At 62.7% G+C, this 54654-nt stretch carries 59 protein-coding genes and 1 tRNA gene (1 of these 60 cut by a window edge); 30 read left to right on the top strand and 30 right to left on the bottom strand.

Features of this window, described 5'->3' with window-relative positions; genetic code table 11:
- Nucleotides 1–23 precede the first annotated feature (23 nt).
- Nucleotides 24–1598 (bottom strand): 2-polyprenylphenol 6-hydroxylase, encoded by a 1575-nt coding sequence (gene ubiB / locus NKI16_RS06260; RefSeq protein ID WP_352588257.1) that lies wholly within the window; start codon nt 1596–1598, stop codon nt 24–26.
- A 70-nt stretch (nt 1599–1668) separates the two neighbouring features.
- Entirely contained in the window at nt 1669–2445 is a 777-nt protein-coding gene (ubiE, locus tag NKI16_RS06255; RefSeq protein ID WP_352588260.1) for a bifunctional demethylmenaquinone methyltransferase/2-methoxy-6-polyprenyl-1,4-benzoquinol methylase UbiE, read from the bottom strand.
- Between the two features lie 167 nt (nt 2446–2612).
- On the opposite strand from ubiE, the gene NKI16_RS06250 reads away from it, so the two are divergent.
- The 3 genes from NKI16_RS06250 (at nt 2613) to NKI16_RS06240 (ending at nt 5054) form a co-directional block, all read left to right on the top strand.
- A complete protein-coding gene (locus tag NKI16_RS06250) occupies nt 2613–3587 on the top strand; it encodes an adenosine deaminase (RefSeq protein ID WP_352620309.1) in 975 nt (324 codons plus the stop codon).
- Nucleotides 3588–3763: 176 nt separating this feature from the next.
- Nucleotides 3764–4393: a uracil phosphoribosyltransferase gene (gene upp / locus NKI16_RS06245; protein WP_023675320.1), complete on the top strand. Its 630-nt coding sequence runs from the start codon at nt 3764–3766 to the stop codon at nt 4391–4393.
- A gap of 100 nt (nt 4394–4493) precedes the next feature.
- The gene (locus NKI16_RS06240; RefSeq protein WP_352568187.1) at nt 4494–5054 is read left to right on the top strand and encodes a TIGR02281 family clan AA aspartic protease; all 561 of its coding nucleotides are present in this window, start codon (nt 4494–4496) and stop codon (nt 5052–5054) included.
- On the opposite strand, the gene deoA is transcribed toward NKI16_RS06240, so the two are convergent.
- The 6 genes from deoA to NKI16_RS06210 are packed head-to-tail and all read right to left on the bottom strand — an operon-like array spanning nt 5055 to nt 11229.
- Nucleotides 5055–6374, bottom strand: coding sequence for a thymidine phosphorylase (gene deoA, locus NKI16_RS06235; RefSeq protein WP_352620307.1), 1320 nt, complete (start codon nt 6372–6374; stop codon nt 5055–5057).
- A complete protein-coding gene (locus tag NKI16_RS06230; protein ID WP_352620305.1) occupies nt 6374–7192 on the bottom strand; it encodes a purine-nucleoside phosphorylase in 819 nt (272 codons plus the stop codon). The genes deoA and NKI16_RS06230 overlap by 1 nt, the downstream gene beginning before the upstream one ends.
- Entirely contained in the window at nt 7189–7581 is a 393-nt protein-coding gene (gene cdd, locus NKI16_RS06225) for a cytidine deaminase (protein ID WP_292657331.1), read from the bottom strand. The genes NKI16_RS06230 and cdd overlap by 4 nt, the downstream gene beginning before the upstream one ends.
- Before the next feature lie 6 nt (nt 7582–7587).
- The gene (locus tag NKI16_RS06220) at nt 7588–8559 is read right to left on the bottom strand and encodes an ABC transporter permease (RefSeq protein ID WP_352588275.1); all 972 of its coding nucleotides are present in this window, start codon (nt 8557–8559) and stop codon (nt 7588–7590) included.
- A gap of 1 nt (nt 8560) precedes the next feature.
- The gene (locus NKI16_RS06215) at nt 8561–9700 is read right to left on the bottom strand and encodes an ABC transporter permease (RefSeq protein ID WP_023675313.1); all 1140 of its coding nucleotides are present in this window, start codon (nt 9698–9700) and stop codon (nt 8561–8563) included.
- A complete protein-coding gene (locus tag NKI16_RS06210) occupies nt 9697–11229 on the bottom strand; it encodes an ABC transporter ATP-binding protein (RefSeq protein WP_352620303.1) in 1533 nt (510 codons plus the stop codon). The genes NKI16_RS06215 and NKI16_RS06210 overlap by 4 nt, the downstream gene beginning before the upstream one ends.
- 182 nt (nt 11230–11411) lie before the next feature.
- Between NKI16_RS06210 and NKI16_RS06205 the strand changes: the two genes are divergently transcribed.
- A complete protein-coding gene (locus NKI16_RS06205; RefSeq protein WP_031211352.1) occupies nt 11412–11621 on the top strand; it encodes a SlyX family protein in 210 nt (69 codons plus the stop codon).
- Nucleotides 11622–11704: 83 nt separating this feature from the next.
- Here the strand turns inward: NKI16_RS06205 and NKI16_RS06200 are convergent, their stop codons facing one another.
- The 3 genes from NKI16_RS06200 to NKI16_RS06190 form a co-directional block, all read right to left on the bottom strand.
- A complete protein-coding gene (locus tag NKI16_RS06200; protein ID WP_023675310.1) occupies nt 11705–12694 on the bottom strand; it encodes a BMP family lipoprotein in 990 nt (329 codons plus the stop codon).
- Nucleotides 12695–12909: 215 nt separating this feature from the next.
- Nucleotides 12910–13572: a peptide-methionine (S)-S-oxide reductase MsrA gene (gene msrA, locus NKI16_RS06195; protein WP_352568194.1), complete on the bottom strand. Its 663-nt coding sequence runs from the start codon at nt 13570–13572 to the stop codon at nt 12910–12912.
- 66 nt (nt 13573–13638) lie between these two features.
- On the bottom strand, nt 13639–13962 hold the full coding sequence (locus NKI16_RS06190) for a hypothetical protein (RefSeq protein ID WP_352620300.1): 324 nt from the start codon (nt 13960–13962) through the stop codon (nt 13639–13641).
- A 427-nt stretch (nt 13963–14389) separates the two neighbouring features.
- On the opposite strand from NKI16_RS06190, the gene NKI16_RS06185 reads away from it, so the two are divergent.
- Nucleotides 14390–14479: transfer RNA gene (locus NKI16_RS06185), tRNA-Ser, on the top strand.
- A gap of 215 nt (nt 14480–14694) precedes the next feature.
- On the opposite strand, the gene NKI16_RS06180 is transcribed toward NKI16_RS06185, so the two are convergent.
- From NKI16_RS06180 to NKI16_RS06165, 4 genes are all read right to left on the bottom strand, one after another.
- Nucleotides 14695–15102 carry a hypothetical protein gene (locus tag NKI16_RS06180; protein WP_023675307.1) on the bottom strand — a complete coding sequence of 136 codons (408 nt, stop codon included), beginning with the start codon at nt 15100–15102 and terminating at the stop codon, nt 14695–14697.
- 265 nt (nt 15103–15367) lie between these two features.
- Nucleotides 15368–15640 (bottom strand): hypothetical protein, encoded by a 273-nt coding sequence (locus tag NKI16_RS06175; protein ID WP_031211351.1) that lies wholly within the window; start codon nt 15638–15640, stop codon nt 15368–15370.
- 462 nt (nt 15641–16102) lie between these two features.
- Entirely contained in the window at nt 16103–16702 is a 600-nt protein-coding gene (locus NKI16_RS06170) for a YdeI/OmpD-associated family protein (protein ID WP_352620298.1), read from the bottom strand.
- A gap of 120 nt (nt 16703–16822) precedes the next feature.
- On the bottom strand, nt 16823–17248 hold the full coding sequence (locus tag NKI16_RS06165; RefSeq protein WP_023675305.1) for a cupin domain-containing protein: 426 nt from the start codon (nt 17246–17248) through the stop codon (nt 16823–16825).
- A gap of 321 nt (nt 17249–17569) precedes the next feature.
- Between NKI16_RS06165 and NKI16_RS06160 the strand changes: the two genes are divergently transcribed.
- The 13 genes from NKI16_RS06160 to NKI16_RS06100 all read left to right on the top strand — a co-directional run bounded on the left by NKI16_RS06160 (nt 17570) and on the right by NKI16_RS06100 (nt 30437).
- Nucleotides 17570–18004, top strand: a complete 435-nt coding sequence (locus tag NKI16_RS06160) for a DUF3597 domain-containing protein (protein WP_023675304.1) — start codon at nt 17570–17572, stop codon at nt 18002–18004.
- A gap of 407 nt (nt 18005–18411) precedes the next feature.
- Nucleotides 18412–18642, top strand: coding sequence for a hypothetical protein (locus tag NKI16_RS06155; protein WP_023675303.1), 231 nt, complete (start codon nt 18412–18414; stop codon nt 18640–18642).
- A 232-nt stretch (nt 18643–18874) separates the two neighbouring features.
- A complete protein-coding gene (locus tag NKI16_RS06150; RefSeq protein WP_023675302.1) occupies nt 18875–19063 on the top strand; it encodes a DUF3606 domain-containing protein in 189 nt (62 codons plus the stop codon).
- Nucleotides 19063–19245 (top strand): hypothetical protein, encoded by a 183-nt coding sequence (locus NKI16_RS06145; RefSeq protein WP_254816845.1) that lies wholly within the window; start codon nt 19063–19065, stop codon nt 19243–19245. Before NKI16_RS06150 ends, NKI16_RS06145 begins: the two co-directional genes overlap by 1 nt.
- 113 nt (nt 19246–19358) lie before the next feature.
- Complete coding sequence (locus NKI16_RS06140) at nt 19359–20840, top strand: hypothetical protein (RefSeq protein WP_352922338.1); 1482 nt, start codon at nt 19359–19361, stop codon at nt 20838–20840.
- Nucleotides 20841–21177: 337 nt separating this feature from the next.
- A complete protein-coding gene (locus NKI16_RS06135) occupies nt 21178–21267 on the top strand; it encodes a K(+)-transporting ATPase subunit F (RefSeq protein WP_023675300.1) in 90 nt (29 codons plus the stop codon).
- Nucleotides 21268–21292: 25 nt separating this feature from the next.
- A complete protein-coding gene (kdpA, locus tag NKI16_RS06130) occupies nt 21293–22996 on the top strand; it encodes a potassium-transporting ATPase subunit KdpA (protein ID WP_352588299.1) in 1704 nt (567 codons plus the stop codon).
- A gap of 214 nt (nt 22997–23210) precedes the next feature.
- Nucleotides 23211–25304 (top strand): potassium-transporting ATPase subunit KdpB, encoded by a 2094-nt coding sequence (kdpB, locus tag NKI16_RS06125; RefSeq protein WP_352588305.1) that lies wholly within the window; start codon nt 23211–23213, stop codon nt 25302–25304.
- Between the two features lie 12 nt (nt 25305–25316).
- Entirely contained in the window at nt 25317–25886 is a 570-nt protein-coding gene (kdpC, locus tag NKI16_RS06120; protein ID WP_023675296.1) for a potassium-transporting ATPase subunit KdpC, read from the top strand.
- Nucleotides 25887–25939: 53 nt separating this feature from the next.
- A complete protein-coding gene (locus NKI16_RS06115; RefSeq protein ID WP_352588308.1) occupies nt 25940–28681 on the top strand; it encodes a DUF4118 domain-containing protein in 2742 nt (913 codons plus the stop codon).
- Nucleotides 28678–29370: a response regulator transcription factor gene (locus tag NKI16_RS06110; RefSeq protein WP_023675295.1), complete on the top strand. Its 693-nt coding sequence runs from the start codon at nt 28678–28680 to the stop codon at nt 29368–29370. The genes NKI16_RS06115 and NKI16_RS06110 overlap by 4 nt, the downstream gene beginning before the upstream one ends.
- Before the next feature lie 121 nt (nt 29371–29491).
- Nucleotides 29492–29797 carry a hypothetical protein gene (locus NKI16_RS06105; RefSeq protein WP_023675294.1) on the top strand — a complete coding sequence of 102 codons (306 nt, stop codon included), beginning with the start codon at nt 29492–29494 and terminating at the stop codon, nt 29795–29797.
- A 130-nt stretch (nt 29798–29927) separates the two neighbouring features.
- A complete protein-coding gene (locus tag NKI16_RS06100) occupies nt 29928–30437 on the top strand; it encodes an NUDIX hydrolase (RefSeq protein WP_352465927.1) in 510 nt (169 codons plus the stop codon).
- Between the two features lie 78 nt (nt 30438–30515).
- On the opposite strand, the gene NKI16_RS06095 is transcribed toward NKI16_RS06100, so the two are convergent.
- From NKI16_RS06095 to NKI16_RS06070, 6 genes are all read right to left on the bottom strand, one after another.
- Nucleotides 30516–31367: a citryl-CoA lyase gene (locus tag NKI16_RS06095; protein WP_352465928.1), complete on the bottom strand. Its 852-nt coding sequence runs from the start codon at nt 31365–31367 to the stop codon at nt 30516–30518.
- A complete protein-coding gene (locus tag NKI16_RS06090) occupies nt 31364–32548 on the bottom strand; it encodes a CaiB/BaiF CoA transferase family protein (protein WP_352465929.1) in 1185 nt (394 codons plus the stop codon). The genes NKI16_RS06095 and NKI16_RS06090 overlap by 4 nt, the downstream gene beginning before the upstream one ends.
- Before the next feature lie 15 nt (nt 32549–32563).
- The gene (locus tag NKI16_RS06085; RefSeq protein WP_352568211.1) at nt 32564–34087 is read right to left on the bottom strand and encodes a tripartite tricarboxylate transporter permease; all 1524 of its coding nucleotides are present in this window, start codon (nt 34085–34087) and stop codon (nt 32564–32566) included.
- A 4-nt stretch (nt 34088–34091) separates the two neighbouring features.
- Nucleotides 34092–34625, bottom strand: coding sequence for a tripartite tricarboxylate transporter TctB family protein (locus NKI16_RS06080; protein ID WP_352453996.1), 534 nt, complete (start codon nt 34623–34625; stop codon nt 34092–34094).
- Between the two features lie 158 nt (nt 34626–34783).
- The gene (locus NKI16_RS06075; protein ID WP_352576226.1) at nt 34784–35761 is read right to left on the bottom strand and encodes a Bug family tripartite tricarboxylate transporter substrate binding protein; all 978 of its coding nucleotides are present in this window, start codon (nt 35759–35761) and stop codon (nt 34784–34786) included.
- 207 nt (nt 35762–35968) lie between these two features.
- On the bottom strand, nt 35969–36508 hold the full coding sequence (locus NKI16_RS06070; protein WP_352576228.1) for a GNAT family N-acetyltransferase: 540 nt from the start codon (nt 36506–36508) through the stop codon (nt 35969–35971).
- A gap of 225 nt (nt 36509–36733) precedes the next feature.
- On the opposite strand from NKI16_RS06070, the gene NKI16_RS06065 reads away from it, so the two are divergent.
- The 4 genes from NKI16_RS06065 (at nt 36734) to NKI16_RS06050 (ending at nt 40421) form a co-directional block, all read left to right on the top strand.
- Entirely contained in the window at nt 36734–37195 is a 462-nt protein-coding gene (locus NKI16_RS06065) for a DUF2214 family protein (protein WP_502897564.1), read from the top strand.
- Nucleotides 37196–37375: 180 nt separating this feature from the next.
- Nucleotides 37376–38353, top strand: a complete 978-nt coding sequence (locus tag NKI16_RS06060) for a tripartite tricarboxylate transporter substrate-binding protein (protein WP_352453992.1) — start codon at nt 37376–37378, stop codon at nt 38351–38353.
- 79 nt (nt 38354–38432) lie between these two features.
- Nucleotides 38433–38900, top strand: coding sequence for a tripartite tricarboxylate transporter TctB family protein (locus NKI16_RS06055; RefSeq protein ID WP_352568215.1), 468 nt, complete (start codon nt 38433–38435; stop codon nt 38898–38900).
- A gap of 9 nt (nt 38901–38909) precedes the next feature.
- Entirely contained in the window at nt 38910–40421 is a 1512-nt protein-coding gene (locus NKI16_RS06050) for a tripartite tricarboxylate transporter permease (RefSeq protein WP_352588322.1), read from the top strand.
- A 34-nt stretch (nt 40422–40455) separates the two neighbouring features.
- Here NKI16_RS06050 and nth read toward each other — a convergent pair whose 3' ends face one another.
- Nucleotides 40456–41277 carry an endonuclease III gene (gene nth / locus NKI16_RS06045; protein ID WP_023675282.1) on the bottom strand — a complete coding sequence of 274 codons (822 nt, stop codon included), beginning with the start codon at nt 41275–41277 and terminating at the stop codon, nt 40456–40458.
- Nucleotides 41278–41299: 22 nt separating this feature from the next.
- Between nth and NKI16_RS06040 the strand changes: the two genes are divergently transcribed.
- The gene (locus tag NKI16_RS06040; RefSeq protein ID WP_023675281.1) at nt 41300–41794 is read left to right on the top strand and encodes a DUF2244 domain-containing protein; all 495 of its coding nucleotides are present in this window, start codon (nt 41300–41302) and stop codon (nt 41792–41794) included.
- A 9-nt stretch (nt 41795–41803) separates the two neighbouring features.
- On the opposite strand, the gene NKI16_RS06035 is transcribed toward NKI16_RS06040, so the two are convergent.
- Entirely contained in the window at nt 41804–42571 is a 768-nt protein-coding gene (locus NKI16_RS06035) for a class I SAM-dependent methyltransferase (RefSeq protein WP_352783356.1), read from the bottom strand.
- Nucleotides 42572–42733: 162 nt separating this feature from the next.
- Here NKI16_RS06035 and NKI16_RS06030 point away from each other — a divergent pair, with 162 nt between their 5' ends.
- The 5 genes from NKI16_RS06030 to NKI16_RS06010 all read left to right on the top strand — a co-directional run bounded on the left by NKI16_RS06030 (nt 42734) and on the right by NKI16_RS06010 (nt 47050).
- A complete protein-coding gene (locus NKI16_RS06030) occupies nt 42734–43627 on the top strand; it encodes a methylated-DNA--[protein]-cysteine S-methyltransferase (RefSeq protein ID WP_352453988.1) in 894 nt (297 codons plus the stop codon).
- Nucleotides 43628–43743: 116 nt separating this feature from the next.
- Nucleotides 43744–44652 (top strand): ribokinase, encoded by a 909-nt coding sequence (locus tag NKI16_RS06025; protein ID WP_352588331.1) that lies wholly within the window; start codon nt 43744–43746, stop codon nt 44650–44652.
- Between the two features lie 6 nt (nt 44653–44658).
- Nucleotides 44659–46119 (top strand): amidase, encoded by a 1461-nt coding sequence (locus tag NKI16_RS06020; RefSeq protein WP_352783359.1) that lies wholly within the window; start codon nt 44659–44661, stop codon nt 46117–46119.
- A gap of 103 nt (nt 46120–46222) precedes the next feature.
- Complete coding sequence (locus NKI16_RS06015; RefSeq protein WP_352644100.1) at nt 46223–46837, top strand: LysE family translocator; 615 nt, start codon at nt 46223–46225, stop codon at nt 46835–46837.
- A gap of 78 nt (nt 46838–46915) precedes the next feature.
- Nucleotides 46916–47050 carry a hypothetical protein gene (locus NKI16_RS06010; RefSeq protein WP_352568224.1) on the top strand — a complete coding sequence of 45 codons (135 nt, stop codon included), beginning with the start codon at nt 46916–46918 and terminating at the stop codon, nt 47048–47050.
- A gap of 697 nt (nt 47051–47747) precedes the next feature.
- On the opposite strand, the gene NKI16_RS06005 is transcribed toward NKI16_RS06010, so the two are convergent.
- A complete protein-coding gene (locus NKI16_RS06005) occupies nt 47748–48689 on the bottom strand; it encodes a nucleoside hydrolase (protein WP_352453985.1) in 942 nt (313 codons plus the stop codon).
- A 144-nt stretch (nt 48690–48833) separates the two neighbouring features.
- Here NKI16_RS06005 and NKI16_RS06000 point away from each other — a divergent pair, with 144 nt between their 5' ends.
- Complete coding sequence (locus NKI16_RS06000; protein WP_023675270.1) at nt 48834–49259, top strand: Hsp20 family protein; 426 nt, start codon at nt 48834–48836, stop codon at nt 49257–49259.
- A gap of 63 nt (nt 49260–49322) precedes the next feature.
- Entirely contained in the window at nt 49323–49580 is a 258-nt protein-coding gene (locus NKI16_RS05995; protein ID WP_023675269.1) for a BQ00720 family protein, read from the top strand.
- A gap of 111 nt (nt 49581–49691) precedes the next feature.
- Here the strand turns inward: NKI16_RS05995 and ptsN are convergent, their stop codons facing one another.
- From ptsN to lptC, 6 genes are all read right to left on the bottom strand, one after another.
- Nucleotides 49692–50156 carry a PTS IIA-like nitrogen regulatory protein PtsN gene (gene ptsN, locus NKI16_RS05990; RefSeq protein ID WP_023675268.1) on the bottom strand — a complete coding sequence of 155 codons (465 nt, stop codon included), beginning with the start codon at nt 50154–50156 and terminating at the stop codon, nt 49692–49694.
- A 59-nt stretch (nt 50157–50215) separates the two neighbouring features.
- Complete coding sequence (hpf, locus tag NKI16_RS05985; protein ID WP_023675267.1) at nt 50216–50800, bottom strand: ribosome hibernation-promoting factor, HPF/YfiA family; 585 nt, start codon at nt 50798–50800, stop codon at nt 50216–50218.
- A gap of 291 nt (nt 50801–51091) precedes the next feature.
- Nucleotides 51092–52618, bottom strand: coding sequence for an RNA polymerase factor sigma-54 (gene rpoN, locus NKI16_RS05980; protein ID WP_352568225.1), 1527 nt, complete (start codon nt 52616–52618; stop codon nt 51092–51094).
- 197 nt (nt 52619–52815) lie between these two features.
- On the bottom strand, nt 52816–53634 hold the full coding sequence (gene lptB / locus NKI16_RS05975) for an LPS export ABC transporter ATP-binding protein (protein WP_023675265.1): 819 nt from the start codon (nt 53632–53634) through the stop codon (nt 52816–52818).
- Nucleotides 53634–54233 carry an LptA/OstA family protein gene (locus tag NKI16_RS05970; protein ID WP_023675264.1) on the bottom strand — a complete coding sequence of 200 codons (600 nt, stop codon included), beginning with the start codon at nt 54231–54233 and terminating at the stop codon, nt 53634–53636. Before NKI16_RS05970 ends, lptB begins: the two co-directional genes overlap by 1 nt.
- Nucleotides 54220–54654, bottom strand: the 3' portion of a protein-coding gene (lptC, locus tag NKI16_RS05965) for an LPS export ABC transporter periplasmic protein LptC (protein WP_352568226.1). Its footprint extends 279 nt past the window's final position; only the last 435 of its 714 coding nucleotides appear in the window; its start codon lies off the right edge, out of view; it ends in the stop codon at nt 54220–54222. Before lptC ends, NKI16_RS05970 begins: the two co-directional genes overlap by 14 nt.

The following is a 54654-nucleotide window of genomic DNA, read 5'->3' as shown; positions in this document are numbered from 1 at the left end:
ATGCAATCACTTTGCAACAAGCGCTAGAATATACGCCAGGCGATATAAACCAGCGTCAGCGCGATCACCCACAGCGCCAGCCGGCCGGAGCGGGTGTAGCGTGCCTCGGCCTTGCCGATGGCGCGCGCAGTCCTTTCGTCGAAGCGCAGGCCGTGTTCGGCCATCAGGTCGATCTCACGCGACAGCCGCTCGGTGCGGGCTGCGAGGTCCGGTGCCTGGCGGGCCAGCGCCAGCAGCGCGCTGGCACCGTCGCGCGCATCGGCCAGCAGCGCGCGCGGGCCGAGATTGCGGGCAATCCAGCCGCTCACCACCGGCTCCGACGTCTTCCACATGTTGAAGGCCGGGTCGAGGGTGCGGGCGACGCCTTCGACAACGACCATGGTCTTCTGCAGCAGCACCAGCTCGGACCGCGTCGCCATGTCGAAGAGGTCGGTCACCTCGAACAGCAGCGTCAACAGCTTGGCCATCGAGATGGTCTCGGCCGGCTGGCCGTGGATCGGTTCGCCGATTGCCCGGATCGCCTGGGCGAAAGCCGCGACATTGTGCTGGCGCGGCACGTAGCCGGCCTCGAAATGAACTTCGGCGACGCGCTGGTAATCGCGCGTGATGAAGCCGTAGAGGATTTCGGCGAGGAACCGGCGCTCCTTCCTGCCGAGCCGGCCGGCAATGCCGAGATCGACGGCGACGATGGTGCCGTCGGCTTCTATAAACAGGTTGCCCGGGTGCATGTCGGCGTGGAAGAAACCGTCACGCAGCGTATGGCGCAGAAACGACTGAACGAGGTTGGCGGCAATCGCCTTCAGGTCGTGGCCGGCGGCGGCTAGGCCGGCAATATCGTTCATCTTGATGCCGTCGACCCATTCCATGGTCAGCACGTCACGACCGGTGCGCTCCCAGTCGACCGACGGCACACGGAAGCCGGGATCGTCCTTGGTATTCTCGCCGAGCTCCGAAAAAGCCGCCGCCTCCAGCCTCAAATCCATTTCGATTTTGGTCGTCTGGGCCAGTGTCTCGGTCACCTCGACCGGCCGCAGCCGGCGCGACGACGGGATGTATTTTTCCTGCAGCCGGGCGGCGAGGAAATAGCTCTCGAGATCGCGAAAGAACCGGCGGCGCACGCCCGGCCGGATGACCTTTACTGCTACCCGGGTAATGACGCCGTCCTGCAGGGCTTCGGCGGTATGAACCTGGGCGATCGAGGCGGCGGCGACGGCCTCGCCAAAACTGACATAGAGCTCGTCGACCTTGCGTCCGAGCGAGGCCTCTATCGCGGCGACAGCCTCGGCCTTCGGAAACGTCTGCATCTTGTCCTGCAGCATGGCGAGATCAAACGCGATATCGTTTCCGACGACATCCGGCCGTGTCGCCAGGAACTGGCCGAGCTTGACGTAGGACGGGCCGAGCCGCACGACCGCCTTGGCCAGCCTGTCGCCGCGCTCATAGGCAAGCGCGCGACGGCGGGTGAACAGCCGGGCCATGCGCCAGCCGAATTTCGGCAAGCCGAAGAGCTCGTCACCGGGCAAAGCCGCGATGACACCCTCGCGGACCAGCACCCAGCCGGCCCGTACGAGCCTGAAACCAGCGCCGATGCTGCTCATGGCTGGCTTTGCCTCGCCGATTTCCTAGACCGGCGAAGAGCACATTGAGTACGAAAGATACGGGCCAGCCTCAAAGCTTCCAGCCCGAGTGGAGCGCGGCGATGCCGCCGGAATAATTGCGGAACGAGGCGCGCTCGAAGCCCGCGCGCGAAATCATCGCCGCGAAATTCTGCTGATTGGGAAACTTGCGGATCGATTCGACCAGATAGGAATAGGGCTCGCCATCACCGGTCACCACCTTGCCGATCCGCGGAATGGCGTTGAACGACCATGCCTCATAGACCTTGTCGAGCAGCGGCATCTCGACCTCGGAGAATTCAAGGCAGAGAAAGCGCCCGCCAGGCTTCAGCACGCGATAGGCTTCGGCAAGCGCCACATCGATGCGCGGCACGTTGCGGATGCCGAAAGCGATGGTGTAGGCGTCGAAAGTGGCGTCGGCAAAAGGCAGTTCCTCGGCATTGGCTTCGACGAAATCGGTATTTGCCGACAGGCCTTTTTTCTCGGCCCGGTCGCGGCCGACGGCGAGCATCGAGCCGTTGATATCGAGAACCGTTGCATGAGCGTGCCTGCCGCTCGCCTCGACGATGCGGAAGGCGACATCGCCGGTGCCGCCGGCAACGTCGAGAACGCTCCAGCCCGGCCGCTTCGGTGGATTGAGCCAGGCGACCATGGCGTCCTTCCACAACCGATGCAACCCGGCCGACATCAGGTCGTTCATCAGGTCGTAGCGGTTCGCCACCTTGTGGAAAACGTCATTGACCAGGGACTGCTTGTCGCCTGGCCCTACCCGCCTGAAACCATAGGAGGTTTCCATGCCGCCCGCAGCCGTGGTTCTTTCAACCGACATCGTTTTGATCCGCCATAAAATCGGCGGGACCATAGCCGATCGATGGTGCGGGCGCTATTGTTTAAGGCGCGGTGTTCGGCCGCGCTTCGAAGCAGGTTCCGGAAAAGTGTCACACGGTTTTCCGACAGGAACCTGCGTCATAAGAAAAAGCCTGACGGGATAATTGAATGCCTTTGAAAGCAGAACTGCACTGCCACATCGAAGGGGCAGCGGCGCCTGAACTCGTCCTCCGCCAGGCTGAGAAATACGGCAAGGATGCCTCGCCCTACATCCAGGACGGCTCCTTCGTCTGGCACGACTTCACCTCTTTCCTCGCCGCCTACGACTTCTCGTCGGACCTGTTCCGCACCGAAGAAGACTATGCGCGGCTGGCCGACCATTACCTGACCAGCCTCGCCCGCGACGGCGCCATCTATTCCGAGGTTTTCACCTCGCCCGACCATGCCAGCAAGGCCGGGCTGTCGCCGAAGGCCTATACCGACGCGCTCGGCGAAGGCATGGCCCGCGCCAAGGCGAAGACCGGCATCGAAGGCCGCATGATCGTCACCGGCGTGCGCAATTTCGGTGTCGAATCGATCGAGCGGGCGGCGCGTTTCGCCGCCCGCTGCGGGCATCCGCTGGTCACCGGTTTCGGCGTCGCCGGCGACGAGCGGATAGGCGACCTGGAAGATTATGTCAGGGCCTTCGAGATCGCCCGCGAGGCCGGCCTCGGCATCACCGTCCATGCCGGCGAATTGATGGGCTGGGAGAGCGTCGAGGCGGCACTCGACCACATCCGCCCGTCTCGCATCGGCCATGGCGTGCGCGCCATCGAGAACCCCGAGCTTGTGCGGCGCATCGCCGACGAAGGCGTCGTGCTCGAATGCTGCCCTGGCTCCAACATCGCCCTGAAAGTCTTCGACAGCTTCGCCGACCATCCCTTCCCCGCCTTGCGGGTTGCGGGCTGCAAGGTGACGCTCAACTCCGATGACCCGCCCTATTTCTGGACCTCGCTGAAACGCGAATACGACATCGCTGCCGAGCATTTTGCGATGGACGACAAGGCGCTCACCGCCGTCACCAGGACGGCCCTCGAGGCAGCCTTCGTCGACAGGAAGACCAGGGCGGTGCTGCTGGGCAGGCTCGGCGCCAAGGGCAGGTGAATGGTGAATGGTGAATGGTGAATGGTGAATGGTGAATGGTGAATGGTGAATGGTTCACCCGGCGCTTCGGTTCGTCAACCGCGAGTTTTCCGCGCAACCAAGGACTCGCAAACCAGTTCACTATTCACTATTCACCATTCACCATCCACTATTCACCTGCGCAGTTGGAGAACACCATGAAGGGCGTTACCGTCGTCGACCATCCGCTTGTCCAGCACAAGCTGACCATCATGCGCAAGAAGGAAACTTCGACGGCCGGCTTCCGGCGGCTGCTGCGCGAGATCTCGCTGCTGCTCGGCTACGAGGTCACCCGCAACCTGGAACTGACGACGACTACGATCGAGACGCCGATCGAGACGATGGAGGCGCCGACGCTGGAGGGCAAAAAACTGGTCTTCGCCTCGGTGCTGCGCGCCGGCAACGGCTTGCTCGAAGGCCTGCTCGATCTGGTGCCGGCGGCGCGTGTCGCCCATATCGGCCTCTATCGCGACCATGAGACGCTGGAAGCGGTCGAGTATTTCTTCAAGGCGCCGGGCGACCTCGCCGACCGGCTGGTGATCGTCGTCGATCCGATGCTGGCGACCGCCAATTCGGCGATCGCGGCGATCGACAAGCTGAAAGGCCGCGGTGCCACCAACATCCGCTTCCTCTGCCTGTTGGCGGCACCAGAGGGCCTCGAGCGGTTTACCCAGGCGCATCCCGATGTTCCGGTCTTCACCGCTTCCATCGACCGGCAGCTCAACGAAAAGGGCTACATCATGCCGGGTCTCGGCGATGCCGGCGACCGCATGTACGGCACCAAATAGATCCGTTTACCGATTGTTTACGCAAACGGCTGGTTTCCGCACTCGTTAAAGCGGCAATCACCATGTCGGACTAAGGATCGGCAACCACAAAGGCCGGTCCATGCTGCGCAAGCTCCTCATCCTTGGCGTGTTTGCCGGAACGTCGGCATCGCTGCCGATCGTCTATCAGTCCAATTCACAGGTAATCGAGCGGCTGTTGAAATCCGCCATCGGAGCCAGGCCGGCCGACACACAAACCGACCTGAATCTCGCCGCCGTCCCGGACAGGCCCACAACGCCGCAGCCGCTCGGCCGCAAGGTCGTCGTCACCGCGGACTCGCGCGGGCATTTCATGTCGGTCTTCAAGTTGAACGGCCGCCAGATCGACGGCATGATCGATACCGGTGCCACGCTCGTCGCCATCAACACCTCGACTGCGCGCAGGATCGGCATCTCGCTCAATTCGACGGACTTCAGCCATCAGGTCAACACCGCCAATGGTGCGATCAAGGCCGCCGTGGTGACGATTGATCGCCTGCAGATCGGCAAGATCACCGTCGAGGGCGTCGAGGCCGTCGTGCTCGACGACAGGGCGCTGCACACCAACCTGATCGGCATGAGCTTTCTGCAGCGGCTCGAAAAATACCAGGTCGAAGACGGCAAGCTGCTGCTGGTTCAGTGATTACCCGCGCGGCAGGATCCGCCGGATGACGGTTTTCTCCGTGGCCGGTTTGGAAGTGCCGATGGTATAGGCCGAAAGCACGGCGGCCGCGGCCGCCGCGGCATCCCCGGTATTGCGGGCATGGACCAGCGCCAGCGCTTCGCCGGCCCGCACTTCAGCGCCGACCGGCAACAGCCTGGTGATGCCGACGGCGTGATCGATCCTGTCGTCGGGCCGCGTCCGCCCGCCGCCAAGCCCGACCACGGCAAGCCCGATCTCGCGGGTCGCGATGCCGGTGACAAAGCCGTTCGCGCTCGCCTTGACCGCGAATTCCGTTGCCGCTTTCGGCAAATATTTTTCCGGATTGTCGACAAAGTCGACGGGACCACCCAGTGCCGCCACCATGCGCGCGAAGATGGAAGCGGCGCGGCCGCCGGCCAGCGTTTCGGCGGCGCGGCGCAGGCCGTCCTGGTTGGACGACACCAGGCCTGCCGATTGCAGCATCTCGGCGGCCAGCGCCAGCGTCACGTCCTCCAGCCGCCGGTCGCGAAAGCGGCCGGTGAGAAAATCGACGGCGTTGCGCACCTCGACCGCATTGCCGGCGGCGGACGCCAGCGGCTCGTTCATGCCGGTGACCAGCGCCGAGGCCTTAAGGCCGGCGCCATTGGCGACGTCGACCAGGCTGTTGGCCAGTGCGGTTGCGTCGCGCGATTTCTCCATGAAGGCGCCGTTGCCGACCTTGACGTCGAGCACCAGCGAATTGAGGCCGGCCGCCAGCTTCTTCGACAGGACCGAGGCGGTGATCAGCGGCACCGATTCCACCGTTCCCGTCACATCGCGGATGGCGTAGAGCCTGGCGTCGGCGGGTGCCAGATCGGCGGTCTGGCCGATGATGGCACAGCCGGTTTCGAGCACGGTCTTGCGGAAGCGCGCAACATCCGGCTGGCTGATATAGCCGGCGATCGCATCCATCTTGTCCAGTGTGCCCCCGGTATGGCCCAGACCCCTGCCGGAAATCATCGGCACATAGGCGCCGCAGGCAGCGACGATCGGCGCCAGCATCAAGGAGACATTGTCGCCGACGCCGCCCGTCGAATGCTTGTCGGTGACCGGGCCGGGCAGATCCGACCAGTCGAGCACATCGCCGGAATCGCGCATCGCCATAGTCAGCGCCACCGCCTCGTCGCGGCTCATGCCGTTGAAGAACACCGCCATGGCAAAGGCGCCGACCTGCGCGTCGGTGACTGTGCCGGCGGTCAGACCCTCGATGAAGAACGCTGTCTCCTCAGCCGAGAGCTTCTGGCCGTCGCGCTTGCGGCGGATGATTTCCTGGGGAAGCATCAGGCGTCGATCCTGTGCTCCGGAAACCCGTCCTGAAAAACACGCTGCAGAATGGTCGCCAGCCGCGCGCCGCCGACCGGCGCCATGTCCTTGGTCTCCTGGTGCGACAGCTCGGCTCCGGTCATGCCGGCGGCAAGGTTGGTCACGACCGAACACGCGGCGACGCGCAGCCCAAGGAAGCGGGCGAGAATGACCTCCGGCACCGTCGACATGCCGACCGCGTTGGCGCCCATGACGCGCGCCATGCGGATCTCGGCGGGCGTCTCGAAGCATGGGCCGGAGAACCACATATAGACGCCCTTGTGCAGCGTGGTACCGGTGGCCTTCGCCGCCTGCTCGATGGCGGAGCGGAGACCGGCGTCGTAGGCTTCGGTCAGGCCGACGAAACGGCGGTCGCTCGGTTCGCCGATCAGCGGGTTGGAGCCCGAGAAATTGATGTGGTCGGTGATCAGCATCACCGAGCCCGGGCCCATCCCGGGATCGACCGAACCGGCGGCGTTGGTGAGGATCAGCCTGGAGATGCCGAGGCCGGCGAGCACCTCGAGTGCCGGCCGCATCGCCGCCGCGTTGCCGTGCTCGTAATAATGCGCCCGGCCGGACAGCATCAGCACCGGCGTGCCGGCAAAGAGCCCCGCCACCACCTCGCCGGCATGGCCGCTGACGCCGCTTCGGGGAAACCCCGGCAAGTCGGCGTAGGAGATGCGCACCGCATCCTCGACCTGGTCGACAAGCCCGCCAAGCCCTGACCCCAGCACCAAGGCGGTGGTCGGCGCCAGCCCGTCCAGCCTTTCGACGAGGTGATCGAGCGCTTCCTTCATTTCAGCACATCGCCTTCAAACCCGTATGGCAGCAACTCGCCCATGGTCACGGTCTCAACCACGCCGCTATCATCGCAGAGATAGAACTTCGTCTCCGGCCGGCAGAATTCCGCCAGCCGCTGCCGGCAGCCGCCGCAGGGCGAGCATTTTGCCACGCGTTCGGCGATCACGGCGATTTCAGTGATCTTGCCGCCGCCGCCCATGATGTAGTTGGCAAGTGCGGTGGTTTCGGCGCACCAGCCCTCCGGATAGGACGCGATCTCGACATTGGCGCCGGCAAAGACACGGCCGTCCTCGGTGCGCAACGCCGCGCCGACCGGAAATTTCGAATAGGGCGCATAGGCCTTGGCCATGGCGGCTTTCGCCGCTTCGAACAGATCATGAGCCATGATAGATCAGCGTTCCTTGACATAAGGCACGCCGCCGGCGCGCGGCGGGATTGCCTTGCCGATGAACCCGGCAAGCAGGATGACGGTCAGCACATAGGGCAGCGCCTGCATGAATTGCACCGGCACCTTGCCGATCAGCGGCAGCGGCGTGCCTTGCAGGCGGATCGACGCCGCGTCGAGGAAGCCGAACAGCAGGCAGGCGAACATGGCGTTGACCGGTTTCCATTTGGCGAAGATCAGCGCGGCCAGCGCGATATAGCCCTTGCCGGCGGTCATGTCCTTCACGAAGCCGCCATTCTGCACCATCGACAGATAGGCACCGGCAATGCCGGTGAGCACGCCGGTGCAGATCAGCGCCCGGTAGCGCAGCCAGGCGACCGATATGCCGGCGGTGTCGACCGCGGCCGGGTTCTCGCCGACGGCGCGCAGGCGCAAGCCGAAGCGGGTGCGAAACAGCACCCACCAGGTGAACGGCACGGCCAGGAAGGCGAGATAGACCAGCACGGAATGGCCGGAGATGAGTTCCGAATAGATCGGCCCGAGGATCGGCACGCTCCTGAACGCCTCCGCGCCCGGCCAGATGATTGCCTCGAACCGCTCGCCGGCGGCCAGCGCCGGCGTGCGCCCGCCTTGCTGGAACCAGGCCTGGCCGAGCATGATCGTCGATCCGGCGGCAATGAAATTGATCGCGACGCCGGAAACGATCTGGTTGCCGCGATGGGTGATCGAGGCAAAGCCGTGGATTAGCGCGAAGGCGACCGAAATGAGGATGGCCATGCCGAGGCCGAGATAGGCCGAGTGGAAGACCGAGGCGGCGGCCGCACCGGCGAAGGCGCCGGCAAGCATCTTGCCCTCGAGCCCGATGTCGAAGACGCCGGCCCGCTCCGAGTAGAGGCCGGCGAGACAGGCGAGCAGCAAGGGCACCGACAGGCGGATGGTCGAGTCCAGGACCTGTACGATGGCGTTGAAGAAATCCATCTCAGGCGCCCTTCCCCTTGACCGCTTCCATGCCGACCGATTTCGGGCTGAGCGAGGCGAACAACGCCTGGACGTAGGGCCGGAACATATGCTCGAGCGCGCCGGCGAACAGGATGACGAGGCCCTGGATGATAACGATCATGTCGCGGCTGATCGCCGGCATCTCGAAGGCGAGTTCGGCGCCGCCCTGGTAGAGCATGCCGAACAATATTGCCGCCATGACGATGCCGACCGGATGCAGGCGGCCCATCAGCGCCACCGCGATGCCGACGAAACCGGCGCCCGAAACGAATTCGAGTGCGACATTGTGCTGGTCGCCCATCGTCGGGTTGAGCGCCATCATGCCGGCTAGCGCGCCCGAGATCATCATCGCGATAATGATGATGCGGATCTCCGAAATGCCGGCATAGCGCGCCGCTTTCGGGCTGTGGCCATAGGTGCGCATCTCGTAGCCGAGCTTGGTGCGCCAGATCAGCACCCACACCAGGAAGGCCATGGCTAGCGCCAGCAGGGAACTGACGTTGAATGGCGCCGAACGGATTTTGGCGCCGAACAACTCGATGACCCAGTTGAGCTTCGGCAGTTGCGCGCCTTCGAGGAAGGTGCGCGTCTGCGGTGCCATCGAGGCGGGGGGCTTCAAGTACCCGACCAGCGCACGGACCATGACGCTGGCGGCGATGAAATTGAACATGATGGTGGTGATGACGATGTGCGAGCCGCGCTTGGCCTGCAGATAGGCCGGGATCAGCGCCCACAGCGCGCCCATCGCCGCGGCGGCGATAATGGCGATCGGGAAGGTCAGCCACCAAGGCAGCACGCTGTCGAAGGCCAGGCAAACAATGCCAATGCCGAGACCGGCGATATAGCCCTGGCCCTCGCCACCGATGTTGAACAGGCCGCAATGCGCCGCAACCGCCACCGAAAGCCCGCTGAAGATGAAGGTGGTGGCATAGAAAAGCGTGAACGCGATGCCTTGGCCGCGGCCGAAGGCACCCTCGACCAGGACGACGGCTGCGCGCAGTGGGTTCTCGCCAACCAATATGACGACGAAGCCGGCAACGACGAAGGCGACGAACAGGTTGATCAGCGGGATCAGGACGTAGTCGGCCCAGGCCGGCAGCTTGGCATAGGGAGTGCTCATTCCGCCGCCTCGCGCTGCTCGACGCCGGCCATCAGCAGGCCGAGCTCGCCCTCGGTCGCGTCGGGGCCGCGTTCGCCGACGATGCGGCCGGCAAACATCACCAGGATGCGGTCGGACAGCGAGCGGATCTCGTCGAGCTCGACCGAAACCACCAGCACCGCCTTGCCCTGGTCGCGCATGGCGATGAGGCGCTTGTGGATGAATTCGATGGCTCCGACATCGACGCCGCGCGTCGGCTGGCCGACGATCAACACGCCGGGATCTTGTTCCATTTCCCGCGCAAGCACGATCTTCTGCTGGTTGCCGCCGGAGAAATTGGCGGTCTTGAGGCGGCAGTCCGTCGGGCGGATATCATATTTGACGATCTTGTCCCGGGCATCGTTACGGATGGCGTCAATGTCAAGGAACGGCCCCTTCAGATAGCGCTCGTCGTCCTGGTAGCCGAGGATCGAATTCTCGTTCTCCTCGAAGGCCAGCACCAGCCCGACATGATGGCGGTCCTCCGGCACATGGGCAAGGCCGCGCTCGCGCAGCTCGCCAGGGTCGGCGGCGCCGGTGAGGTCGATCGGCTTGCCGTCGAGCATGACCGAGCCCGAAACGGCATGCCTGATGCCGGAAATCGCCTCGAGCAATTCGGACTGCCCGTTGCCGGCGACGCCGGCAATGCCGACGATCTCGCCGGCATGGACATCGAAAGAGACGTCGTCGACCATGGTGACGCCGCGGGAATCCTTCACCGTCAGGTTCTTGACCGCGAGCTTGACGCCGCCGGCCTTCGCCTCGCCCTTTTCGACGCGCAGCAGCACGCGCCGGCCGACCATCAGTTCGGCCAGCTCCTCGACCGTGGTCTTCCTGGTTTCGCGTGTCGCCACCATCGTGCCCTGGCGCATCACCGAGACCGTGTCGGTGATCGCCATGATCTCGCGCAGCTTATGGGTGATCAGCACGATCGTCTTGCCCTGCTCCTTCAACTGCCTGAGGATGCGGAACAGGTGGTCGGCCTCGGCCGGCGTCAGCACGCCTGTCGGCTCGTCGAGGATCAGGATCTCGGCGCCGCGATAGAGCGCCTTGAGGATTTCGACGCGTTGCTGCAGGCCGACCGGCAACTCCTCGATGATGGCGTCCGGATCAACTTCGAGCCCGTATTCGCGCTCGAGCCGCTCCAGCTCGGAACGCGCCTTGGCGATGCTCTTCTTCAGCAGCGCATCGCTTTCGGCGCCGAGAATGACGTTTTCCAGCACCGAGAAATTGTCGACCAGCATGAAATGCTGATGCACCATGCCGATGCCGAGCGCGATCGCATCATTCGGTGTCTTGATCGATGCCGGCTGCCCACCGACACGGATTTCGCCGGAATCGGCCTGGTAGAAACCATAGAGGATCGACATCAGCGTCGACTTGCCGGCGCCGTTTTCGCCGACGATGCCATGGATAGTGCCGCGCATAATCTCCAGATTGATGTCGCGGTTGGCGCGCACGGCGCCAAAGCTCTTGTCGATGCCGATCAGCTCGATTGCGGCTTGCGCCATGCAGCCTGTTCCCACTGTTATTTTTTTACCGCTTGGTCAAACGCCTAGCATGACGCCCAGTCTGTGCCAATTGGGTCCGTGCCAATTGGCCGGAGCAGGGTTCACTCTCGACAAATCCCGCCATGCTTGTCAATTTCCAACGTGGCCGCAGCCTGCACAATCGCCTGATCGAGGATTTCAAAATGACCATGCCCGAGGACCGGCTGACGACGCTGGAAATCCGCGCCGCCGAGCAGGAGAAGACCATCGAAGAACTGTCCGGCCAGATCGCCGAGCAGTGGAAGGTGATCGAGCGCATGCAGCGCAAGCTCGACGCGCTGGCCGAGCGCTTCCTGGCGCTGGAAGAACAGGCCGCACCCGATGTGCCGGTGACAAAGCCGCCGCACTGGTGAGCGGGCCGACAAGACAAAACCGCCGGGCTTCACCCGGCGGCTCGTCAGTTCAGCAGTGCCAGTCGATCAATAACGGCAATCGATCAATACGGGCAGGCATTGTCCGACATGTAGTCATGCACCTTGATGGTGCCGGCGATGATGTCGGCCTTGGCTTTTTCGACCGCCGCCTTCATCGCATCGTCGACAAGCGCCTTGTTGTTGTCGTCCATGGCGTAGTCGACGCCGCCTTCCTTGAGGCCGAGATCGTTGACGCCGGCCGTGAATTTGCCGTCCTTGGCATCCATGAAGGTGTTGTAGACGGCAACGTCGACGCGCTTGACCATGGAGGTCAGCACCTTGCCGGGCTGCAGGCCGTTCTGGTTGGAATCGACGCCGATGCCGAGCTTGCCGGCGTCGGCCGCTGCCTGCAGCACGCCGACACCGGTGCCGCCTGCCGCCGCGTAGACCACGTCGGCGCCCTGGTCGATCTGTGTCTTGGCGATCTCGCCGCCCTTGGCCGGATCGTTCCAGGCTGCCGGCGTATCGCCGGTCATGTTCTGGATGACGTCGGTGGCGCCGGCCGCCTTTGCGCCGCCGACATAGCCGCAGCCGAACCTGCGGATCAGCGGAATGTCCATGCCGCCGACGAAGCCGACCTTCTTGGTCTTGGAAGCCATCGCCGCCATCACGCCGACGAGGTAGGAGCCTTCCTGCTCCTTATAGACCAGCGAGCGGACATTGGGCTTGTCGACGACCATGTCGATGATGGCGAATTTGGTGTCGGGGAACTCGGTGGCGATCTTGTCAAGCGCGTCAGCCCACGAGAAGCCCGCCATGACGATGGGGTTGCGACCGTCCTCGGCGAAACGGCGTAGCGCCTGCTCGCGCTGGGTGGCGTTGCTGACCTCGAATTCCACATAGGGGATGCCGGTCTCGGTCTTGAACTTTTCAGCGCCGTTGAACGACGCCTCGTTGAACGATTTGTCGAACTTGCCGCCGAGATCATAGAGGATCGCGGGTTGAATGTCCGCGGCGAAGGCCGGAAGAACCATTGCAGCTGCGGCCATAAGGCCGAGAACGATACGTTTCATGTGATCCACACCCCTGTCAGTTATTTGTCCATTATGCACCGCATTCCGGCCCGGTTCTCCGGCAGGCATACGGCGTCGGGCAGGAGTGTCTTCCTCCCGCTTCGGGTCAATCTGGCACGGCCCGAAACAAAATTCACGTGGAATTTTGACCCTTTGGAAAAGCATGGCGCCGCATCGCGGCGCCACAGCATATTCCTTGCGTCAGGGGCATAAAATCAGGCGGAGACGGCGGCCGGAATGGCGCAGGAGACGCCGGTTCCCTGCAGGCCGCAATAGCCGTAGGGGTTCTTCGCCAGATATTGCTGGTGGTCTTCCTCGGCGAAGTAGAATTCCGGCGCCGGCGCGATCTCCGTGGTGATCTTGCCGCGTCCGGCGCCGCGCAGCGAACCCTCGTAGGCATCGCGCGAGGCGAGCGCCGCCTGGTACTGCGCGTCGTTGAACGTATAGATCGCCGAGCGGTAGGTGGTGCCGACATCATTGCCCTGGCGCATGCCTTGCGTCGGGTCGTGGCTTTCCCAGAACAGCTTCAAGAGCTCGGCATAGGACACGATCTTGGGGTCGTAGACGACGAGCACGACTTCGGCATGGCCGGTGAGCCCCGTGCAGGTTTCCTGATAGGTCGGGTTGGGCGTGACGCCGCCGGCATAGCCGGCCGCCGTGACCCAGACGCCCTCGACTTGCCAGAACAGGCGCTCGGCGCCCCAGAAGCAGCCCAGCCCGAACATCGCCGTTTCCATCCCTTCGGGATAAGGACCCTTGAGCGGCCTGTTCGAGACAAAGTGCTTCGATGCCGTCGGGATCGGCCGGTCGCGGCCGGGCAACGCCTCGGAGGGTTTCGGCAGGTTGAGCTTCTTGTTCAGCATGTCGCTGAGAAACATGTGTGGCTTCCTTTTCTTTTTGGTTGAGCCTTCCTGGTACGGGAACACCGGGTCAGGCTGGAAATGTCAGGTTGCGGCGAACCGCCCGCTGGGGCGCTGCCGCCTGTAACCGATGGCATAAAGAATGAACGCCAGCACCGCGAACACGGCAAAGCCGGGCTGACTGAGCACCCAGGCGATGGCACCGTCCCACAGCAGCGGGTTGATCTTATCGCGGACGAAGCTTTCGAAGGCGCTGCGCGTATCCGGCGAAACAGCGAGCCAGCTGGTGTTGAGCGGGGTCATCACCAGCGCCGAAGCCGCCACCGAGCGGGTCGCATCGAGCACGGCCATGATGACCGAAACCGAAAGCGCGACCATTGCAGCGAAACGAAAGACGAAGCGGAACATCCGGACCCTTCCTCCCCAGGAGTTTATCAGAATGTCGTGTCGGACTGTTAAATAGGACCTGCGCGCTTTATCCGCAATCGCGACACGTGAAGTTGAACCCGCGACCGCCGGTTCGCCGGAACCGGTGGCGCGCCGGACGGCAAGCACACCTCCGCCGATCGTTTCGATAGGCTCCCAACGGGTGCTCCGATAACATGGGCTGAGCATCCCTATCCGGCAAAGCGAATAGACTGCCGTTATGTCTTGGCATTCGGCACCGGATCGACTAGATGAGCCCCGCGCCTGTTGCTTTGACGGCTCGGGTGCGGGGAAAGGGTATCCGCTGGTTGACGGCGCCCACGGCCGGAATTCCGGCCGGAATCCCAAAGGAGATGCATCTCCCCAACCCGCGCGGCGAAACCGGCCGCGTCGAAAATGCTAAAAGGACGGAGAGGTGGCCGAGTGGTTGAAGGCGCACGCCTGGAAAGTGTGTTTACGGGAAACCGTAACGCGGGTTCGAATCCCGCTCTCTCCGCCAGTTAAATCTCACCGGCTCGCCGAGTCTGAAGGGACACTGGACGGCGACTGCCGCTGCGATGCAGTATCTTGAGGCAGGCAGGCAGAGGGGCGCGCGAAGGCTACTGAGCGGCTTTCATCTTCGCCGCACCCTTACCTCAGATCAGCCTACAACCAATCGGCCCGCGCTTCACCAGAAGCACGGGCTTGGTCGACTCGGCACCGGCGCCGCCCCGTCTAGCGCGGGACCGCTTGTATTCCCGAGACCGAGCGCTCTGTTTCGGCGGAGAAAACCACGAAGGCAAAGATCAGCACGGCGACAGCGACGATCATTGAGCCGGTGGCCACGATCGGCTCGAGCGCCGGATTTCCCTGCAGCATCAGGTAAAGCGCCGGCAGCATCACGACCAGGCCGAGATTGTAGACGCCATAGTGGATCATCGCGCTCCTGCGGGCAGCCTTCGCCGGGTTCAGCGCATAATAGCCGCCGAATATTGCACTGGTGACCCAGCCCAGCAGGTTGATGTGCGCGTGAGCCGGAAACGCGCCGTGATCGCCTGAAATTGCCATCTGCAGGCCAGCTGCAATTCCCAGAATAAGAAAGATGATGGCTGTCTTGAAAAAGAGTTCCGAAACCTTCGGCATGTCATTCTCCCAAACCCGTTTTGCCGCATCATGCTGTGGTTCCGGCGATCTTGCCAAGGGACCGTCGAGCCTGCGGAGCCATTTGTCGCCGGCCAGACAGCCCGTTGGCGGCCGGCCGCCGGGCCTGGCCGGTTGCGAGTCCAGCCAGCAAAAAATATGCACTCACGCTAATTTAATTGCAACATTACCGGGCAGGCTTCATGTCGTTCTCGCCAGGAAAGTGTCCTGCACGATGGTGGTACCATACGCGCCAAAGGTCTGCCCGTCAGTGTTGCAGCAAGGCCTCGCCGAACTTCTCCCACAGCTGTGCGCAATCTGTTGCTCTGAGGCTGGGGGTTCCGAGTGGGCCATATCTGATGACGGCGGCGTGAACATCATAGCCAACGATAGGTGCATTGGCGACAAAGTGGATAGCCTCGCCCAATCGGCGGGGGCCAATTGGCGCATCGGTTTTGTTGGTGATGTCGAAGACACCACGAATATCCGCTTCCTGATTCCTGGCTGCCAACGCAGCCGCCATTACCCTTTCTTGCATCATCGAAATCTCTCCTATCGGTCTAAGTCTAAGAACCGCGGCTTGTGCCGGTCCGGCAGCTGACAACCGGCAAATCGAAGTGCCTTTTGCAGCATCTCGATTGGCTCTTGCTGCGAGCCACTCCGCCCGCTCCCGCGGCAAGCCGATAAGGCAACTGCCAGCGAAATCCGCAGGCACGTCCACGGTCGCATCAAACACGGCCCACGTGCCAGTCGGCTCCTGAACGGGCAAAAACCTCATAACAGCGCCTGCTAATATACTATGCCGACTGTGAGGACGAGACTTTTTCCTGCATCAACTAAACGAATGAGAGCTGGTGTCGAAGTGCCGGGCGACGCTCGTCGAAAACAAATCGTCGGCGACATCGCCTGGATCGAAGGTGGGCCTGAGCAGCGATCCGGCCGCATTCGGGGCTCGCCGACAGGGACAAGCACAAGACGCAGCGCCGGCACGCCTCGTCAGATGTTACTTTCTGCCCTGCGGATAGATCGTCTCGCCGCGCTTCAGCATCTCCACGAACGCCGCGATCTTCTTCTTGCGTCCGGCTTCGGTTTTCATGTTGTGGATGCGGAAGGCGAGTGCGAAGCGGTTTTGGCCGCTGAGCTTTGCCAGCATCTCTTTCGCCGTGGGCTCGGCGTCTATTGCCGCCTGGAGGTCGTCGGGGATCTTCATCTCCTTGCCGCTCTTGTAGGCGCGCGCCCAGCGGCCGTCGGCCTTGGCCGCATCGACCTGCCTCAGCCCGTGCTCGGTCATCCGGCCCTCCTCGATCAGCCGGGCGACATTGTCGACATTGATCTGGCTCCAGGTGCTCTTCTTGCCGCGCGGGGTGTAGCGCTGCAGGTAGCTTTTGCCGTCCAAGGCCTTGCGCACCGCATCGATCCAGCCCCAGCACAACGCCACGTCGATGGCTTGCTTCGGAGTGATCGACGGCAGTCCCGAATCGAGCTTATGGATCTTGATCCAGACTTCGTCCTCGCTGTCGTGATGCTCGCCAAGCCAGGCATGGAAGCTTTCGGCATCCCTGAACTCGCGCACCTTGGCGGGGTCGACCTTGACGGGCGCCATCAGCCGGTCCGCCCGTGACGCAGGCGCGTAACGACGCCGAACCGGTTGCCGGCCGCGCGCGCGCTCATCTCAGCTCCGAGTCCGCAATCCGCAGGCCTGGTGATTCTCGCCGGCACGCATTCAGCCCGCACGATTGGGCGTGCCGAGGACATGGGATTTCGGCGGCAGCATGACGTCGTCGAATGTCTGCGTGAACATCGCCGCCGCAAAGAAAGCGACGGCGCGCAGGGTTTCGGTGCCGGTGTTGACGAGGTCGTGCCTGACCGGCGTCGGAAGTACCAGGACGCTGCCGGGCCCGACCGGGTGGGTGCTGCCGCCCTCGATGTGCAGCTCGCCGGTGCCGGCGATGATGTATTGCGTCTCTTCGGTGGCGTCGCTGTGCCAGCCGAGCCGCTTGCCGGGCTCGATCTCGTAGACAATGACCGAGGACTGGGTGGTGCCGTGCCCGCCGTAAACCGCGAAAGCGCCGGCCCATTTGACCGACGGATCGTCCTCTGCCCAAACCAGCGAACGTTCGAGCCTGTCGGATGCGACGACTGCTGTCATGGCTTCGTTCCTCTCAGCGAATTGCGAACACGAATCTAGATGATTTTTCTGGTCTGCGTCAGCAAAACTGGCTGCTGACCGTTCCCTCGCCCATAGCGCGTGACGATTTGTCGGGCCGCGATCCGACCTATTCTACTCTCGGGCCGGATCACTGAGCCGATTCCCCAATGCAACCAAGCCTTTACCTTTTAGCCAGTTTTAAGTTGCCCCTGCGTTGCGTTCGTGGTCCGGTACAACCAGGGCGCTCAATGCGGCATTCGGCAACGGTCGCCCCACCGACCGTCAAGGCAACACACCGTCGAGCCAACACAGGAGATAGCAATGGGCATTTTCGACAGTATCAAAGGTGCGATTTTCGGAAACGCGGTTGCGGCCGAAGCGCCGCCGGCGCAACCGTCTCCCGCGCCTGCTTCGAGCACGGCCACCCAGCCGACGGCGCCTACCCGATCCGCCCCGGCTGCAACCCCGGCTCCGGCCGCGCCGGCCGCGCCGTCCTCTGCCCCGGACATCGCTGCCATTCTCGACAAGGCGGTGGCCGCGAAGGGGCAGAAACTCAACTGGAAGAATTCGATCGTCGACCTGATGAAGGCTCTGAATATCGACAGCAGCCTCGGCGCCCGCAAGGAGCTTGCCCACGAGCTGAACTACACCGGCGATATGAACGACACTGTAACGATGAATCTGTGGCTGCACGACGCACTGATGAAAAAGCTGGCCGAGAATGGCGGCAAGCTTCCGAGCGACCTGGCCGCCTAGAGTCACAAGACAAGCAATTCCAGGAAAACGTGTGAACGGTTTTCCGTCCGGAATTGCGTCAAACAAAAAGACAGACCGGTTCGGCGTTTCCGTGAAACGACGAACCGTCCCGGTCCTGCCCGCACCGTGGTTCTTGCTGCGCTGGCTTCGGCCGCAACCGAGCAGACCACACTGCCAAGCATCAGACTGCCAGTAAATAAAATTGAGACCGATCCCGGCCGCCGGGATTGGGGCTATGGCGAAGTCGCATGGCACAAAAGCGCTGCCGCCTCGCGCCCGGATTGCCTCCCGCAAAACCGACGATTTCGGTCGCTGCCCACGCGCTGGTAGGACCACCATTTCGCTGGCGAAACGCGACGTTCGGCGTATCATTCTCCCGGGAGAGGGTTCATGGTGGGAGGAAGCCAATGAACGTGGTGCAGCGGGTGACCGTCGCCGACTTGACGGCCCAAGAGCTTGTTTCATCTGCGCTTTCACGGTTCGGTGCCGGCGACACCATATCGACGAGGGCGATGCTGGACATCGTTCGCAGGACGGCCCCGGCCTGCGGCAACAGTGACGACGATCTGGTCGAGCTTATCGTCATGACGGCCGTTGGTAGGACCATGGGCGTCGTGTTCGACCATCGCTCCCATTAGCAATCCGGAACGAATACCAGGCTGCGCCCAGGAGCAGTGGCGGGCGGTTGGCAGCGCCGCCAAAGAGGCCAGCCTGTTTGTGCGCGAAGGCCGGCCTGACGCCAAGCCCCTGCTTTGAGCAAACCGCCGCGCATGCCCGGTCATGCCCGAGGGCAGGCAACTGGGCGACACGCTCGAAGGAACTCGCTGAAATCTTGCCCGTTATGCTCTCGTCGAGATGAGGAGAGCTGCCATGGCCGACGACAAAACCAAGACCGACAGTCGCGACCGCTCACGAATGGCGGGCGGCGAAGACTACGAGGTACGTCACTTCGCCGAGGAAGCGGGCATCACCCCGGATCAGGCACGCACGCTGATCAAGCGCCACGGCACCGACCGCAAGGTGCTGAACGAAATCGCCGAAAGCATAAGAGCGTCGTAATGGCTGACAAGAAAACCGCAATGGCCGACCGCAAGACGCGCGATCCGGACGAAAAGGAGGCTCTGCGCCTGGCCGAAACCACCGACGTTTCGCCGAAGCAGGCGAAGGATCTGATGCGCAAGCACGGCAAGGACAGCCCGAAGGTCGAGAAGGAAGCCAAGAACTTCAAGGCCGAGGGCTGAGCCGCCGAGCCGGTTGGACGCGCGGCACAGGGTTGTGGCCGCAATCCTGCAGCTTATCGGTTTTCTAACAAATTCGGCCTATCCCTTCCGCTATCGCGGCTCAGGGATGCCATATGCGCGGGATATCTGGTGAGGCGAGGCCGTCGATAGACGACATACGGCATGTGAGGCTGATGTTTTGCCTGCTGGCGGCGGTCGTGATGGCGGCGGCGCTCCTCGCCTTTGCCACCTCCCTCCTGCAGGATCCTGATAGCTGGTGGCACATCAAGATCGGCATGGATATGCTGGCAAGCCGCACATTCCCCACCGTCGACATCTATTCCTATACTTTTGCCGGCCAGCCATGGATCGCCAAGGAATGGCTTAGCCAGGTTCTCCTTGCAATTGCCTTTGAAGCCGGCGGCTGGAACGGCGTGGTGCTGCTGGCGACTGCAATAATCGCGCTGACGGTCTTTTTGACGTCGTGGTATCTCAGCGCGTGGTTGAAGCCGACGCTGGCGATAGGACTGACGCTGGTTCTCGCGCTCTTGATCGGGCCAGTCTATGTCGCCCGGCCGCACATCTTTACCTTGCCCATCATCGTCGTCTGGACCGCCGGTCTTTTCCAGGCCGCACGCAACGAGAAAGCACCGCCCTTATGGCTGCTGGCGCTGCTTTGCCTGTGGGCCAATCTCCATGCCACCTTCACCTTCGGTTTCGTCATCGCCGCCTTCGCCGGCCTCGATCTCGTCACGCGCACACGCTTGTCGAACCCCTGGCTGCTGGCCAAGTGGATCGTTTTCGGGCTGCTTTGCCCGCTGGTCAGCCTGCTCAATCCCTATGGCGTCAAGGCCATACTCGCCACATTCACCGTGGCCTATGGCAATGAGGCGGTGCCTTACATTGCGGAGTGGCAACCCTTCGACGCCTCGCGGCACACCCTCCAGGAGGTGGCCCTGCTGGTGGCGTTTTTCGGGCTGCTCGTGTCGAGATTGCGCATTGGCTGGGCCAAGGCGCTGTTCCTTGTCTTCACGTTGCACGTCTATCTCACCCACATACGGTTCATGTACCTGTTCTTTCTTCTCGTGCCGGTGGTCCTTGCCGTCGAGGTCGCGCAACAATATCCAGCGCTTTCAGCCGCGAAATGGGCGGCTGAAAAGCGCGACGGACTTGAACAATTTTTCGCACGGCAATTTTCCAGGATTTGTGCTGGACTTGCCGTTTTGCTGGTTTTGGCGGCTGCCGCCTTCACGACCTATCCGGTCGCGCCGAGCCAGAAGACCTCGGCGAGGGACGCACTGGCCTTCGCCCAAACCCATAATCTGTCGGGCAATCTGCTGAACTCCTACGATTTCGGCGGCACGCTGATTTTCCACGGCGTCAAGACGTTTATCGACGGCCGGGCGGATCAGCTCTTCCTGAATGGCTTTACGGAAACGGATGAGCAGACGGGGCACAGCCGGGGCAAGCCGATCCTGAAAGCCCAACTCGACAAATATACGATAGGCTGGGCATTGTTGACCGCCGACGACAGCCGCGTTCCGTTCTTCGACGAACTGGGCTGGAAGCGGGCCTACGCGGACGACTACGCGGTGATCTACACCCGCGCGGACTGAGCCCCGGCAGCTTCGCGCGCCGGTGCGCACCTCCCTCCTGAAGCTGTGGCCAGCGCCGAGGCGGCGAAATCCTTATGGGATTTTGATTTCTTTGCTCCGCGTCCCGTCTCGAACCTTTATGGCACTTTGATCCATATTCACAGGAGCGATGTATCCGGCCGCCGATATGATGCGGTGAGCGGATTTTGGCAGTTTTGTCCAAGTTGAAAAGAACGAACACAACATAAGGAAAATGCGCGGTGGACATAGTTGTTGTCGCGATTGGAATCGCGTTCTTTGCTCTATGCTTCGGCTACATCAAAGCCTGCGACAAGCTGTAAGTTTAGGGGATCGTAACATGCTATTCGACTATATCCTCGGCGGCGCCGTGACCTTGTTTCTTCTCGCCTACCTGACATACGCCCTCGTTCGCCCGGAACGCTTCTGATCTCCACTGGCAAGGAGCCAACCCCATGACAATCAACGGATGGCTGCAGATCCTCGTCTATTGCGGGATCGTCGTTTTGCTGGCCAAGCCGCTCGGCGGCTACATGCATCGCGTTTTCAGCGGCGAGCGCACATTCCTGTCGTCAATTCTGGCCCCGCTCGAGCGCGGGCTCTACCGCATATCAGGGACCAGCGAGCGCGAGGAGCAGCACTGGACTTCCTATGCGGCGGCCCTGCTGTTCTTTAACCTGGCCGGCTTCCTGGTGCTCTATTCGCTGCAACGGCTGCAAGGCGGCCTGCCTTACAATCCGGCCGGCATGACCGCCGTCGAACCTGGGCTGGCCTTCAACACCGCCGCCAGCTTCATGACCAACACCAACTGGCAGAACTACGGCGGCGAAAGCACGATGTCCTATCTCGTGCAGATGGCCGGCTTGACCGTGCAGAATTTTCTGTCGGCGGCGACCGGGATCGCCATTGCGGTCGCACTGATCCGCGGCTTTGCCAGGGCCTCAGGCAAATCGATCGGCAATTTCTGGGTCGATATGACCCGCGGCACGCTCTACCTGCTTTTGCCCTTTTGCATCGTGTTGACTCTGGTCTATGTCTATCTCGGCATGCCGCAGACGCTCGCTGCCTACGTCAACGCGACGACGCTCGAAGGCGCGCAACAGACTATCGCGGTCGGGCCGGTCGCTTCCCAGGTTGCCGTCAAGATGCTCGGCACCAATGGCGGCGGTTTCTTCAACGCCAATGCAGCGCATCCCTTCGAAAATCCCGATGCAATCTCCAACCTGATCCAGATGGTGACGATCTTCGCCCTCGGCGCGGCGTTGACCAATGTCTTCGGCCGCATGGTAGGCAACCAGCGCCAGGGCTGGGCAATTCTGTCGGCTATGGGCGTGCTGTTCATCGCCGGCGTTGCCGTCTGCTACTGGGCGGAAGCCGCCGGCAATCCGCTCGTCCATGCGCTGGGCGTCGACGGCGGCAACATGGAGGGCAAGGAGAGCCGCTTCGGCATCGCCCTGTCGGCACTGTTTGCCGTCATCACCACGGCCGCATCCTGCGGCGCGGTCAACGCCATGCATGACAGCTTCACCGCACTCGGCGGCATGATCCCCATCATCAACATGCAGCTCGGCGAGGTCATTGTCGGCGGCGTCGGCGCCGGCTTCTACGGTATCCTGATGTTCATCGTCATTGCCGTTTTCGTCGCCGGGCTGATGGTCGGACGCACGCCCGAATATCTCGGCAAGAAGATCGAGGCCAAGGAGGTCAAGATGGCTATGCTGGCCGTGCTCTGCCTGCCGCTTGCAATGCTGATCTTCACCGCTATCGCGGTGGTGCTGCCGACCGGCGTTGCTTCCATCGCCAATGCCGGCCCGCACGGCTTCTCCGAGGTTCTCTATGCCTACACCTCGGCCGCGGCGAACAATGGCTCCGCCTTTGGCGGCCTCAGCGGCAACACGCCCTGGTACAACGTAACGCTCGGCATCGGCATGCTGATGGGCCGGTTCCTGGTCATTATTCCGGCGTTGGCGATTGCTGGCTCGCTGGTTGCGAAGAAGACCGTCCCTGCCTCCGCCGGCACCTTCCCGACCGACGGTCCGCTGTTCGTCGGGCTGCTGGCCGGTGTCATCCTGATCGTCGGCGGCCTGACCTTCTTCCCGGCCCTGGCGGTCGGACCGATCGTCGAGCACCTGGCGATGATTCACGGTCAGACATTCTGAAACGACGATGCCCTGGTTCGAGATCATGCCTCGAAAAGGTCCGGCATCGCCCCGAGCCGGAGGGGGAGAAAACGCCTCCTCCTTTCCCGACGCTGTCCACATTCCTCGCTATTGCGGCAGCCTTGATCATGATCTGGCTGCTGGCTTACGGGCCGCCGCACCTTCGTTCGGCACACGATCGACCGGTCAACAACATCGACACTGGAGCTACCAAATGAGCCCGTCGAAATCCGTGAGCATCATGGATACCCGCATTCTGTGGCCCGCTATCGGCGATTCCTTCAGAAAACTGAACCCGCGCACCTTGATGCGAAACCCGGTAATGTTTGTCGTCGCCGTCGTCTCGGCGCTCACCACCGTGCTGTTCGTCAAGGATCTCGTTACCAGCGGCGGCGATCTTGGCTTCACGCTGCAGATCATCATCTGGCTGTGGTTCACCGTGCTCTTCGCCAATTTCGCCGAAGCGGTGGCCGAAGGCCGCGGCAAGGCGCAAGCTGACTCGCTGCGTCGGGCGCGAACCGAGACGCAGGCCAAGCTGTTGAACGGTGGCGACCGCAGCAAGTTCAAACTGGTGCCCGGCACCAGCCTGAAGGTCGGCGACATCGTGCTTGTCGAAGCCGGCGACATCATCCCCTCGGACGGCGAGGTGGTCGAAGGCGTGGCGTCGGTCAACGAGGCGGCCATCACCGGCGAATCCGCACCGGTCATCCGCGAATCCGGAGGCGATCGTTCGGCGGTGACCGGCGGCACGCAGGTCTTGTCCGACTGGATCCGCGTGCGCATCACCGCGGCTGCCGGTCATACGTTCCTCGACCGCATGATCTCGCTGGTCGAGGGCGCCGAGCGCCAGAAGACACCCAACGAGATCGCGCTCAACATCCTGCTCGTCGGCATGACGCTGATCTTCGTGCTGGCGACGGCGACGATCCCGAGCTTCGCCTCGTATTCGGGCGGCTATATCTCGGTGACCGTGCTGGTCGCCCTGTTCGTTACCCTGATTCCGACCACAATTGGCGCCCTGCTGTCGGCTATCGGCATTGCCGGCATGGACCGCCTGGTGCGCTTCAACGTGCTCGCCATGTCGGGCCGCGCCGTCGAGGCGGCCGGCGATGTCGACACGCTGCTGCTCGACAAGACCGGAACCATCACGCTGGGCAACCGTCAGGCGACGGCATTTCGTCCGGTCAAGGGCGTCACCGAACAGGAACTGGCCGACGCGGCTCAGCTTGCCTCGCTTGCCGACGAAACGCCGGAAGGCCGCTCGATCGTCGTCCTGGCGAAGGAAAAATACGCCATCCGCGCCCGCGACATGGCAAGTCTGCATGCGACTTTCGTGCCCTTCACCGCGCAAACCCGCATGAGCGGTGTCGATCTGGAAGGCTCCTCGGTCCGCAAGGGCGCAGTCGATGCGGTACTTGCCCACGTCAACCTCTCGACCGTTGCCACAGGCAGTACGCGCCCCGGCAGCGACACCGTCCGCGACCTTCAGGCGATCGCCGACGAGATCGCCAAATCGGGTGGCACTCCACTCGCGGTAGAGCGCGACGGGCGCCTGCTCGGCGTCGTCCATCTGAAGGACATCGTCAAGGGCGGCATCGCAGAACGCTTTGCCGAATTGCGCCGCATAGGCATCCGCACGGTGATGATCACCGGCGATAATCCGATGACCGCGGCGGCGATCGCGGCGGAAGCCGGCGTCGACGACTTCCTTGCCCAGGCGACGCCCGAGGACAAGTTGAAGCTGATCCGCGACGAGCAGGCCAAAGGCAAACTGGTCGCGATGTGCGGCGATGGCACCAACGATGCGCCGGCCCTTGCGCAGGCCGATGTCGGCGTTGCCATGAACACCGGCACGGTCGCGGCGCGCGAGGCCGGCAACATGGTCGATCTCGACAGCGATCCGACCAAGCTGATCGAGATCGTCGAAATCGGCAAGGCGCTCCTGATGACGCGTGGCTCGCTGACCACCTTCTCCATCGCCAACGACGTGGCCAAGTATTTTGCCATCATCCCGGCAATATTCGCCGTCTTCTACATCGCCCCGGGCCAGACCGCCGGGCCGCTGCAAGCGCTCAATGTCATGCATCTGGCGACGCCGCAGAGCGCTATCCTCTCGGCCATCATCTTCAACGCGCTGATCATCATTGCGCTGATCCCGCTGTCGCTGAGGGGCGTCAAATACCGCGCGGTCGGCGCCGGTGCGCTGCTCAGCCGCAATCTCATTGTCTATGGCCTTGGCGGCGTCGTAGTGCCCTTCGTCGGCATCAAGATGATCGACATGGCCATCACCGCTCTCGGTCTCGCCTAAGGAACCACGTCGATGCTCAATCAAATCAGGCCCGCGATCGTCATGATCGTCTTCTTCACCATTCTGACGGGTTTGGTCTATCCGATCGGCATGACCGGCATTGCCCAGGCGCTGTTTTCGCGCCAGGCCAATGGCAGCCTGATCGAGAAGGACGGCAAGCTCGTCGGTTCCGAGCTGATCGGCCAGGCTTTCGAAAGCGACCGCTACTTCCATGGCCGCCCGTCGGCTGCCGGCGACGGCTACAATGCCGCCGCCTCGGGCGGCTCGAATCTCGGCCCGACCAACCCGAAGCTCATCGACAGGATCAAGAGCGACGCCGAAAAGCTGAGAGCCGAAAACCCGAGCCAGCCGGTACCGATGAATCTGGTCACCACGTCCGGCAGCGGCCTCGATCCGCATATCAGCCCCGATGCGGCCTATTTTCAGGTTGCCAGGGTGGCCAAGGCCAGGGGCGTCGATGAATCCAGGATCAAATCGCTTGTCGACAGCCATGTCGAAGATCGCGAATTGGGATTCATCGGCGAGGCGGTGGTCAATGTGCTGGCCCTCAACCTTGCGCTGGACGATGCGATGAAACAGTGAAGGACCGGCGCCGGGATCGACACCGAAGCCGGCGCCGTTCATGATTGACCCTTATGCCAGACGACAGCCGCACCGCCGAAACCAGGCCCTCTCCCGACGCGCTGCTCGAGCATGCCGAGCGGGAGGAGCGCGGTCGCCTGAGGATATTTCTCGGCGCCGCCCCCGGTGTCGGCAAGACCTACGAGATGCTGATGTCGGGCCGCGCCAGGCTGGCCGACGGGGTCGACGTGGTGATCGGCATCGTCGAGACGCACGGCCGCAAGGAAACCCAGACGCTGGTCGAAGGCTACGAGGTCATTCCTCGCCTTGAGATCGATTACAAGGGGCGGATCCTTGAGGAGATGAATCTCGACGCCATCCTCGCCCGGCACCCGGCCCTAGTTCTGGTCGACGAACTCGCCCACACCAACGTCGCCGGCAGCCGTCACCCCAAGCGCTATCTCGACGTCCAGGAAATCCTGACGCACGGCATCGATGTCTACACGACGCTGAATATCCAGCACGTCGAGAGCCTGAACGATGTCGTGGCGCAGATCACCCGCGTCAGGGTGCGGGAAACTGTCCCCGACTCCATAATCGACCAGGCCGACGACATCGAGATCATCGACCTCACCCCCGACGATCTGATCAAGCGGCTTGAGGAAGGCAAGGTCTACATCCCCAGCACCGCCCAGCGCGCCATCGAGAACTATTTCTCGCCGGGCAATCTGACGGCGCTCCGGGAATTGGCGCTCCGCCGCACTGCCCAGCGGGTCGACGAGCAGTTGCTGACCCACATGCAGGCCCACGCGATACCCGGGCCTTGGGCGGCGGGGGAAAGGGTTCTCGTCTGCGTCGATGCGCGTCCGGGCGGGGCGGCCCGTGTACGCTATGCGCGGAGGTTGGCCGACCGGCTCCGCGCCCCTTGGACGGCGCTTCATGTCGATACCCCTCATTCAGCGGCCATGCCCGAGGAGGACAAGGATCGGCTGGCGACGCAGCTGCGCCTTGCCGAGCAGCTCGGTGCCGAGGTGACGACCATTCCGGGTCAGAACGTCGCGCAAGACATCGTTCGGCATGCGACGGCGAACAACTTCACCCATATCGTGATCGGCAGGCCGACCCGATCGCGCTGGCGGGAATTGATCGAAGGCTCGCTCACTTACGATCTCATCCGCAATGCCGGCGACATCAGCGTCCATGTCATTTCGGGAAACGAACGCAACGCCGAGGCGACGTCGAGGACCGTCAAGGCGGCGGACGAGCAGTGGCAGTTCGAGATCTGGCCCTATCTCAGGGCCACGGCCTATGTTGTTGGCTCGCTCGCCTTCGCCGTTCTTCTCGACCAGTTTCTCGACGTCCGCAATCTGGCGATCATCTTTCTCATTGGGGTCCTGACGTCGGCGGTGACCGGCGGTCTCTGGCCGGCTTTGTATGCCTGCCTCATCAGCGCCATTGCCTTCAACTATTTCTTCCTGGAACCACGCTACACGCTGACGATCGAGGATCCGGAGAGCATCGTTGCGCTGGCTGTCTTCCTGGTTGTTGCGGTCATTGCCAGCAATCTAACAGCGCGCGTGCAGCGTCAGGCGGTCGCTGCGCGCTCGCGGGCACGCGCCACAGAAGATATTTATCTCTTCTCAAAGAAGCTCGCCGGCGCTGGGACGCTTGATGACGTTCTCTGGGCGACTGCCTTCCAGATCGCCTCGATGCTGAAGCTGCGCGTGGTGCTGCTTCTGCCGGAGAACGGCACAATTGCGGTCAAAGCCGGCTACCCACCCGACGACACGCTGGCCGAGGCCGACATCGCAGCAGCCCGCTGGGCCTGGGAGCATAACCGCGCCGCCGGGCGCGGCGCCGACACGCTGCCCGGAGCAAAGCGCCTCTATCTGCCCTTGCGGACCGGACGCACGGCGGTGGGCGTTGTCGGCCTCGACAACGACAAGCAAGGTCCGCTGCTGACACCCGAGCAGCAGCGTCTGCTCGATGCGCTCGCCGACCAGGCGGCGGTCGCCATCGAGCGCATCCAGCTCGTCGCCGATGTTGACCGGGCCAAGCTCGCGGCCGAGGCAGACCGTCTGCGCTCGGCCTTGCTCACCTCCATTTCCCACGATTTGAAGACGCCACTTGCCGCCATCATGGGCGCGGCCGGAACACTCAGGGACTTCGAGGCCGCACTTCCCGAGCAGGACCGGACGGAACTGCTGTCGACCGTGCTCGATGAAGCGGAGAGGCTTAACCGCTTCATTGCCAATCTGCTCGATATGACCAAGATCGAATCCGGCACGATGGAGCCGAACTATGCGTTTCACTATCTCGGCGACATTGTCGGTTCAGCTCTGTATCGGGCCCGCAAAATCGTCGGCGAGCATAAGACCGAGATCGACATTCCATCGGATCTGCCGATGTTGCGGGTCGACCCCGTTCTGTTCGAACAGGTGCTGTTCAACCTCCTCGACAATGCTGCAAAATACGCGCCGCCAGGTTCGACGATCCGCCTGCAAGCCTGGGCCGACAACGGCTTCGTCATCCTGCAGATCATGGATGAGGGACCAGGCATTCCGCCAGCGGATCTAGAGCGCGTTTTCGACACTTTCTACCGTGTGCGCAAGGGTGACCAGGTGCGTGCCGGCACGGGGCTCGGCCTGTCGATTTGCCGCGGCTTCATCGAAGCGATGGGCGGGACGCTCTCGGCGGCAAACAGGTCCGACCGCTCGGGGGCGGTTTTCACCATCAGGATGCAACTGGTGCCGGCGGAACTGCCCAACCTCGGCGAACCCGATGCGGGCCATCAAAATATGGACGATCTGGCATGACGAGCCTGGACGTCAGGATATTGGTGGTCGACGATGAACCGCCGATCCGGAAACTGCTTCGCGTCGGGCTTGGCAGCCAAGGCTACGCGATCAGCGAGGCGCCGAACGCCAGGGCGGCGATTGAACTCATCGAGACGGAAAAGCCGGACCTTGTCCTGCTCGATCTCGGCCTCCCCGGCATGAGCGGCCATGATTTGCTGCGCAAATGGCGGGATGATGGCCTGGACATTCCCGTGGTTATTCTTTCCAGCCGCACTGATGAGGCCGGCATCGTGTCCGCCCTCGAACTCGGCGCCGACGACTATGTCACCAAGCCGTTCGGTATGAACGAGCTTGTCGCACGCATCCGCGTAGCGCTTCGCCACAAGTTTCAGCAGCAGGGTGAGAGACCGGTGTTCCAAACCGGCGACCTCTCCGTCGATCTGGTGAAGCGCGTCGTCAAGGTCGAGGACAAGGAGATAAAGCTCTCGCCGAAGGAATACGACATTCTTCGCACCTTGGTGCAGCACGCCGGCAAGGTTCTCACCCACCAGTTCCTGCTGAAGCAGGTCTGGGGCGATTCCACCGACGTTCAATATCTCAGAGTCTATGTCCGGCAACTCAGGCTAAAGATTGAGAAGACGCCCGACCAGCCCCGCTATATTACGACCGAGACCGGCGTCGGATACCGGCTGCGCGAAGTCGATTGACGCGAGGAGCATCCGAAGCCGAAATGCCTCTTCCAATCCGCTTCAAATCAGCGGCGGCCATGGTGTCGTCGGACAAAAGCCCTATATTAAGGAAAGATCGGTTTTGTGCGGGAATGAATGGATGTCACGGCTTCGTCTATTGACGTTTTTAGGGTCGGCAATGCTGACCGCGGCGATGCTGTCGGGCGTAAATCCTGCTGCATCGGCACAGGTCGTCAGTCCCGCCGACCGCAACGTGTTGATCCAGCAAGACCAGTTGCAGATGTTGGAGAACAGGCTGCGGCGGCAGCAATACCAGCAGCAGCAACAGCAGTACCGTGCCCAGGATCGCCAAATCCCAACACCGCAACGGCAGGAGGTGCCGCAGATGAGGCCAACTTGCCAGTTGCTGCCGTCGGGGAGCGGCTTTGTCAGCACCTGCCGCTGACGACCGGCCCTTTCCATTTATTTAGCCGACTTATATATTGTGGAAACCGCTCCGCTTGCGCCCCATTGAAAGCGGCCGACTTTGCAACGCTGCCCTTGCCGTTTGGGCACCGCCTCGACTGGATTATCGAATGGCAGCCAGCAAGAAGAAGGTCGTACGCAAGGCAAGGGAGGGCGACCGGATTCGCCAGGTCGCGGCGATTCCGTTTCGGCTGAACGAGCATGGCGAAGTCGAGGTGATGCTGGTCACATCGCGAACGACAAGGCGCTTTATTGTGCCGAAGGGCTGGCCGATGAAGGGCAAGAGCGGCCGCAAGGCGGCCACCATCGAAGCACAGGAAGAAGCCGGCGTTCTCGGCAAGACACTGAAACAGCCGGCCGGCACCTATTGCTACTGGAAGCGGCTGGCGAACCGCTTCGTCCGTGTCGACGTCGTCGTCTATTTGCTGGAGGTAACCGAGGAACTTGCCGACTGGCAGGAATCCAAGAGGCGTCAGCGTGCGTGGCTGGCACCAGCCGACGCGGCGTTGCTCATCGACGAGCCGGATCTTTCGACGCTGGTGAGGAACATCAGGATTGCCGAGCTGGAGCATAATCCCAAAAAGCAGGGTCCGGCGTTCGGAAAAGATCCCGCTCAATAGAAGATGGAGGCCTGCCCCGACTGTGTCGGGATGGAATTGGTTCCAGCGCCCGCCGCCGCCGTCTCTTGAACCGATGCCTCACTGACTGCCATCGTCTTCCTCGGGCAGAGGCCGCGCCGGCGTGCCGGTATAGGCCCACAGCCATTCGCGCGGCAGCGGCCCCTTGTTGCGGTCGCTTTCCTGCGACTGTTCCCACGCATGTGCGAGGATGCCGACCGAGCGCGACAGCACGAAAAGGCCGCGCGTCAGCGGCGGCGGAAAGCCGAGCTCGCCGTAGATGACGGCCGTGGCGCCGTCGATATTGAGCGGGATTTTTTTGCCCTTGCGCCGCGCCACCTCGGCCTCGATCGCCTCGGCGATATCGGCGAAGCGCCCGCTGACGATGCCGCGCGCGGCAAAGTCGCGGGTTAGCTCGATGAGGCGGGGCGCCCGCGGGTCGACCGGATGGAAACGATGGCCGAGCCCGGGCACATAACCGTTTTCCCCAGCAAGGAAACGATCGAGCCGCGCCGACACGGCGTCCGCAAGCGGCATGCCGGCGTCCAGTTCGGCAGCGATGTCTCCGTAGAAGGAAAGCGCCTGTTCGCCGGCGCCGCCATGCACATCGCCAAGCACGTTGACGGCTGATGCCATGGCGCTGTTGATGCCGACGCCGCAGGTGATCGCCATACGGGCGATGGCGATCGACGGCGCCTGCGGCCCATGGTCGACGGCAGCACCCAGCGCGATGCCAAGCAGCGCCGCCTGCTCCTCGCTTGGCGTTTCGCCGCGCAGCATGAGCCAGATCATTGCCGGAAAGCTGACGCGACCGATCAGATCCTGGATTTCATAGCCGCGCAGCCGGATGACGCCGGGGCGCATCTCGATGATGCCGGTCTGCCACCATTCCTCGCCGCGCGCGCGACCAGTCTTGTTTTGCGTTCCGCTCATGCCTTCGCTCTTTTCTTGGCGCGTGGCGGCAGGTCGGCAAAAACCTCGTCCATATGCTCGCCCAGCCCGGGCGGCGGCCTGCTCGGCAAAGGTGCCTTGCCATCGACCATGAAGCCGCCGCGCACCACGGTCAGCGGCTTGTCCATTCCGGACACAGCCTGGAAGCGCGCCGTCATGCCGCGCTCGATCACCTGTTGCTCCTGCAGTATCTGCGGGATTGTCAGCACCCGGCCTGCCGGCACGCCGGCGCGATTGAACGTCTCCTCCCAGGCGGCGGCCGAGCCGCTCGCCAAGGCATCCTCGATCAGCGCTTTCAATGCAATGCGGTTCTGCTTGCGCGTTTCTCGCTCGGCAAAGCGGACATCCGAGGCCAGCTCCGGCCGGCCGATCAATCGGCACAGCGCGATGAACTGCTCCTGCTTGTTGGCTGCGATGTTGAGCAAGCCGTCGCCGGTGCGAAACGCGCCAGACGGTGCGGCCGTCATGTTTTCATTGCCCATCGGCTGCGGCTCGACGTCCGCCGTCAGATAGTTCGACACCGGCCAGCCGAGCGCAGAAAGCGTGCATTCGAGCATCGACACGTCGAGGAACGCGCCCTCGCCTGTCGTCTTCTGCTTGACCAATGCGGCGGTAATGGCGAACGCCCCGACCAGCCCGCCAAGCGTATCGGCAACCGGATAGCCAACACGCAGCGGCGCCGTTTCCGGTGTACCGGTGATGCTCATAATCCCGGAAAGACCCTGGATGATCTGGTCGTAGGCTGGATTGTCGCGCATCGGCCCGGTCTGGCCGAAGCCCGATATCGCACAATAGACAAGGCTTGGCCGGACCTCCTTCAGCCTGGCATGGCCAAGCCCCAGCCGGTCCATTACGCCGGGGCGGAAATTCTCGACCAGCGCGTCGGCCGAAGCGACCAGATCGAGGAAGCGTTCGCGGCCGGCCTCCTGCTTGAGATCGAGCGCCACCGAGCGTTTGCCGGCATTCTGCGCCAGGAACGAAGCGCCCATGCCCGCCCGGTTGAGCTCCGGCGAGGCGCCGAGCTGGCGCGCCAGATCACCGCCTTGCGGCGTCTCGACCTTGATGACATCGGCCCCGAGCAACGCCAGCTGGTAGGCGCAATAGGGGCCGGCCAGCACATTGGTCAGGTCAAGGATGCGGATGCCGGAAAGCAGGTCTGTCATGACGTCACGAACAGCTCAGGCATCGCCCGGCACGTGCTCCGGTCCACGCATGCGTCTGTGCTCGATGTAGGCCCAGATATGCGGTCCAACCAGCCCGATGAAGGCCAGCGTCAGCAGCGTCAGCGACAGCGGATGCTTGTAGAACACCGTCCAATCGCCGTTGGAGATGGTCATCGCGCGGCGGAACTGCGTTTCGGCAAGCGGCCCGAGAATCATGCCGATGATGACGGGCGCGGTCGGGAAATCGAAACGCCGCATCAGAAAGCCGGCGGCACCGAGCAGATAGAGGATGACGAGGTCGATCGGCGATTGCGAGATGCCGTAAGTGCCAACCGTGGCGAACACCAGGATGCCGGCATAGAGTTGCGGGGCCGGGATCTTCAGCAATCGCACCCAGAGCCCGATCAGCGGCAGGTTGAGGACGACGAGGATGAAATTGGCGATGAACAGGCTGGCGATCAGCCCCCACACCAGGTCGGCCTGTGTCGTCAGCAGCAGCGGCCCCGGATTGATACCGTAGCTCTGGAACGCCGACAGCATGATCGCGGCCGTCGCCGAGGTCGGCAGGCCGAGCGTCAGCATCGGCACCAGCACGCCGGCCGCGGATGCATTGTTGGCGGCCTCCGGCCCGGCAACGCCCTCGATGGCGCCGACGGTGCCGAACTCCTCCTTGTGTCTGGAGAGTTTCTTCTCGATCGCATAGGACAGGAAGGTCGGGATTTCGGCGCCGCCGGCCGGCATGGCGCCTATCGGGAAGCCGATCAGGGCGCCGCGCAGCCATGGCCTCCACGAGCGCGACCATTCGGCCGCGGTCATATAGAGCGACCCTTTCAACGGCACGATATCGTCCTTACCGGCATAACGGCGCGAGGCCATGTAAAGCGTCTCGCCAACGGCGAACAGGCCAACGGCGACGACGATGACGTCGACGCCGTCGAGCAATTCGCTCGTGCCGAAGGTGAAGCGCGGCTGCCCCGTCTGCAGGTCGACGCCTATCATGCCGACGACGAAGCCGACGAACAGGCTGGTCAGGCCGCGCACCGACGACGAGCCGAGCACTGCCGAAACCGTGATGAAGGCCAGCACCATCAGCGAGAAATATTCGGCCGGGCCGAAGGCCAGCGCGAATTTGACGACGATCGGCGCCAGGAAGGCAACGCCGATGGTGCCCAGCGTGCCGGCGACGAAGGAGCCGATCGCCGAGGTCGCCAGGGCCGCACCGCCGCGGCCGGAGCGGGCCATCCGGTTGCCTTCCAGCGCGGTGACGATGGTGGCGCTTTCGCCAGGCGTGTTGAGCAGGATCGATGTCGTCGAGCCGCCATACATGGCGCCGTAGTAGATGCCGGCAAACAGGATGAAGGACGCCTCCGGCGCCACCTGATAGGTGATCGGCAACAGCAGCGCGATGGTCAGTGCCGGCCCGAGGCCGGGCAGCACGCCGATCGCAGTCCCCAGCGTGGTGCCGACCAGGCACCATATGAGATTGATCGGCGAGAAGGCGACCGAAAATCCGTGCGCGAGATGGCCGAGCGTTTCCATGGCGTCAGCCCCTCAGCATGGCAACGACCGAATCGACGATCGCGTTCAGCTGGTTTTCGATGAAGCCGGCGCCGATATTGACGCCAAGCGCCCTGGCAAAGCCGAAATAGGCGGCCAGCGCCAGGATCAGCCCGAGCAGCACGTCACGCAGCGGACGCCGGCTGCCGAAACCGTGGCAGATGAGAACGAACATGATGACAGATGCAGCGGTAAAGCCGAGCGGCTGGATCAGCACCAGATTGGCGATCAGTCCGAGGGCGACGATGCCCATCGCCTTCCAGTCGGTCGGCGTCTCCTTTTCGTCCTCCGGCTGCCATCCGCCCCGCAAGGCGGCAATGATGAGCAGCAGCGACAGGATCATCATCCCGGTCATGGTGATGTAGGGAAAGACGGTCGGACCGACCTTGGAATAGAGCGGCGACACCGGGATTGCCAGCGTCTGCCAGGCAACCGCACCGGCACAGGCGAGGAGCCCGACGCCGATCAGCAGTTCGGGCACTGCAAGGCGCGGCGGCGCCGGCTGGTCGCTGGTGCTCATCATCGTCCTCCCAATGTCGGTCCCTTCGGGCCGGTTCTCCTTGGACCGGTCTCACTCGGCCGATCTCGGCGTAGTTTCACCTCCGGCGCCGCGTATGTCCATGCGGCTGGCGAAAGTCGGCAAGGGTTGGCGCAGGCTGCCGCCCCTTGCCGAGAGCATCACGCTAGGCCGAGGTCCTTGAGGATCGTCCCGATGCGGGCCGTGTCTTCTGCGACGAATTTCGCATAATCGTCACCGGTGAGCAGGATCTGCGTCCAGTTGCGGTTCTTGCATTCGGTGGCCCAGGCGTCGCTCTTGGCCATGGTCTCGATCAGCTTGATCATTGCTGCCTTGTCGGCGTCCGAGACGCCGGGCGGTGCGAAGACGCCACGCCAGTTGAACAGCTCGACATCTATGCCGGCTTCCTTCATCGTCGGCGCATCGATCCCCTCCTGGCGTTTGTCCGCGGAGATGGCCAGCAGCCGCAGCGCACCCGCCTTGACCTGTTCGGCGAACTCGCCATAGCCGGAGATGCCGGCCGCGACCTGGTTGCCGAGCAGCGCCGAAAGCGCCTCGCCGCCGCCGGCGAACGGCACATAGGAAAGATTGGTGGCCGGAACACCAACGGTCTTGGCGATGAGGCCGAACAATATATGGTCCGAGCCGCCGGCCGAACCGCCAGCAACCGGAACCTGCGTCGGGTCAGCCTTGAGAGCAGCGACAAAGTCCGCGGCCGTCTTGAACGGCGAGGCGGCCGGCACCACAAGCGCCTCGAACTCGCCAGTAAGGCGGGCGATTGGCGTGACCTCGGTAAGGTTGTTAGCCGCCTTGTTGGCGATGATCGCGCCGACCATGACCATGCCAGCCACCATCAGCGCATTGCCCTTGCCCTTCCACTGATTGACGAATTGCGGCAGGCCGACAGTACCGCCGGCGCCGCCGACATTGGTGATCTGCGAGCCGGAGATCAGTTTTTCACTGCGCAGCACCTGGTCCATGGCGCGCGCCGTCTGGTCCCAGCCGCCGCCTGGCGCCGCCGGCACGAAAATCTGCAGCTGCGGCGCGTCCTGCGCGAAGGCGGGGATAAAATGCGATTGCGCGAGTCCGGCAGCACCTGCTGCCGCGGTGCTCATCAAGAATCGGCGTCTGTTCAGCATGGGATTCCTCCAAATCGCGACACCTCCTCCGGTGCCTGCCAGAAACGTGGCCTGACTTCAGACCCGCTCGATAAAATTCATGCAGAGTTTGCGTCCTCCTGTCAAAGACAGAACACGCCGCATGCGGCACAATCGGCCTGCGCGATTTTCAGGCTGGCGGACCGGACGCCCGAAGACGACGTGGCAGGCAGTGCCAAACAGCATCCGTCAGGGTTGCCGCTCCAGCAGGATGGTCGGCTTGCCTTGGTAGACGGTTCGCAGCACTTCGCCATAACCGCATTTTGCCGCGACGTTCAGCGAGCCGGTGTTTTCCGGATCGATGATGCAGACGGTCTTCGCGGCTGCAAATGCCTCATCGCCCCAGGCAAGCACCCGTGCGACGACTTCGCTGGCCAACCCCTGGCCATGCACGCCCGAAACCAGAGCCCAGCCGGCCTCCGGAATGCCCTCGATCGACGGCGTCATGTCGCGTTTCAGATCGTGAAAGCCGGCCTCGCCGATGAAGCGGCCGGTCGCCTTTTCCTCGATCGCCCAGAAGCCGTAGCCCAGAAGCGACCACAGGCCGGCATGGCGCAGGAAACGCATCCAGCTTTCCTCCCGCGTGCGCGGCTTGCCGCCGATAAAACGGGTGACGACGGGATCGGCCCACATTGCGACATAGGCGTCGAAATCGTCCAGCCGGTGCGGCCGCAGGACCGTGCGAGAGGTCTCAATCACTGGGGCGACAATTGTATGCGGACTGGCCATGGTCATGTCTCGGTTGTGTTGCCGGTGCCTAATGCAGGTCATCCAACGGTTAGGACAGCGACATGCATGAGACTGGGAATCAAAATCCGTTGCGTAAAACAAGAGCCAAGGCTGTGTAGATTATCTTCCAGGCTGATGTGAATTCTGCCAAGCAGTGTTATTTTTCGCCAGTATTGGTTCACGTGCGTTCGGTTTCGGCGCTGCCGTCCGACAGAGGGGAACAGCATGGACACCACCGACCTTGTGCTTGCCATCTTCCATCATCTGCTGGTGTTTTCGCTGGCAGGCATCATCGGCGCCGAGTTCGTCCTGATCCGCAGCGACTTGTCCGCCGCGACGCTGAAGCGGCTTGTCGGCATCGATCGCCACTACGGCATCATCGCCATGCTGATCATCGTCGCCGGCATCGGCCGCGTCATCTATGGTCTCAAGGGCTGGGAATTCTACGTCTACAACTGGATGTTCTGGGCAAAGATGGCCGCTTTCGCAATTGTCGGCCTGTTGTCGATTATCCCGACCGTCCGATTCCTGTCCTGGAACAGGCAGGCGAGCGCCAGTTCCGGCTTCCAGGTGCCTGCGGCGGAGCTAGCGTCCGTTCGCACCTATGTCCGCACCGCGGCCCTTCATCTTCCTCTTGATCCCGGTGTTCGCGGCGGCGATGGCGCGCGGCTATGGCTACTAGCATAGGTTGGAGGAAGGGCATCGCACGGCCCAGCCTTCCCACTCATTTGCGCGGATAGACGTGCAGTTTGCCGTTTGAGCCCGATTGTCATTTGTCGGGTTGCGCTAGTTATTGCTCCATCTACAGTCAGTTTTGAGAGGAACTCCACGCAGCGGTTGGTAATTCGTATCATGGGAGGAATCACGATGAGAAAATTCGTCGCCGCGCTGGCTGTCGCTGCGGCCGCCATGCTTTACCCACCGGCCGCTGGCGCGCAGACCTACCCCGAACGCACCATCACCATTGTCGTGCCGTTTTCGGCCGGCGGCCCTACTGACACCGTCACGCGTCTTGTCGCGGAAGCCATGTCGAAGGACCTCGGCCAGCAGGTCATCGTCGAGAATGTCGGCGGCGCCGGCGGCACACTGGGCGCCGGCCGCGTCGCAAATGCCGAGCCTGACGGCTACACGCTGCTCCTCCATCACATCGGCATGGCGACAAGTGCTACGCTCTACAGAAAGCTCGCCTACGACACGCTGAACGCATTCGAATATGTCGGCCTCGTCACCGAGGTGCCGATGACCATCGTCGGCCGCAAGGACCTCGAGCCGACCGATCTGAAGGGGCTGGTCGACTACGCCAAGGCCAACAAGGACAGCATCACCGTTGCCAATGCCGGGATCGGTGCCGCCTCGCATCTGTGCGGCATGCTGTTTATGAGCGCCATCGGCACGCCGCTGGTCACCGTACCCTACAAGGGCACCGGCCCGGCCATGACCGATCTTCTCGGCGGCCAGGTCGACATCATGTGCGACCAGACGACCAATACCACCAAGCAGATCCAGGGCGGCACGATCAAGGCTTATGCCGTAACCTCGCCGCAACGGCTAGACGTGCTGCCGGACGTGCCGACGACGATAGAGGCCGGTCTTCCCCAGGTGCAGGTCGGCATCTGGCACGGCATCTATGCACCCAAGGGCACGCCGGCCGAGATCACCGAACGCCTGTCGAAATCTCTGCAGGTGGCGCTGAAGGACCAGAACGTCGTCGCCCGATTTGCCGAACTCGGCACCAAGCCGTCGCCCGAGGCCGATGCCACGCCGGCCGCGCTCAAGGCCAAGCTGGAAAGTGAGATTGCGCGCTGGAAGCCGATCATCGAAGCGGCCGGCCAGTACGCCGACTAAAGGTTTTCAACGGGGCGCCGCCAGCGCCCCGTTTTTACACCGGCATCGGCACGCCCGTGAGGCGGGCCGGGAGGACGCCATGAAACCTTTCGCAATCGACAGAACCAACGGCATATGCGCCGCGCTGTTGATCTTTATTGGCGCCTTTTTCGCGCTGCAGTCGCTGGGCCTCGAAATCGGCACCGCCTTTCGCATGGGGCCGGGCTATTTCCCCCTGGTTCTGGCGATCGTGCTCATTCTGCTCGGCGCCGTCATCCTAGTCGAGGCAGTGCGCTTCGAGAGTGAGCCGATCGGTTACATTGCGTGGCGCGGCATGCTGTTCATCCTGCCTGCTCCGATCTTCTTCGGCCTGACGGTGCGCGGCCTCGGCTTCATCCCGTCGATCTTCCTGACGGCGCTGATCGCATCTTTCGGTAGCGGCCGTATGAAGCCGCTGACTGCACTCGTGCTGTCAGCCGGCCTGACGCTGTTCGCATTCGTCGTCTTCAGCTACGCACTCGGCCTGCCGTTTCGGCGTTTCGGCCCGTGGTTGCCACTGTCGTTGTGAGGAGATGAAATGGAACTCCTCAACAACCTCGCACTCGGCTTTTCGACAGCCACATCTTTGGCAAACCTCGGTTTCTGCCTGATCGGCGTCCTTCTCGGCACGCTGATTGGCGTTCTGCCCGGCATCGGTGCCACCGCAACCATCGCCATGCTGTTGCCGATCACCTTCCAGATCGGCGACCCGGTTTCCTCTCTCATCATGCTCGCCGGTATCTATTACGGCGCGCAGTATGGCGGCTCGACCACCGCCATTCTCATCAACATGCCCGGCGAATCCTCGTCGGCCGTCACCGCAATCGACGGCTATCAGATGGCCAGGAACGGCCGCGCCGGAGCAGCCCTGGCGACCGCGGCGATAGGCTCGTTCTTTGCCGGCACGGTGTCGACCTTCCTCGTCGCCATCTTTGCCCCACCGCTGACGGCGATAGCGCTGAGATTCGGCGCGGCCGAGTATTTTTCGCTGATGATCGTCGGCCTGGTCTCGTCCGTCGCGCTCGCCCACGGCTCGATCGTCAAGGCGCTGGCTATGGTCGTGCTCGGCCTGCTGCTGGGACTTGTCGGCACCGATATCTACACCGGTACGCCCCGCTTCACACTCGGTATCCGCGAATATGCCGACGGGCTGAATTTCGTCGCAGTGGCGGTCGGTGTCTTCGGCGTCGCCGAGATACTGCGCAACCTCGAAAACGAGCATGAGCGTTCCGTGCTGATCCGAAAGATCTCCGGCCTTATGCCGACCCGCGAAGATTTTCGGCGCATGGCGGCTCCCATCGTGCGCGGAACGATCATCGGTTCGGCGCTCGGCATCCTGCCGGGAGGCGGCGCGATCCTTGCCGCCTTTGCCTCCTACACCGTCGAAAAACGTGTCTCGAAAAATCCCGGGGAATTCGGCAAGGGCGCCATCGAAGGCGTCGCCGGACCGGAATCGGCCAACAATGCCGGCGCCCAAACCTCCTTCATCCCGATGCTGACGCTCGGCATTCCGGCCAACCCGGTAATGGCGCTGATGATCGGCGCGATGATCATCCAGGGCATCGTGCCCGGCCCCAATGTCGCCATCGAACAGCCTGCACTGTTTTGGGGTATCATCACCTCGATGTGGATCGGCAATCTGATGCTGATCATCTTGAACCTGCCGCTGATCGGGCTTTGGGTGAAACTTCTTACCATCCCCTACTATGTGCTCTTCCCGATCATCATGGCGTTCTGCTCGATCGGCGTTTACAGCGTCAACACCAACGTCTACGACCTCTATGCCGTCGCCTTCTTCGGCTTGCTTGGCTACCTCCTGACCAAGCTGCGCTGCGAACCTGCGCCGCTGCTGCTCGGCTTCGTGCTCGGCCCGCTGCTCGAGGAAAACCTGCGCCGCGCCATGATCCTCTCGCGCGGCGATCCGAGCACCTTCGTGACGCGGCCGATCAGCGCCAGCCTGCTCCTCATCGCGCTTGCCGTGCTCGTCATCGTGTTTCTCCCCGCGGTCAGGAAGAAGCGCGAGGAGGTGTTCGTCGAGGAGAGTTCCTGAATGTGGACGGCGCCACATACGAGGAACTTCAGAGTCACTTGCCGGGCACTGACTCAGTAGCCGCTTCTACTGGCCCGAGCGGCGCGATCTCGACCAGCGGTGCAGGCACGCTGGTCGTCTTTTCCTTGGCCTTGCAGATATCGGCGATGACGCAGGCCGGGCAATCCGGCTTGCGCGCCTTGCAGACATAGCGGCCGTGCAGGATCAGCCAATGATGCGCGTGCCGCATATATTCATCCGGAATGATCTTCAGGAAACCTTGCTCGACCTGTTCCGGCGTCTTGCCCGGCGCCAGGCCGAGCCTGTTACCGATGCGGAAGATGTGCGTGTCGACCGCCATCGTATGCTGGCCGAATGCCACGTTGAGCACGACGTTGGCGGTCTTGCGGCCGACACCCGGCAGCTCGACCAGTTGATCGCGATCCTCAGGCACCTCGCCGCCATGGTCGCGGATCAGCGCCTCCGACAGCGCGATGACGTTCTTGGCCTTGTTGCGCCATAGCCCGATGGTGCGGATATGGTCGCCGAGCTTGGCCTCGCCTAGCGCCAGCATCTTTTGCGGCGTGTCGGCGATTTTGAACAGCGCCCGCGTCGCCTTGTTGACGCCGGCGTCCGTCGCCTGAGCCGAAAGCACCACCGCCACCAACAGCGTGAAGGCGTTGATATGTTCGAGCTCGCCCCTCGGTTCCGGCCGCTGAACGGAAAAGCGCCGGAAAATCTCATGCACCTCGGCCGCGCTGTAAAGCGCCCGCGATCTCGCCGGCCGCGGACGCGGCTTGACGTTCGAGCCGTCGCGGCGGCCGGGCAACAGGTCTTTTTTTAGCGCAGAAGAGTTTTTGGGCTTGGGGCTTGTCATTGCCTTCCTATAATATTCCCCAATGAGCGACACAAACGCCTCATTTCAGGCCGACGAGCCATTTTTCCAGGCGCTGCTGACACCGCACCGGTCGCTGGGCAAGACCGGCTTTGCCATCCTGATGGGCGCCCTGCTGTTCGGCTGGCTGGTGACCGGAGCTTTTTTTCTGTCGCGCGGCGCCTGGCCGGTGTTCGGCTTCTTCGGCCTCGACGTGATCGCCGTCTACATCGCCTTCCGCGCCAATTATCGTGCCGCCCGGGCTCGCGAGGAGGTATCGGTGTCGCGCACCAGCCTCGACATCCGCAAGACTGCCCCGTCAGGCAAATCGGAAGCACACCGCTTCAATCCGTTCTGGGCGCGCTTTTCGATCGCCCGCCACGCCGAGATCGGCATCACCAGAATGGCGGTCGAGGCGCAAGGAAAAACCGTCTCGATCGGCGGCTTCCTCAACCCTGCCGACCGCGAAAGTTTTGCCACCGCATTTTCGCGCGCTCTGGCAGCCGCCAAGGCGCGCTGAGCCAGCGTTTCAGAACCGATAGCGCAACAGCCTGCCGATCTTGCGCAATGCTGGAATGTATTTCCAAAGGCGAACGAACAGTTTCGCGAACCAGCGCATGCGAGCGGCATGTTCCGGCTTATAGGCAGGGATGTCCTCGACGAACCGCAGCTTCGGAACGGCTCGCTCCAATTCATGCGGGTTCTCGATGCTCCAGTGGACCTCGGCGCCGGTGGCGCGGAAGGAGGAATTGAGGCGAATGATCTTCAGTCCCAGGCGACTATAGGCATCGAAAACCAGTTCGCCGCTCGAAAGATGTCCCACCAAACGAGAAAACAGTTGCTGCCCCTCCTCGGCACCCAGGTAGGGAGTCAGGCCTTCCGCCACGACTATGGCCGGGCGATCCCGAGGTACTTTGTTCAGCCATCCAGGTTCGGTGACCGACGAAGCGATCAGATGGTAGTGATCCCGCACTGGATAGAGCTTGCGCCTGAGATCGATGACTTCGGGATAGTCGACGTCGAACCATTCCACGCCGGCTGGCGGGTCGATACGGAATATGCGCGTATCGAGCCCACACCCGAGATGCAGTACGATGGCGTCAGGATTTCGGGCGAGAAAGTCCTGAACGCAGACGTCCAGCGTCTTTGCCCTGATTGCTAGACCGATGCCGAGATTGTTGTCGACCTTGAGCCGTGAGAAATCATAATCGATGTTGCGCACCGCCTCGTCGGCAAAGTAGTCCCTGAGCAGCGAATTGGGCAGCCGGCTCTCCAGCGCCTTGCCGTAAAGTGTCAAAAGCAAAGTCTCCTTTGCCCCGGTCAAGTTTACTTTTTCACCAGCCACGACCGTCCTTCCCATTCAAAGCCGACTCTATCTGGGTACATGCTGCGGGAAAGCAAGTTTCGGGTGGTGATCGGCGCCGCGAAGGACGATATTCGCACTCAAGGAGATACTGCCATGAACGCCCAAATGCCTCTCAAAACGACAGCAATCCTTCAGAAAGACATCACGCCTGAAGGTGGAGACTACGAAATCGTCCGTCGTGCCATCGAAAAGATCAGCCTCGACTATCGCGACCAGCCTTCGTTGGAAGTGCTGGCCGAGGAGGTCGGCGAGACGCCGACCGGGCTGCAGAAGCTGTTCACCCGCTGGGCCGGCCTGTCGCCCAAGGCTTTTCTGCAGGCCGTCACCCTCGATCATGCGCGCAAGCTGCTCGATGCCGGCATGCCGCTGCTTGAAACCTCGTTCGAACTCGGCATGTCCGGCCCAGGCCGGCTGCACGATCTGTTCGTCACCCACGAAGCGATGTCGCCGGGCGATTACAAGACCCGCGGCGCAGGGCTCACCATCCGCTACGGCTATCATATCTCACCTTTCGGCATCGCGCTGATCATGGTGACGGACCGCGGCCTTGCCGGCCTCGCCTTCAACGATCCCGGCGGCGAGCGTGCGGCCTTTGCCGACATGTCCAGCCGCTGGCCGAATGCGACCTATGTCGAGGACATGGCGGCGACGGCGCCCTATGCCGCGCGCATCTTCGATCCGTCGCTGTGGCGCGCCGACCAGCCGCTGCGCGTCGTCATGATCGGCACAGACTTCCAGGTCCGTGTCTGGGAGGCCTTGCTGCGTATTCCGATGGGCCAGGCCTGCACCTATTCCTCGATCGCCGCGCGCATCGGCGCACCGAGCGCCAGCCGGGCTGTCGGTGCCGCGGTCGGTGCCAATCCGATGTCCTTCGTCGTGCCGTGCCACCGGGCTCTCGGCAAGTCCGGCGCACTCACCGGCTACCATTGGGGCCTGACCCGCAAACGCGCCATCCTCGGCTGGGAGGCGGGACAGGTCTCTTCTTGAATAGCCAACGAATGGAACGATTGGAGCGATGCAAGGACCGCTAGGGTGACAAGCAGCGATCTTACGGAGTAGCTTCCCGCGCAATTAGAGTGGTATGCGCTAGCGGGAGGCACTTCTTGATCGTCGTCATCGGCTCCATCAATCTCGATCTCATCGCCAGTGTCGACCGCTTGCCCGGTCCCGGCGAGACCGTGCGCGGCTCCGGTTTCGCTACTGCCCCCGGCGGCAAGGGCGCCAACCAGGCGCTGGCCGCCGCCCGCGCCGGCGCCAAGGTGCGCATGGTCGGCGCGGTCGGCAAGGACAGCTTCGCCAGCGACGCTCTCGCGCTGCTGCGCGACGGCAAGATCGACCTGTCCGGCGTCGGCGAGACCTTTGCCTCGACCGGTACCGCGTTGATCATGGTCGGCGCCGACGGCGAGAACGTGATCGCCGTTGTGCCGGGCGCCAATGATTCGGTCGTGCCGGGTGACCTTTCCAAGGCTTTCGTAAAAAACGGCGACGTCGTGCTGCTGCAACTGGAGATCCCGCTGCAGACCGTCGAGGCAGCACTCGACGCGGCAAGGACAGCCGCCGCGATGACCGTGCTCAACACCGCACCTTTCCATGGCGACGCGGCCGGCTTCCTCGGCAAGGCCGACTATCTCGTCGCCAACGAAACCGAGTTCGACCTCTATGGCGAGGCGCTGTCGTTGAATGGCCGCGACCGCCCGGCACGGATGCGCGACTATGCCGCGAGAACCGGCCGCACCATCGTCGTCACGCTTGGCTCGGACGGCGTTCTGGCGGCAACGCCGGACGATCTCCTGATGGTTCCGGCGCTGAAGATCACCCCGCTCGACACGGTCGGTGCCGGCGACACGTTCTGCGGCTATTTTGCAGCCGGGCTGGCAGCCGGCCTGCCGCTCGACCAGGCGCTTGCCCGCGCTGCCGCAGCCGGTTCGCTGGCCTGCCTGAAAGCCGGTGCACAGCCGGCCATCCCGCTGGCCAGGGACGTCGATGCCGCCCTGCAGAAATCTACAGGCTGAAGCCGGATGACAGCGATGCGCCCGACGACCAAGCATGCGGTGCCGCCCGCCGGCGACATCTGCCGCCTGTCTGCCGTGGAGCTTGCCGGGAAGATCAGGCGCCGGCAGCTTTCGGTGCGCGAAGTGGTCGCGGCATGCCTCGACAGGATCGAGGCGGTGAACCCGCTGGTCAACGCTATCGTTTCATTGCGTGAGCGTGCCGACATCCTGCGCGAGGCCGACAGCGCTGACGCCCATCTGGCGCGAGGAGGAGATACCGGATCGCTGTTCGGCCTGCCGATCGCGATTAAGGATCTTTCGCTGACAAACGGCCTGAGAACCACCTTCGGCTCGTCGATCTTCGCCGATTTTGTGCCTGAGGAAGACGACTTCTTCGTCGAGCGCGTCCGCAAGGCCGGCGCGATCATCATCGGCAAGACCAACGTTCCCGAATTCGGGCTCGGCTCCAACACCTACAACACCGTGTTCGGACAGACGCTCAACGCATTTGACCCGGCGCTGACCGCCGGCGGCTCGAGCGGCGGTGCGGCGGTCGCGCTGGCGCTCGACATGGTTCCCGTTGCCGATGGCAGCGATTTTGGCGGTTCCCTGCGCAATCCCGCTGCCTACAACAATGTCTATGGCTTCCGCCCGTCGCAGGGATTGGTGCCGGCTGGCCCTGACCTTGATGTGTTTCATGCGCAGATGGGCGTCGAAGGGCCGATGGGGCGTAACGTGCGGGACATGGCGCTGCTGCTCGACGTTCAGGCCGGCTATCATCCTCGCGCGCCGCTGTCGCATGATAAGCCAGGCTCGTTCCTCGAAGGGCTGGAAGCACCGGCGGCCGGCGGGCGCATCGCCTGGCTCGGCGATCTTAACGGCCATCTGCCGGTTGAAGCAGGCATTCTACAGCTTTGCGAGGCAGCACTCGGCCGGTTCGCGGATGTATCCTTCGAGGCCGAGCTGCTGATGCCGGAATTCGACTTCGAAGCGCTGTGGCAAGCCTTTGTAACGCTTCGCCAGGCGAGCAGCGGTTGTGCACTCAACGCGCATTACGACGATCTCCTGAAGCGAAGTCTGCTGAAGCCGGAGGCCGTTTGGGAGGTGGAACATGCACTGCGCCTCACCGCGCCGCAGATCCATGCCGCCACGGTGAGGCGCTCGTCCTGGCACCGAATACTGCTATCGCTCTTCGAGCGTTTCGACCTGATTGCGCTGCCAGCCGCACAGGTCTTTCCCTTCGATGCCGTCACCCACTGGCCAAGGGAAGTGGCCGGGCGTGCCATGGACAGCTATCACCGCTGGATGCAGGTCTCAGCGCTCGCCGCGATGGGCGGCTGCCCGGCGGTCAACGTACCGGCGGGCTTCGACGCCAGGGGCCGGCCAATGGGCATGCAATTGATCGGGCGGCCGCGCGGTGACCTCTCCGTGCTGAGGGCGGCTGCCGCCTATGAGGCAACGCTGCCATGGCAGGCCGGCGCCTGCTGAAATCAGCTCCGCATTGTCGGCGCCTCGCCGACTTGCACGCAACTCATCGTCATGCATTGATCGCGACAGCGCGCCGCACGCGCGGCATCTGTGGAGGGAAAAAATGTCGCTGGAACTCTACGCCACCTATGTCGTCGCCTGCATCGTCATCATCCTGGTGCCGGGGCCGACGGTGACGCTGATCATTGCCAACAGCATCCGCCACGGCTCGCGCGCCGGGCTCGCCAATGTCGCCGGCACCCAGGCCGGGCTGGCCATCATGATCGCCATTGTCGGCATCGGGCTGACCTCACTGATCGCCGGCATGGGACACTGGTTCGAATGGGTCCGGCTGATCGGCGCCGCTTACCTGATCTGGATGGGCGTGCAGATGTTCCGCTCGAAAGGCAAGCTTAACGCCGACGGATCGGCAAAAAAGCCGCGTGGCGGCTTCTTTTTGCAGGGGCTGCTGGTGGCGATCAGCAATCCAAAGACGCTAGTGTTCTTCGGCGCCTTCTTTCCGCAGTTCATCGCGCCTGAAGGCAATTACGCGTTACAGATCGGCGTCATGGGTCTCACCGCGATGATCTTCGCCGCCGTCTCGGATTCGACCTACGCGCTGGCCGCCGGCCGCGCCGGGCGTCTGCTGTCGGCCGGCCGCGTCAAGCTCTTGTCGAGGATCAGCGGCAGCTTCCTGGTCGGCGGCGGCCTGTGGCTGGCCTGTTCCAAGGCGAAGTAACGGCCGCGAGCCCGGCGACGCCAACAGCAACATCCTGGAATAGGAAGGCCGATTGAAAGTCGGCCTTCAGGCCACCACATGGATCAACAGTTGGGGATTCATGTCTATGCCGTGGACTTACGCGGGTTTGAAAAGGAACGCGTTTGGCGTGATCCTGTTCATTGGTTTGTTCGCGGCGATGGTTCCGTCGGCTCTGAACAAATGGGCGAATGACGCAAGTCCGATCCGGTCGGTCGACCGGTCGATGCAACGATCAAAAGTGGACAGGGTAAAGGGCGCAATATCCAATATCTGCTGGTCCTTGAGAACGGTTCGACGGTCCTCGTTTACGACGACCTCCCGCATCTGATCGGCTCGCGCGTAGGCATCGAGCGCGTCACGCGCGACAATGGCTTCGTCTTTTACCGGTTTGCAAATTGAACGACGATCGATCGATAAGCTGTTTTCAAAGGTGAAGCGAGTGACATGGCTTTTTCGGGGAATAGCTCTTGAACAATGCCCCTATGCTACTCAACTCTAAGATATGGGGCCGACAAATATTTCTCTTAGAACCCGCATTCTTTTGCTTCGGGAAGAGTTTCGCGACAGAGTTGTTGGCATCACAATTTTGTGCGCGCTCGCTCTCGCGATCGCTGTGCCGATTGTAACTAGGCAGAACAGTCCGATCACTGGCACACAACTCGTAGGACGCACCGTCGAAGATGTTGCGACGATGCCTCTAAATCCGAAAGGTTCCGTCGGACATGGACTTTATTATAGATATGAAGTCCGCCTCCATGACGGCAACGCTCGGATATTTGTCGATGGTGAGGTGGAAACACCCCACATGATCGGATCGGAAGTCTCGATCGAAGAACAGCAACGCCAGGACGGTACCACCACCTACCGCCTGCTCAACTACTGAGCAGCCCTAAAGCCGCCCCAGCCTTTCCAGCAACAGCGCGAAAAACGCATCATGGTCGATGTCGCGCATTACCATGGCGTTCTTCGGCCGCTTGGTCACCCCCCACCAGTCGATCACCGTCATGCCCATCGTGAGCTCCGAGGCGGTTTCCACGCTGACATTGCAGTTGCGACCCTTGAACAGCTTCGGCTTCAGCAGATACGCGATCACGCAAGGATCGTGCAGCGGGCCGCCGTCGGTTCCGTATTTCTCCTCGTCGAAACGTTCGAAGAATTCCAGCATGTCCGCGGTGGCCGTGCCGACCCTGGTGCCGAGCTTGCGGAAGGCCTTCGTGCGCTTGGCGGTGGTCAGCGCCTTGTGGGTGACGTCCAGCGGCATCATCACGATCGGAATGCCGGATTTGAACACGACATCGGCGGCATGCGGATCGACATAGATGTTGAACTCGGCGGTCGGCGTGACGTTGCCGCCCTCGAAGAAGCCGCCGCCCATCAGCACGATTTCCTTGATGCGCGGCGCGATTTTCGGCTCGCGGATCAGCGCCAACGCAATGTTGGTGAGCGGCCCGAGCGCGCAAAGCGTGATCGTGCCGCTCTCCTCCCTCATCAGTGTCTCGACTATGAAATCGACCGCATACTCTTCCTGCAGTTTCATCTTTGGTTCGGGCAGTTGCGGCCCGTTGAGGCCGGTCTTGCCATGCACTTCCTCGGCGGTGACCAGTTCGCGCGCCAGCGGCCGGATGGCGCCTGCATAGACCTTGACGTCCGGCCGGCCGGCCAGCTCGCAGATCTTGCGGGCGTTTTTTTCGGTAAGTTTCAACGGCACGTTGCCGGCCACCGCGGTGATGCCGACGATCTCCAGCTCGGCGCTGCCGAGCGCCAGCAATATGGCGACGGCATCGTCCTGGCCGGGGTCAGTGTCGATGATGATCCTGCGGGATTGGGGCATTTCAATTCCTTGTTTTGGCAAGTCTTTTTGGGCGGGACGTGTGACGGCTTGAAGTCTGCCGGGCGGCGGACCATATCAAGACCATCGGGAAAAATGCCATCCGGGTTTTTCCACTTTATGTCGCTCTTGAGAGGACACTGTAACATGAGCCGAATGACGCCTTTTTCCAGCCCGCTTCTCCTCGGTTTCGATTCCATGGAAAAGACGCTGGAGCGCTTGGCAAAGTCCGGTGACAGCTATCCTCCCTACAACATCGAGCGCCTCAGCGGTGCCGACGGCAAAACCGAAAGGCTGCGTATCACGCTCGCCGTCGCCGGTTTCGCGGAAAGCGATCTCGATGTCACAACGGAGGAGAACCAGTTGGTCGTGCGCGGCCGTCAGAACGACGACACCGAGCGCGAATTTCTCCACCGCGGCATCGCCGCGCGCCAGTTCCAGCGCTGTTTCGTGCTGGCCGACGGCATGCGGGTGATTGCGGCGGAATTGAAGAACGGCCTTCTGTCGATCGATCTCGATCGGCCGGAATCCGAACGGCTGGTACGAAAAATAAACATATCGGTGAAAGACTGATTTTTGCCGATAGCTCTCATGCGGGATGGCCTTGAGCGGCGTCTCGCGGCAAGGAGGCTTGAAATGACCAGAACTAACGAGAATATCATCATGACCAGCGGCGAATTCGCCCATCTCGGCGAAGGTTCGGTCGCCTATCTCAGGAAAGTGTCGAGCGACGATCTGCGCGGCCGTTTCCCGGGCCTCGGCGAAATCGCGCCGGGTCTGGAACTGTGGGCCCTGTTTGCCGCTAATGGCCAGCCGATCCTGCTTTCGGACGCTCGCGACCGGGCACTGGCTGGCGCGCTGGAAAACGATCTGACCCCGGTCGCTATCCACTAACGTCGCTATCCACCAACATTGGCGCCATCGACTGACAAATACGGCGCAGCGATCTGGTTGGAAACGGACAGGGCCGCTCACGGCGGCCCTTCAGCGGATTTAATCAAAACCTCAAGCGGCGTGCGAGGCCTGCGTGTCCGACAGCAGCGCATGGATGGCCACGGCGTCGCGCGTGCCCCTGATCTTGGCAACCGTGTCGGCGTCGCGCAGCACCCGCGCGATGCGCGACAGCGCCTTGAGGTGATCGGCGCCGGCACCTTCGGGAGCCAAAAGCAGAAACACCAGGTCGACCGGCTGATCATCGAGGGCCTCGAAGTCCACCGGTGTCTCCAGCCGGGCAAAAACGCCGGCGATCCGCTTCACCCCAGCCAGCTTGCCGTGCGGAATGGCGATGCCGTTGCCGACGCCCGTGGAGCCGAGCCGCTCGCGTTGCAGGATGGTGTCGAACACCTCTCGCTCCGGAATGCCGGAAATTGCCGCCGCCCTTTCGGACAGCAATTGCAGCAGCTGCTTTTTGGAGTTCGCCTTCAACGCCGGCATGATTGCCGGAACGCTGACGAGATCGCTCAGATCCATGCTTGAAATCCCTTGTTCGCCTGCCGTCGCCAGTCCCCACGCTCGCGTGCGGCTGGTCTTTACCCCTGCGCGACCTTGGCCGTGGACGGGTCGATCCAGCCGATATTCCCGTCCGGCCGGCGATAGACGATGTTGAGATGGTCATTTCCGGCATTGCGGAAGACCAGGACCGGGCTGTCCTTGGTGTCGAGTTCGATCACCGCTGACGCCACCGACATGGTCCGCAGCGTCATAGTCGATTCGGCGACGATGGCCGGCGCGAAATTCTCCGGTATGTCCTCCTCGTCGTCGGCAAGCGGCGCCATCACCGTATAGGCGACGTCGGTGAGCTCGCCGTTGCTATTGCCTGAATTGTGCGACTTCAGCCGGCGCTTGTAGCGCCTGAGGCGCGTTTCCAGACGGTCTGCCGCAGTATCGAAGGCAAGCGTTGGATCCTGGGCATCGCCGGTCGCCTGCAGCGAAGCACCGGAGTCCAGCCGGATCATGCAATCGGCCGTGTAGCGCGACCCCGATTTGACGACTACGATTTGCCCTGAAAAGCCCCGATCGAAATATTTCCCGATCACTTCCCCGACACGGTCGTTGATGCGCGTACGGAACGCATCGCCGATATCCATGTGTTTTCCCGATATGCGCAGTGTCATCTGAAAACTGACCTTCCTTGCTCAGGCTTCAAACTGTCCCGAGTTTATACTCGTGGTCCGCGCGCACAAGCTTTTGCGGCGTCACTTGCGCCGATTTTAGATCCGAACTTTCCGGTTGATCACAAGCCGCCTTCTTGGCCGTCCCGTGGCCTACGTCGTGACGGACCATCTCTCGTGCGGGCATCGGCGAACTCAAATCCACTCGCCAGCCCGTCTCATGCGGGCGGGCTTCTAGCCACTTCGTCGCCGCTTGTCAATGAAGGGCGAAAGCTGTGGAAATTCCGCCGGAGATCAACGGCCGGCGCTGGCCAAAGCGCGTTTTTCGCGCCGCCGCTGCACCGAAGAGGGTATGTTCATGCCTTCCCGGTATTTGGCCACCGTGCGCCTGGCGATGTCGACGCCGCTTTCCCGCAGCATGTCCACGATGGCATCGTCGGAAAGCACATCGATGGCTTTCTCCTCGTCGATCAGCTGCTTTATGCGGTCGCGCACCGCTTCCGACGAATGCGCATCGCCGCCACCTGACGAAGCGATCGAGGCGGTGAAGAAATAGCGCAGCTCGAACACACCGCGCGGCGTCAGCATGTATTTGTTTGCCGTGACCCGGCTGACCGTTGATTCGTGCATGCCGATGGCGTCCGCCACCGTGCGCAGGTTGAGCGGCTTCAGGTGCCGCACGCCGTGGACGAGAAAAGCGTCCTGCTGACGCACGATCTCAGAGGCCACCTTGAGAATGGTCTTCGCCCGCTGGTCGAGGCTGCGCGTGAGCCAGTTGGCGTTCTGCAGGCATTCGGCAAGGAAATCCTTTTCCGCCTGGTTTTTCGCATGTGGCGTGACCTGGGCGAAATAGATGTGATCGACCAGCACGCGCGGCAGCGTCTCGGCATTGAGCTCGACCGTCCAGCTGCCGTCATTGGCTGCACGCACCTCGACGTCGGCCACGATCGCATCGCTGGCACCGCGCGAAAACGCCATTCCAGGCCGCGGGTCGAGCGCCCGGATCTCGGCCAGCATGTCGAGCAGATCCTCCTCGTCGACGCCGCAAATCCGCTTCAGCGTCTGGAAATCGCGCCGTGCCAGGAGTTCGAGATTGGCGATCAGCACCTTCATCGCCGGATCGAGCCGGTCGCGCACGGCCAGCTGCAGCAACAGGCATTCGGCGAGGTCGCGGGCGAATATGCCGGCTGGCTCAAATGTCTGGCAGACCGCCAGGACCGGTGCCATCGCCGTGGCGTCCGTGCCGAGGCGGGCGGCGATCTCGGCCATGTCGGCACGCATGTAGCCGGCCTCGTCGAGGCCGTCGGCAAGCTCGCCGGCGATCAGGCACGCAGCCGGATCAGCAAAGGCGAGCGCCACCTGCTCGCCGACATGGTCGCGCAGCGTGATGGCCGCCGCCGCCATATCCGCGACGTCGAAGCCGTCGGAGGAAGAGGTGGAACCGTTGCCGGACGCCGATTTCCATTGTGCCGTCAGGTCGGGCCCGAGCCGCTCGCTCGTACCAGGATCGTCAGGAAACAGGTTTTCCAGCGACGTATCGAGCTTTTCCGAGATCGCCTCGGCGCTCCACGCCGTTTCCGCCTCGAACCAGTCGCCGTCGGCAGCCGGTTCCGATGCGGCGTCGCCCTTCTGCGCCTGGTCGCTGGCGGCGTCCTCCTGCGGTTCGGCGCGTTCCAGCAGGGGATTGCGTTCGATCTCGTCGTCGATGAAGCGTTCCAGCTCGAGATGGGTGAACTGCAGCAGGCGGATCGACTGCATCAGCTGCGGCGTCATCACCAGCGACTGCGACTGTCGTAGCTGTAGTTTTGCCGCCAACGCCATGGTTCGGTTTCAAACGCTCCGTCTACGCACCCGCACTGCTGGAAGGAATTTTCCAGGCCAGCATAGAAACTGGCCCGGCTTTTGCTTGTCAAGGCGAGGAGCGGTAAAACTCGCCTGTCGGAGCGTTTTCAGGCAGAAAATTGAAGAAAAAGCTGCTGGACTACGCCGGAAATCCCGCTCGAGCCGGAATTTCGCACTTAGAGCGTAAATCCCTCGCCGAGATAAAGCCGCCGCACATCGGCATTTGCGACCACTTCGTCGGCTCGACCATGGGTCAGCACCTGGCCGGCATGGATGATGTAGGCGCGGTCGATCAGGCCAAGTGTCTCGCGGACATTGTGGTCGGTGATCAGAACGCCGATGCCACGTGCCGTCAAGTGGCGCACGAGCTGCTGGATGTCGGCGACGGCGATCGGATCGATGCCGGCGAAAGGTTCGTCGAGCAACATGTAGGCGGGGCGGGTTGCCAAGGCGCGGGCAATTTCGAGGCGTCGCCGCTCACCGCCGGAGAGCGACAGCGACGGAGCCTTGCGCAGATGGCTGATGTGAAATTCCTCGAGCAATTCGTCGAGCAGGCGCTCACGCTCCTTGCGGCTCTTTTCGACCACTTCGAGCACGGCCCGGATGTTTTGCTCGACATTCAGGCCGCGAAAAATCGAGGCTTCCTGCGGCAGATAGCCGATGCCGAGACGGGCGCGGCGATACATCGGCATCGACGTGACGTCGAAACCGTCGATTTCGATCGTGCCTTCATCGACCGGCACCAGGCCGGTTACCATGTAGAAACAGGTCGTCTTGCCGGCGCCGTTGGGGCCGAGCAGCCCAACCGCCTCGCCGGCGCGCACGCCCAGCGTCACGCCGCTGACGACTTTGCGGCCCTTGTAGCTTTTGGTCAGCCCCTTGGCGATCAAGGTTCCCTTGAACTTTGCCGCTTCGACGGTGACCCTGGCCGGTGCCGCAAGTTGGCTGGCGGCGCGCCCTGGAAGACGCGCCAGCAGCGACGATATGCCGGTCATCAGGGTTTCGCTGCTCCAGACTTCGCCGGCGGCGTGATCGACATCATGACGCGGCCGCCGCAGGCGTCGACCTGGGCAAGGCCGCTCTTCATCTGCACAGTGAGCTTGCAGCCGACAAGCACGTTGTCGCCTTGCGAGAGCACGACCTTGCTGCCCGAAAGCACCAGCACTTCGGTCTTCATGTCGAAAGTGCCGCGGTCGCCGGTGGCAACCTGATTGTCCGATTTGATGTAGACCTTATCGTCGACCTCGAGATGGTCGATGTTGGCGGATCCGGTCATTGCCGCGGCACCCGCCGGCTGGGCGCTTTTGGCGGCGCCTGCATCCCTGACGTAATAGACCGTCATTTTGCCGGCCTTGAGCACAGTTGGACCCTGGACGACGTTGACGTTGCCGGTGAAGACGGCAACGCTTTCCGCTTGGCGCACCTCGAGCTTGTCGCTTTCGATCTGGATCGGCTTGTCGCCCGACAGCCTGAGGCCGGACATTTGGCTGGTGGCCTTGGACTGCGCCAGCGACGGCGCCGTCCCCAAGGTCAGCCCCAAGGTTAGCAACGCCGAAATCGCGGCGAGGCGCCGTGCCGAACTACTGAACCGCATTGGTCTCTCCGCTCTTTGCCTCTGCCGCCTTCAAACTGGCGGGATCGATGTCGACGCGCACCTTGTTCTCGAAAACCAGGACCTTGCCATTGTCCTGGACCGACATCGAATCCGCCCTGATCCGCGACCCGCCGCGGCTGACATCGACGGGCTCGCTTGTCTTCATAGTGCCTTCGCCCATGTCGAGATAGACTGATTTGAATTTTGCCACCACACCATCCGTCGTCGACACGGTCACATCGCTGGTCAGGCTGAGCGTGTTGCCGTCGCGATCGTAGGTGCCGTGCGTGGCGTTGATGGCGGCCGTGTTGTCGGCCGCAATCGGCAGCTTGGCCTTGATGCCTTCCAGATCGATGATGCCCTGTTTGCTGACGTCCTGTATGGCGCGCAGGGCCGTCATCGAATAGGGCAGGTCCTGCTT

The sequence above is a fragment of the Mesorhizobium sp. M0698 genome, assembly GCF_040320455.1.
Classification (GTDB): Bacteria; Pseudomonadota; Alphaproteobacteria; order Rhizobiales; family Rhizobiaceae; genus Mesorhizobium.
This window is presented reverse-complemented; position numbering and strand designations above follow the sequence as displayed.

Excerpts from the sequence above, each read along its gene's own strand:
- NKI16_RS06150 (WP_023675302.1), top strand. The coding sequence starts at position 18,875 with ATGGCCGACGACAAAACCAAGACCGACAGTCGCGACCGCTCACGAATG.
- ptsN (WP_023675268.1), bottom strand. The coding sequence starts at position 50,156 with ATGGATCTGAGCGATCTCGTCAGCGTTCCGGCAATCATGCCGGCGTTG.
- NKI16_RS06165 (WP_023675305.1), bottom strand. The coding sequence starts at position 17,248 with ATGACAGCAGTCGTCGCATCCGACAGGCTCGAACGTTCGCTGGTTTGG.
- NKI16_RS06000 (WP_023675270.1), top strand. The coding sequence starts at position 48,834 with ATGAGCCGAATGACGCCTTTTTCCAGCCCGCTTCTCCTCGGTTTCGAT.
- NKI16_RS06210 (WP_352620303.1), bottom strand. The coding sequence starts at position 11,229 with ATGGCGCAAGCCGCAATCGAGCTGATCGGCATCGACAAGAGCTTTGGC.
- ubiE (WP_352588260.1), bottom strand. The coding sequence starts at position 2,445 with ATGTCGGTTGAAAGAACCACGGCTGCGGGCGGCATGGAAACCTCCTAT.
- NKI16_RS06110 (WP_023675295.1), top strand. The coding sequence starts at position 28,678 with ATGACGAGCCTGGACGTCAGGATATTGGTGGTCGACGATGAACCGCCG.
- NKI16_RS06200 (WP_023675310.1), bottom strand. The coding sequence starts at position 12,694 with ATGAAACGTATCGTTCTCGGCCTTATGGCCGCAGCTGCAATGGTTCTT.
- NKI16_RS06205 (WP_031211352.1), top strand. The coding sequence starts at position 11,412 with ATGACCATGCCCGAGGACCGGCTGACGACGCTGGAAATCCGCGCCGCC.
- NKI16_RS06080 (WP_352453996.1), bottom strand. The coding sequence starts at position 34,625 with ATGAGCACCAGCGACCAGCCGGCGCCGCCGCGCCTTGCAGTGCCCGAA.
- NKI16_RS06095 (WP_352465928.1), bottom strand. The coding sequence starts at position 31,367 with ATGAGCGGAACGCAAAACAAGACTGGTCGCGCGCGCGGCGAGGAATGG.
- hpf (WP_023675267.1), bottom strand. The coding sequence starts at position 50,800 with ATGACACTGCGCATATCGGGAAAACACATGGATATCGGCGATGCGTTC.
- NKI16_RS06145 (WP_254816845.1), top strand. The coding sequence starts at position 19,063 with ATGGCTGACAAGAAAACCGCAATGGCCGACCGCAAGACGCGCGATCCG.
- NKI16_RS06085 (WP_352568211.1), bottom strand. The coding sequence starts at position 34,087 with ATGGAAACGCTCGGCCATCTCGCGCACGGATTTTCGGTCGCCTTCTCG.
- NKI16_RS06050 (WP_352588322.1), top strand. The coding sequence starts at position 38,910 with ATGGAACTCCTCAACAACCTCGCACTCGGCTTTTCGACAGCCACATCT.
- nth (WP_023675282.1), bottom strand. The coding sequence starts at position 41,277 with ATGACAAGCCCCAAGCCCAAAAACTCTTCTGCGCTAAAAAAAGACCTG.
- NKI16_RS06230 (WP_352620305.1), bottom strand. The coding sequence starts at position 7,192 with ATGAAGGAAGCGCTCGATCACCTCGTCGAAAGGCTGGACGGGCTGGCG.
- kdpA (WP_352588299.1), top strand. The coding sequence starts at position 21,293 with ATGACAATCAACGGATGGCTGCAGATCCTCGTCTATTGCGGGATCGTC.
- msrA (WP_352568194.1), bottom strand. The coding sequence starts at position 13,572 with ATGTTTCTCAGCGACATGCTGAACAAGAAGCTCAACCTGCCGAAACCC.
- NKI16_RS06220 (WP_352588275.1), bottom strand. The coding sequence starts at position 8,559 with ATGGATTTCTTCAACGCCATCGTACAGGTCCTGGACTCGACCATCCGC.
- NKI16_RS06155 (WP_023675303.1), top strand. The coding sequence starts at position 18,412 with ATGAACGTGGTGCAGCGGGTGACCGTCGCCGACTTGACGGCCCAAGAG.
- NKI16_RS06020 (WP_352783359.1), top strand. The coding sequence starts at position 44,659 with ATGACAGCGATGCGCCCGACGACCAAGCATGCGGTGCCGCCCGCCGGC.
- NKI16_RS06190 (WP_352620300.1), bottom strand. The coding sequence starts at position 13,962 with ATGTTCCGCTTCGTCTTTCGTTTCGCTGCAATGGTCGCGCTTTCGGTT.
- NKI16_RS06170 (WP_352620298.1), bottom strand. The coding sequence starts at position 16,702 with ATGGCGCCCGTCAAGGTCGACCCCGCCAAGGTGCGCGAGTTCAGGGAT.
- NKI16_RS06070 (WP_352576228.1), bottom strand. The coding sequence starts at position 36,508 with ATGGCCAGTCCGCATACAATTGTCGCCCCAGTGATTGAGACCTCTCGC.
- NKI16_RS06075 (WP_352576226.1), bottom strand. The coding sequence starts at position 35,761 with ATGCTGAACAGACGCCGATTCTTGATGAGCACCGCGGCAGCAGGTGCT.
- upp (WP_023675320.1), top strand. The coding sequence starts at position 3,764 with ATGAAGGGCGTTACCGTCGTCGACCATCCGCTTGTCCAGCACAAGCTG.
- NKI16_RS06175 (WP_031211351.1), bottom strand. The coding sequence starts at position 15,640 with ATGATGCAAGAAAGGGTAATGGCGGCTGCGTTGGCAGCCAGGAATCAG.
- NKI16_RS06250 (WP_352620309.1), top strand. The coding sequence starts at position 2,613 with ATGCCTTTGAAAGCAGAACTGCACTGCCACATCGAAGGGGCAGCGGCG.
- NKI16_RS06060 (WP_352453992.1), top strand. The coding sequence starts at position 37,376 with ATGAGAAAATTCGTCGCCGCGCTGGCTGTCGCTGCGGCCGCCATGCTT.
- NKI16_RS06115 (WP_352588308.1), top strand. The coding sequence starts at position 25,940 with ATGCCAGACGACAGCCGCACCGCCGAAACCAGGCCCTCTCCCGACGCG.
- lptB (WP_023675265.1), bottom strand. The coding sequence starts at position 53,634 with ATGACCGGCATATCGTCGCTGCTGGCGCGTCTTCCAGGGCGCGCCGCC.
- rpoN (WP_352568225.1), bottom strand. The coding sequence starts at position 52,618 with ATGGCGTTGGCGGCAAAACTACAGCTACGACAGTCGCAGTCGCTGGTG.
- NKI16_RS06160 (WP_023675304.1), top strand. The coding sequence starts at position 17,570 with ATGGGCATTTTCGACAGTATCAAAGGTGCGATTTTCGGAAACGCGGTT.
- NKI16_RS06105 (WP_023675294.1), top strand. The coding sequence starts at position 29,492 with ATGTCACGGCTTCGTCTATTGACGTTTTTAGGGTCGGCAATGCTGACC.
- NKI16_RS06055 (WP_352568215.1), top strand. The coding sequence starts at position 38,433 with ATGAAACCTTTCGCAATCGACAGAACCAACGGCATATGCGCCGCGCTG.
- NKI16_RS06065 (WP_502897564.1), top strand. The coding sequence starts at position 36,734 with ATGGACACCACCGACCTTGTGCTTGCCATCTTCCATCATCTGCTGGTG.
- NKI16_RS06135 (WP_023675300.1), top strand. The coding sequence starts at position 21,178 with ATGCTATTCGACTATATCCTCGGCGGCGCCGTGACCTTGTTTCTTCTC.
- kdpB (WP_352588305.1), top strand. The coding sequence starts at position 23,211 with ATGAGCCCGTCGAAATCCGTGAGCATCATGGATACCCGCATTCTGTGG.
- NKI16_RS06015 (WP_352644100.1), top strand. The coding sequence starts at position 46,223 with ATGTCGCTGGAACTCTACGCCACCTATGTCGTCGCCTGCATCGTCATC.
- NKI16_RS06180 (WP_023675307.1), bottom strand. The coding sequence starts at position 15,102 with ATGCCGAAGGTTTCGGAACTCTTTTTCAAGACAGCCATCATCTTTCTT.
- NKI16_RS05970 (WP_023675264.1), bottom strand. The coding sequence starts at position 54,233 with ATGCGGTTCAGTAGTTCGGCACGGCGCCTCGCCGCGATTTCGGCGTTG.
- NKI16_RS06090 (WP_352465929.1), bottom strand. The coding sequence starts at position 32,548 with ATGACAGACCTGCTTTCCGGCATCCGCATCCTTGACCTGACCAATGTG.
- NKI16_RS06140 (WP_352922338.1), top strand. The coding sequence starts at position 19,359 with ATGCGCGGGATATCTGGTGAGGCGAGGCCGTCGATAGACGACATACGG.
- NKI16_RS06240 (WP_352568187.1), top strand. The coding sequence starts at position 4,494 with ATGCTGCGCAAGCTCCTCATCCTTGGCGTGTTTGCCGGAACGTCGGCA.
- deoA (WP_352620307.1), bottom strand. The coding sequence starts at position 6,374 with ATGCTTCCCCAGGAAATCATCCGCCGCAAGCGCGACGGCCAGAAGCTC.
- NKI16_RS06040 (WP_023675281.1), top strand. The coding sequence starts at position 41,300 with ATGAGCGACACAAACGCCTCATTTCAGGCCGACGAGCCATTTTTCCAG.
- NKI16_RS06215 (WP_023675313.1), bottom strand. The coding sequence starts at position 9,700 with ATGAGCACTCCCTATGCCAAGCTGCCGGCCTGGGCCGACTACGTCCTG.
- kdpC (WP_023675296.1), top strand. The coding sequence starts at position 25,317 with ATGCTCAATCAAATCAGGCCCGCGATCGTCATGATCGTCTTCTTCACC.
- ubiB (WP_352588257.1), bottom strand. The coding sequence starts at position 1,598 with ATGAGCAGCATCGGCGCTGGTTTCAGGCTCGTACGGGCCGGCTGGGTG.
- NKI16_RS05995 (WP_023675269.1), top strand. The coding sequence starts at position 49,323 with ATGACCAGAACTAACGAGAATATCATCATGACCAGCGGCGAATTCGCC.
- NKI16_RS06100 (WP_352465927.1), top strand. The coding sequence starts at position 29,928 with ATGGCAGCCAGCAAGAAGAAGGTCGTACGCAAGGCAAGGGAGGGCGAC.
- cdd (WP_292657331.1), bottom strand. The coding sequence starts at position 7,581 with ATGGCTCATGATCTGTTCGAAGCGGCGAAAGCCGCCATGGCCAAGGCC.
- NKI16_RS06010 (WP_352568224.1), top strand. The coding sequence starts at position 46,916 with ATGGATCAACAGTTGGGGATTCATGTCTATGCCGTGGACTTACGCGGG.
- NKI16_RS06030 (WP_352453988.1), top strand. The coding sequence starts at position 42,734 with ATGAACGCCCAAATGCCTCTCAAAACGACAGCAATCCTTCAGAAAGAC.
- NKI16_RS06005 (WP_352453985.1), bottom strand. The coding sequence starts at position 48,689 with ATGCCCCAATCCCGCAGGATCATCATCGACACTGACCCCGGCCAGGAC.